39 protein-coding genes are annotated in these 57,671 nt (G+C 66.4%); 28 read left to right on the forward strand and 11 right to left on the reverse strand.

Going from position 1 to position 57,671, the window contains the following annotated elements; all coding sequences use genetic code 11:
- The 5 genes from AB0J74_RS20850 to AB0J74_RS20870 form a co-directional block, all read right to left on the reverse strand.
- Positions 1-412, reverse strand: a 412-nt coding sequence (locus AB0J74_RS20850) for an amidohydrolase family protein (protein ID WP_363450264.1), incomplete at its 3' end; no start/stop codon positions are given.
- A gap of 412 nt (positions 413-824) precedes the next feature.
- Positions 825-1,742, reverse strand: a complete 918-nt coding sequence (locus tag AB0J74_RS20855; RefSeq protein WP_363450266.1) for a hypothetical protein — start codon at positions 1,740-1,742, stop codon at positions 825-827.
- Positions 1,743-2,811: 1,069 nt separating this feature from the next.
- On the reverse strand, positions 2,812-3,525 hold the full coding sequence (locus AB0J74_RS20860) for a DUF4386 domain-containing protein (protein ID WP_363450268.1): 714 nt from the start codon (positions 3,523-3,525) through the stop codon (positions 2,812-2,814).
- Positions 3,522-4,244 carry a DUF4389 domain-containing protein gene (locus AB0J74_RS20865; RefSeq protein ID WP_363450270.1) on the reverse strand — a complete coding sequence of 241 codons (723 nt, stop codon included), beginning with the start codon at positions 4,242-4,244 and terminating at the stop codon, positions 3,522-3,524. The genes AB0J74_RS20860 and AB0J74_RS20865 overlap by 4 nt, the downstream gene beginning before the upstream one ends.
- Positions 4,245-4,610: 366 nt before the next feature.
- Entirely contained in the window at positions 4,611-4,916 is a 306-nt protein-coding gene (locus tag AB0J74_RS20870) for a hypothetical protein (RefSeq protein WP_363450272.1), read from the reverse strand.
- A 1,133-nt stretch (positions 4,917-6,049) separates the two neighbouring features.
- Between AB0J74_RS20870 and AB0J74_RS20875 the strand changes: the two genes are divergently transcribed.
- The 3 genes from AB0J74_RS20875 to AB0J74_RS20885 all read left to right on the forward strand — a co-directional run bounded on the left by AB0J74_RS20875 (position 6,050) and on the right by AB0J74_RS20885 (position 8,364).
- A complete protein-coding gene (locus AB0J74_RS20875; RefSeq protein ID WP_363450274.1) occupies positions 6,050-6,403 on the forward strand; it encodes a YciI family protein in 354 nt (117 codons plus the stop codon).
- Positions 6,404-6,408: 5 nt separating this feature from the next.
- Positions 6,409-7,602, forward strand: coding sequence for an RNA polymerase sigma factor (locus AB0J74_RS20880; RefSeq protein WP_363450678.1), 1,194 nt, complete (start codon positions 6,409-6,411; stop codon positions 7,600-7,602).
- Between the two features lie 93 nt (positions 7,603-7,695).
- Entirely contained in the window at positions 7,696-8,364 is a 669-nt protein-coding gene (locus tag AB0J74_RS20885; protein WP_363450275.1) for a GGDEF domain-containing protein, read from the forward strand.
- Positions 8,365-8,688: 324 nt separating this feature from the next.
- Here the strand turns inward: AB0J74_RS20885 and AB0J74_RS20890 are convergent, their stop codons facing one another.
- Positions 8,689-9,675, reverse strand: a complete 987-nt coding sequence (locus tag AB0J74_RS20890; RefSeq protein ID WP_363450276.1) for a helix-turn-helix domain-containing protein — start codon at positions 9,673-9,675, stop codon at positions 8,689-8,691.
- A 179-nt stretch (positions 9,676-9,854) separates the two neighbouring features.
- On the opposite strand from AB0J74_RS20890, the gene AB0J74_RS20895 reads away from it, so the two are divergent.
- Complete coding sequence (locus AB0J74_RS20895; protein ID WP_363450277.1) at positions 9,855-13,952, forward strand: S8 family serine peptidase; 4,098 nt, start codon at positions 9,855-9,857, stop codon at positions 13,950-13,952.
- 80 nt (positions 13,953-14,032) lie between these two features.
- Here the strand turns inward: AB0J74_RS20895 and AB0J74_RS20900 are convergent, their stop codons facing one another.
- Positions 14,033-15,448 carry a PLP-dependent aminotransferase family protein gene (locus AB0J74_RS20900; RefSeq protein WP_363450279.1) on the reverse strand — a complete coding sequence of 472 codons (1,416 nt, stop codon included), beginning with the start codon at positions 15,446-15,448 and terminating at the stop codon, positions 14,033-14,035.
- A gap of 61 nt (positions 15,449-15,509) precedes the next feature.
- Here AB0J74_RS20900 and AB0J74_RS20905 point away from each other — a divergent pair, with 61 nt between their 5' ends.
- Genes AB0J74_RS20905 through AB0J74_RS20915 form a run of 3 tightly spaced genes read left to right on the forward strand, consistent with a single transcriptional unit; the run spans position 15,510 to position 18,159 of the window.
- The gene (locus AB0J74_RS20905; RefSeq protein ID WP_363450281.1) at positions 15,510-16,667 is read left to right on the forward strand and encodes a pyridoxal phosphate-dependent aminotransferase family protein; all 1,158 of its coding nucleotides are present in this window, start codon (positions 15,510-15,512) and stop codon (positions 16,665-16,667) included.
- A complete protein-coding gene (locus tag AB0J74_RS20910; protein WP_363450283.1) occupies positions 16,664-17,887 on the forward strand; it encodes an ArgE/DapE family deacylase in 1,224 nt (407 codons plus the stop codon). Before AB0J74_RS20905 ends, AB0J74_RS20910 begins: the two co-directional genes overlap by 4 nt.
- Before the next feature lie 20 nt (positions 17,888-17,907).
- On the forward strand, positions 17,908-18,159 hold the full coding sequence (locus AB0J74_RS20915) for a hypothetical protein (RefSeq protein ID WP_363450285.1): 252 nt from the start codon (positions 17,908-17,910) through the stop codon (positions 18,157-18,159).
- Between the two features lie 431 nt (positions 18,160-18,590).
- On the opposite strand, the gene AB0J74_RS20920 is transcribed toward AB0J74_RS20915, so the two are convergent.
- Entirely contained in the window at positions 18,591-19,205 is a 615-nt protein-coding gene (locus AB0J74_RS20920) for a TetR/AcrR family transcriptional regulator (protein ID WP_363450287.1), read from the reverse strand.
- Positions 19,206-20,084: an SAM-dependent methyltransferase gene (locus tag AB0J74_RS20925; protein ID WP_363450288.1), complete on the reverse strand. Its 879-nt coding sequence runs from the start codon at positions 20,082-20,084 to the stop codon at positions 19,206-19,208.
- A gap of 113 nt (positions 20,085-20,197) precedes the next feature.
- On the opposite strand from AB0J74_RS20925, the gene AB0J74_RS20930 reads away from it, so the two are divergent.
- The gene (locus tag AB0J74_RS20930; RefSeq protein WP_363450681.1) at positions 20,198-20,440 is read left to right on the forward strand and encodes a helix-turn-helix domain-containing protein; all 243 of its coding nucleotides are present in this window, start codon (positions 20,198-20,200) and stop codon (positions 20,438-20,440) included.
- A gap of 37 nt (positions 20,441-20,477) precedes the next feature.
- Positions 20,478-20,705 carry a hypothetical protein gene (locus AB0J74_RS20935; RefSeq protein WP_363450290.1) on the forward strand — a complete coding sequence of 76 codons (228 nt, stop codon included), beginning with the start codon at positions 20,478-20,480 and terminating at the stop codon, positions 20,703-20,705.
- Positions 20,706-20,775: 70 nt separating this feature from the next.
- Here AB0J74_RS20935 and AB0J74_RS20940 read toward each other — a convergent pair whose 3' ends face one another.
- Positions 20,776-21,276 (reverse strand): MarR family transcriptional regulator, encoded by a 501-nt coding sequence (locus AB0J74_RS20940; RefSeq protein WP_363450292.1) that lies wholly within the window; start codon positions 21,274-21,276, stop codon positions 20,776-20,778.
- Between the two features lie 219 nt (positions 21,277-21,495).
- On the opposite strand from AB0J74_RS20940, the gene AB0J74_RS20945 reads away from it, so the two are divergent.
- The 7 genes from AB0J74_RS20945 to AB0J74_RS20975 all read left to right on the forward strand — a co-directional run bounded on the left by AB0J74_RS20945 (position 21,496) and on the right by AB0J74_RS20975 (position 31,012).
- Positions 21,496-22,599 carry an SGNH/GDSL hydrolase family protein gene (locus tag AB0J74_RS20945; protein ID WP_363450294.1) on the forward strand — a complete coding sequence of 368 codons (1,104 nt, stop codon included), beginning with the start codon at positions 21,496-21,498 and terminating at the stop codon, positions 22,597-22,599.
- Positions 22,600-22,958: 359 nt separating this feature from the next.
- Positions 22,959-23,525, forward strand: a complete 567-nt coding sequence (locus AB0J74_RS20950; protein ID WP_363450683.1) for a GGDEF domain-containing protein — start codon at positions 22,959-22,961, stop codon at positions 23,523-23,525.
- 17 nt (positions 23,526-23,542) lie between these two features.
- The gene (locus tag AB0J74_RS20955) at positions 23,543-24,304 is read left to right on the forward strand and encodes an SDR family oxidoreductase (protein ID WP_363450296.1); all 762 of its coding nucleotides are present in this window, start codon (positions 23,543-23,545) and stop codon (positions 24,302-24,304) included.
- A 150-nt stretch (positions 24,305-24,454) separates the two neighbouring features.
- Positions 24,455-26,008, forward strand: a complete 1,554-nt coding sequence (locus AB0J74_RS20960; protein ID WP_363450298.1) for an MFS transporter — start codon at positions 24,455-24,457, stop codon at positions 26,006-26,008.
- Between the two features lie 14 nt (positions 26,009-26,022).
- Positions 26,023-26,352 (forward strand): YciI family protein, encoded by a 330-nt coding sequence (locus tag AB0J74_RS20965; RefSeq protein WP_363450300.1) that lies wholly within the window; start codon positions 26,023-26,025, stop codon positions 26,350-26,352.
- Positions 26,353-26,417: 65 nt separating this feature from the next.
- Positions 26,418-27,626 (forward strand): DUF6596 domain-containing protein, encoded by a 1,209-nt coding sequence (locus AB0J74_RS20970; RefSeq protein WP_363450685.1) that lies wholly within the window; start codon positions 26,418-26,420, stop codon positions 27,624-27,626.
- Between the two features lie 83 nt (positions 27,627-27,709).
- Complete coding sequence (locus AB0J74_RS20975) at positions 27,710-31,012, forward strand: BTAD domain-containing putative transcriptional regulator (protein WP_363450302.1); 3,303 nt, start codon at positions 27,710-27,712, stop codon at positions 31,010-31,012.
- A 46-nt stretch (positions 31,013-31,058) separates the two neighbouring features.
- Here the strand turns inward: AB0J74_RS20975 and AB0J74_RS20980 are convergent, their stop codons facing one another.
- Complete coding sequence (locus AB0J74_RS20980) at positions 31,059-31,784, reverse strand: SDR family oxidoreductase (protein ID WP_363450304.1); 726 nt, start codon at positions 31,782-31,784, stop codon at positions 31,059-31,061.
- A 556-nt stretch (positions 31,785-32,340) separates the two neighbouring features.
- Here AB0J74_RS20980 and AB0J74_RS20985 point away from each other — a divergent pair.
- From AB0J74_RS20985 to AB0J74_RS21040, 12 genes are all read left to right on the forward strand, one after another.
- The gene (locus AB0J74_RS20985) at positions 32,341-32,991 is read left to right on the forward strand and encodes a dihydrofolate reductase family protein (protein WP_363450306.1); all 651 of its coding nucleotides are present in this window, start codon (positions 32,341-32,343) and stop codon (positions 32,989-32,991) included.
- A gap of 266 nt (positions 32,992-33,257) precedes the next feature.
- The gene (locus AB0J74_RS20990; RefSeq protein ID WP_363450308.1) at positions 33,258-34,526 is read left to right on the forward strand and encodes an NB-ARC domain-containing protein; all 1,269 of its coding nucleotides are present in this window, start codon (positions 33,258-33,260) and stop codon (positions 34,524-34,526) included.
- A gap of 364 nt (positions 34,527-34,890) precedes the next feature.
- Entirely contained in the window at positions 34,891-38,634 is a 3,744-nt protein-coding gene (locus AB0J74_RS20995; RefSeq protein WP_363450310.1) for a LamG domain-containing protein, read from the forward strand.
- A gap of 487 nt (positions 38,635-39,121) precedes the next feature.
- Positions 39,122-45,136, forward strand: a complete 6,015-nt coding sequence (locus AB0J74_RS21000) for an RHS repeat-associated core domain-containing protein (RefSeq protein ID WP_363450312.1) — start codon at positions 39,122-39,124, stop codon at positions 45,134-45,136.
- A gap of 294 nt (positions 45,137-45,430) precedes the next feature.
- A complete protein-coding gene (locus AB0J74_RS21005; RefSeq protein WP_363450314.1) occupies positions 45,431-49,237 on the forward strand; it encodes a polysaccharide lyase family 8 super-sandwich domain-containing protein in 3,807 nt (1,268 codons plus the stop codon).
- A 353-nt stretch (positions 49,238-49,590) separates the two neighbouring features.
- The gene (locus tag AB0J74_RS21010) at positions 49,591-50,070 is read left to right on the forward strand and encodes a hypothetical protein (RefSeq protein WP_363450316.1); all 480 of its coding nucleotides are present in this window, start codon (positions 49,591-49,593) and stop codon (positions 50,068-50,070) included.
- A gap of 250 nt (positions 50,071-50,320) precedes the next feature.
- Positions 50,321-51,754, forward strand: a complete 1,434-nt coding sequence (locus AB0J74_RS21015) for an MFS transporter (protein ID WP_363450318.1) — start codon at positions 50,321-50,323, stop codon at positions 51,752-51,754.
- Between the two features lie 78 nt (positions 51,755-51,832).
- The gene (locus AB0J74_RS21020; RefSeq protein WP_363450320.1) at positions 51,833-53,956 is read left to right on the forward strand and encodes a BTAD domain-containing putative transcriptional regulator; all 2,124 of its coding nucleotides are present in this window, start codon (positions 51,833-51,835) and stop codon (positions 53,954-53,956) included.
- Between the two features lie 171 nt (positions 53,957-54,127).
- Entirely contained in the window at positions 54,128-54,991 is an 864-nt protein-coding gene (locus AB0J74_RS21025) for an AAA family ATPase (RefSeq protein WP_363450322.1), read from the forward strand.
- A complete protein-coding gene (locus tag AB0J74_RS21030) occupies positions 54,988-55,350 on the forward strand; it encodes a hypothetical protein (RefSeq protein WP_363450324.1) in 363 nt (120 codons plus the stop codon). Before AB0J74_RS21025 ends, AB0J74_RS21030 begins: the two co-directional genes overlap by 4 nt.
- Before the next feature lie 26 nt (positions 55,351-55,376).
- The gene (locus AB0J74_RS21035; RefSeq protein ID WP_363450326.1) at positions 55,377-55,862 is read left to right on the forward strand and encodes a hypothetical protein; all 486 of its coding nucleotides are present in this window, start codon (positions 55,377-55,379) and stop codon (positions 55,860-55,862) included.
- A gap of 411 nt (positions 55,863-56,273) precedes the next feature.
- Entirely contained in the window at positions 56,274-57,551 is a 1,278-nt protein-coding gene (locus AB0J74_RS21040; RefSeq protein ID WP_363450328.1) for a hypothetical protein, read from the forward strand.
- Positions 57,552-57,671: the final 120 nt, after the last annotated feature.

The following is a 57,671-nucleotide window of genomic DNA, read 5'->3' on the forward strand; positions in this document are numbered from 1 at the left end:
CGTAACGTTCGACGTTCTCGGCCAGCTTCTTCAGCCCGTCCTCACCCTCGCGCGGATCCCACCGGGTGTTGGCGATGAACTTGCCCGGGTGCTTCTCGCCGAGAGCCGCGTTGCGCTCGGTGGTGTTGAAGCCCTCCTTGTACCACTCGGTCAGATACGTCGGCTGGAACACCGCGACGTCCACGTACCCGTCCTCGAAGACGTCCTTCATCAGGTCGTCCTCGGTGTAGGCCATGAACTTCTCGATCGGCCAGTGCGTCTCCGCGGGTGCCAACGAGTGATACGCATGGAAGCACTCGATCCAGCCCTTGGCGTACTGCTCAGCGCCCGGCACCCAGTTGTCCGGCGCCGCGTTCCAGTAGTGCATGTGGCTGTCGACGACGAAGTACTTCTCCCCGTCCTTCTCGTACACAGCGATTACCTCGATCCGGCGGTGAGGTCGAAGCCGATGTACTCGGCCGCGCCCTCCGGGTTGGCGACCATGATGGTCGGGCGCGTGCGTCCCCGAGCGCGGTGATGTCGAGGCCGGCCGTGGTCGTAGCGCGGGCGGCTGCTAGGAGCCCGGCAGGCGGCTGCGCTTGTCATCGTCCTCGTGTAGCACACACGTCACTCTAAGTAATCATACTCCTCTGCGCCGACGATCGGGCCCTCGCGGGAAACGACATTGATGCCGGGATCTCGGCCAGCGCGCACGTGTCCGGGAACCGGATCGAACTCCTCAGTCGGCCCTGCCGCGGGGTTTGGCCAACGTCTCCACGCAGGACGGCCGTGCCCGGGCGGCCGTCCTGTCTCTCGCGGGCGTCATTTTCATATCGGACCGCGGGTCAGCGGGCGACTGTGGCTCGATGTGAGCCACGTCGGCGTTTCGCGCCTGCTGCGGGTTGACGAGCGTCGGCCGGTGTGTCGCGCTTGCGACCGAACCATCGCGGGTGCCACCAGGCGTTCCTCCGCGGCTCGCCGTTCTGCGTTCGGCCGGCGACGGCGTCGGTGTTTCCATCGGGTGGTGAGTCACCCGTGCCGGCGGACGCCGTCGCTTCGGCCGCATCCTCGCCGCCGGTGACGCGTCGCCAGACCTGTTCCCAGCGTGCCAGGTCGACGGTGCCGCCTCCGGCTTGCGCGACGATCCCTCGCACGACGGCCCAGGTAGGCGGCCGCCGGCCGGTGAGCACCTCCCACTCGGGGCTACCGCTGCGCCCCGCCTCCTGCGAGTCGGCACCACGGGTCCGCCACGCGTCGAGGTCGAGGCGCTTCTCCATTGCCAGGTCCACGAGTGACGTGACAAGGTCCTGCATGCGTACGGCGTTCGCCAAGCTCGGCGGAACGGCCGTGGTGCGGAGCGGATACTCGACCGACACGATGGGCACATCGACCGGGCCCTCGCCCTCGCTCGTATCCGGAACAACGGTGGCGTCGGTCGGCGCCGGCGGCCTTGCCGTGTCCGCTGTGGACCGCGCGCGCTGTTGCTGGTTGCGGTGGGCGATTCGATGCAGTGCCCGGCACTCGCGCACGTCCTCCTCGGTCACCGCGCGGCCGACCTTCGCAAGCGCGTCGAGGAACTGCTCCACCGACGGCCAGCTCTGGTAGCTGCCGTTAGCCGCGTTCGACAAGGCGCGGTGGTCGGTCTGAGTAACTTTGCCCATGGCCCGGTACGAGATGTCGCGGCCCTTGAGCAGACGGAGCTTCTCAGCGAGGAGCTTCGCCGGCATGTGGTCGGGAATCGGCAACGGACGACGGCCGGCCATCAATCACATCACCCCTTCTCGAGCGTGGCGCCGTCTTGACGACGAAAAGCCACGCGAGACCCAATGGGTTAGGGCAGCCACTGTGGACACCTCCCTGGACGGGCTGCGCCGCCGCGTCGCCGCCAACGTTCGCGGCAGCGCCAGCCACCTATGAGGTTCAAGGCTCGCGTCCCACCGGCCGGGCAGTCGGCCAAGGTGACCAGCCGTCCGTCAACGGAGCGCTCAGAGCAGCCTATGCACCTCACCTGGCGCAATTCGTCGAATGTCCCGTTTAGGTGACATGATTTGGCGGCAGATGGTCTTGTCCGTACCTTTTATCAGCTGGTTTGCGCCCATTCACATTGGCCCACTGCGAATCGCGTGAGCGACTCGCGCCGGAGCGGCCGCGGGCGGCACCCGGCGCGGTATCGCCAGGCAGGTGCGACTTACTGCCTGGCCAAAGGTGCCGTCGACGTCATGGATGTTCGTTGGACGGGCTGTCGGCCAGGCCGGGCAGGACCCTTGGGTCGAGACTTCCTTTCGCATCGGGCGGCGCGGCGATCCGGATCGACGCGCCGCGAGCGTCGCCGTCATCCTCGACTACACCGTCTTCGATGTCCGCAACCGTCGGGCAGCAGCGGTCGCCTCGGCGGCGGCACCGAGCCGACCGCGGCATATGCACGCCAGGTGGTCCCCCCGTTGCGGAGACCTCGGCGGAGACGGCAGGTCTTGTCGACGCCTCCTCTTAACCTTGCGCGATCGCTGGCAACGCCGTGGCGCCCTACCGATCGAAATTTGCGCGCTGTCTTACTCCAGGCCGGCTCGATGCCCCGTGGTTCAGCCCCTACTTCTTAGCGGGAGTCGAAGTGGTCGGCGTGACCGTGCCTGGCAGACATGCGGTAACTGAGGTCGCGTCCTGCCCATCATCGGACCCAGATCAGATGGCGATTATTGTTTGAAGAGGGTCCAAGGAGCGTTCGAGCCGCGCTGGCGGCGACCAGATAGACATGCGCGCCGGTCCAAGCCTTGACCGTCCGCATCCACGCGGCCTGCGGCCGGGCCCTTCGTGGGCCCGGCCCTTGGTCGACGGTCAGCTGCTGAGGACGGGAACGCGGCTGGCTGGCGTGATGTCGCCGGTGTTCATGCCGGCCGTGAGCGTGGCGGGTTTGAAGCCCTTGACGATCAGGTAGACGCCGAGCGAGAACTCCCACACCCCGATCGGGATGGTGAGGAGGCCCGACGCCACGGAGACCTGTGTCCAGAACCCGAACATTGTGGCGAAGAACGAAATGGTGAGCAGGGTTGCTCCGATGAAGCCCAGCACAGGAAGGACCCTCGGCACGAGGCGGGACTGGTAGAGCAGCGATCCCAACAGCAGTCCGTTGACGGCCGGGATGAGGCCTTGCCCGGTGAGGAACGTCCAGTTGTGCAGGGCGACCAGTGCCTTGCCGGTGGTCAGCGCTTCCGGTCCGGCTCCGTCCTGTCGCAGGGTGACCATCGACATCACGATCACGATGCCGGCGAAGATGGTGGCCGCCTCGAGGACGCGGGTGCCGACGAATGCCAGCGCGCGGGCTTCGCTCTGCCGCTTGACCACCGGGTAGAGCACGACCGCGGTGCCGATCCCGGCGAGGGCCACGATCGTCTCCAGGACGGCGCCCCAGATCGCGCCGGTACCCGAGGCAGGGCCGAGAACGTAGTTCGGGTCCCGCAACCCGGCGTACAGGCCGAGGGTCGGGATCGACACGAAACTCAGCAGGTAACAGACACCCGCGACGAGCGCGGTCCTACGCAGAGGAGTCACTGCGGCTCCTTCAGGTCGTGTCGCGCCGCGCCCGAGGGTGCGATGACGGCGGTCGCGGGGTCCCTACCGCCAGTGTCCAATCGGAACGGCGGGTACGTGTCGGTCATCAGCGAGGTGTAGGCGGCGACCCTGAGCACCCACCGGTTCAGGCCGAGGATGAGGTCGTAGAGCCCAGTCGGGTACCGGCCGGTGACAGCCAGGATGACCGCTGCGATGAGCACCAGCAGCCCGATCAGTCCGCCGCCGGTCCAGCTGTAGTTCTGGGTATCGGAGTTCAAGGCGAGCCAGGTTCCGCCGCCGGCGAAGATGCCGACGAGCAGCAGATGCGGCAACGCCAGCAGCCACCATTTCACCAGGACCAGCCCACGAGACAGCTGCTCCGGGTACGGCACGTGCAGGTGTGCCGGATAGTCCGGGACCTCGGCCAGCGTGAACGGCGGGTATTGGTCCGTGCCGAGCGCGCTGTAGGCGTAGTAGTTGACTCGCCAGGTCCAGCGCATCACGCCGACGTTGAACTCGAAGAGCCGGCGCGGATATCGGCCGGTGAAAAGGATTGCGAAGAACGCGATCACCGACGTGACACAGAATGCGATCCACAGGGGAATCAGCACGACGAAGTGCGGGATGGCCAGAACCCATTTCACCAGCCAGAGCCAGCGTGACAGGTGCGGGTCCAGATGCGCGTCGACGCGCACCGGGTAGGCGGACGAAACACTCATGATCCACGTGCCTCCAACGGATCGGCTTTCCCAGCCGGTCCGCGGACGCGTTAAGGCGCCGACGGGACCAAGCGGTAGTTGCGCGGGTCCGTCCGGAGATCCGAGTGGCTGCAACGTCATCGCCGATGGCGACGTGCCGGTCGCCGTCCCCTGCATCGCTCGGTTCTAAAACGCGGCGATGCCGCGTTTTCGCTGCCGAGGTCTGAGGCAGCGCGCCCGGTGGGCGCCGGCAGTCAAAGGCGCTGACAAGCCGATCCGACGCTGACTGTACGCGCTATTCGCGGCTCCAAACCGCGACGGGCAACTTTATTTACAAGCCTCGACCTCCGGACTGACTGGGACCCTGGCACCTCCGGTGTGGACACGTCAGCTCAGCCCGGTGGTGAATCCGGCCCGCCAGCTCGGATACACGGGCGCCCAGGCCAGGTCGCGTTTGACCCGTTCGTTGGAGATGCCGGGCGCCCGGGTCATCATGTCCACCGCGAAGTCGCCAGCCAGCCTGCGGACCAGCCAGGCCGGGACTCGCCGCGGCGGCTTGGCGCCCAAGGCCTGGGCCAGGTACGGCAACCATTCCCGCACCGGCGCCGGCTCGTCATCGGCGACGTGGTAGATCCCGGGCCGGCCTCGCTCGATGGCCGCGGCATCGGGTACGGGCGATCGCCGAAACCACACCCCGTCACCACCGGTGGGGTTGGTCGATCAAGTGTCGCGATCGCGGCGTTGTTTGGATGCTCACCGCCATGTCTGATACTGCCGCACTTTCCATGACAGTTGAGATGCCCGGCATAGCGCACGGTGCTCAGCACACGGATGCCACCGCGGTTAGCGCGGCGACCATGGCCGCGTTCGCCGGCTACCTCGGTGTTGCGGCGGTTTGGTGGTGGTTAGTCGGCCGGCGCGGGAGCGATGCAGCGCCCGACCACCCCGTCGTTGCGGCCACGAGCGCGCGGTCGACGGCGACGCTGCATCCGCTCCTCGGCCGGGCCGGCGCGATGGCGTTTTAGGCTGCGATGGCTGCCGCTATGAGCGTGGCGCTGTTCGCCTCACGCTGATCGGCTCGGACCCGGGGCTGGGTGGAGTACACCGAGATCAGCGCTGCGCATATGTGGCCGAACTCGACGAGCCAATACAGCGGGTCGGAGACCGTCATGTTCGACTCCGCGAACGTGGGCACCGCGAGTCGCAAATGCGGTCGAATTCTTCTGATCTTTACCGCGGCAGTGTCGAGTGGCGTCGAGTTTGTTCGTAGCTGAGGTGAGGGCAGCGCGAAGCGCCAGGGGCACTATCGAAGGAGCAGGTTGTGACCGCTGCGAACACGAGAGCCTTAGCTGGGCGGCGGGGATGGGTGGGGTTGGCCTTGCTCGGCTTGCCCAGGTTTCTCGTGTCAATGGATTTCTGCGTGCTGTACCTCGCTGTTCCGCATCTGACCGCCGATCTCGCGCCGAGCGGCGTCCAGCAGCTGTGGATCGTCGACATCCGCTCAGCTGCGGGCAGAGCAGAGCGGAGTTGGCCGCGGCCCGCGACGCGTTCACCTCCGGCGTACACGTGGTTGGCATTGTCCTGCCGTCTTCTACGCCGGCCTCGCCCTACTCGCAATACGGGCGTTCCGGCACGCAACGCCCATGGCGGCGACAACCCAGCGAACAAAGACCAACAGGCAGGCCTGGTACGCGACGCCCCGCCAGCCACCAGTGCGTAGGCCCGCGCACACGATAGAGCCTGCGCCACGGGGAATATGGCCACTGAATAGGTCCTGGTCGTGCCGCCCTTTCGCCACCCAACACCGATCGCAAAGGAGTTCTGCTGTGAAGCACTACCTGCTCGCCGTCCAGGACGACGAGAGTGCAACGTGGCCCCCCGACGAGTACGCACGGCAGTGGGCCCGGACTAGCCAGGTGACCGCCGAGATGCGGGCTAAGGGTTGCTGGGTGTTCGTCGGCGGCCTGGCGGGCTCGCATGCCACGACGGTCGTGCGCCCCGGCAACGGCACGACCACGATGACCGACGGCCCGTTCGCCGAGACGAAGGAGCAGCTCGGCGGGTTCTGGGTGATCCAGTGCGACGACCTCGACCAGGCGCTGTCATGGGCCCAGAAGTGCGCGCTGGCCTGCGGGCGCCCGATCGAAGTGCGCCCGTTCGAAGACGTGCCGGGGGCTTGAGCACGGTGGATCTGGACAGCGTCTTCCGGGCGGAGTACGGCCGGTGCGTGGCGACGCTGACGCGGGTCCTCGGTGACATCGGGCTCGCCGAGGAGGCCGTGCAGGACGCCTTCGCGGTGGCCGTCGAGAAGTGGGACGAGGCCCTGCCGCCCAACCCGGGCGGGTGGATCGTCACCACCGCCCGCAACCGGGCTATTGACCGCTTGCGCCGGGAAACCACCCGTGAGGCCCGCCAAGCTCAGGCGCTGCTGCTGCACCAACCCGACGAGCCGAAGGAAGTGGGACCGGTGCGCGACGACGAGCTTCGCATGATCTTCACCTGCTGCCACCCGGCGCTGTCGCCGCTCGCGCAGACCGCGCTTACCCTGCGCCTGCTCGGCGGGTTGGAGGTGGGGGAGATCGCGCGGGCCTACCTGGTGCCGGAGGCCACCATTTTCCAGCGGATTGTCCGCGCGAAGAAGAAGATCCGCGACACCGGCATCCCCTATCGGGTGCCCGAGGCACCGGAGCTCCCAGATCGGCTGGCATCGGTACTCACCGTGATCTACCTGGTCTTCAACGAGGGATACACCTCCACGTCAGGCGAGCTACTGCGCACCGACCTATGCGTGGAAGCCGTCCGCTTGGCCAGGGCGCTCGCTGAGCTGATGCCCGACGAGCCGGAGGTGATCGGGCTGCTGGCACTCCTGCTACTCATCGAAGCCCGGCGCCCAGCACGGGTAGCGCCGTCGGGCGAACTGGTGTTGCTCGCCGAGCAAGACCGTTCACTGTGGAACCGCAAGTTGATCGCTGAAGGGCATGAGTTGGTACGGCGGTGTCTGCGCCGCGCCGAGCCGGGGCCGTACCAGTTGCAGGCCGCGATCAACGCTGTGCACACCGATGGGCCGGCGACCGACTGGGCGCAGGTGCTCGCGCTCTACGACCAGCTGCTGCAGCACACCCCGACCCCGATCGTGGCGCTCAACCGCGCAGTCGCCGTCGCCGAGGTGCACGGACCGGCGCTGGCGCTGGCGGCCATCGAAGGGCTCGACCTGCCGGGCTACCACCTGCTGCCGGCCACCCGCGCGGACCTGCTCGCCCGCCTCGGCCGGACCGCCGATGCCGTCGCCGCCTATGACGAGGCCATCACCCTGGCCACCAACGACACCGAACGAACCTTCCTGCAGACGCGACGGGCGCGCCTGACGCGGGAGACCTGAGATGACAAGGAAAGGAGAGTCACCATGACATTGACTGCCCTTCCGACGGAGTCCTTCCAGCGCTTGCTGTGCGTCGCCGCGCACCCTGACGACATGAAGTACCGCAGGTCGACGACGTTCAGGGGGACGTCAATGTCGCTGATCGCTCAGCTCGTCCTGACCGCCAGCGGTGGGTTGCTGGCTGGAATCGCGGCCGGCGCAGGTGTTCTGCGGCGGCAAGGCCGCCTGCTCGCCAGCGCCCGCTACGACGCCGAGCACGACGACATCACCGGCCTGCCCAACCGCCGTGCGTTCCTGACTGCGCTCGACGGACGACTGCGCTCCGGACAGCCGTGTGGGCTGGTCATGGCGGACCTCGACCGGTTCAAGGTCATCAACGACACGTTGGGACATGCGACTGGAAACCACGTGCTCGCCGAGGTCGGCCGGCGGCTGATCGGCCTGCCGAGCCCGGTCGCGGTCGCCGCCCGCCTCTCCGGCGACGAGTACGCGCTGCTCGTCGACGGCGACCTGGACGCCACCGCCGTCGTCGCGCAGGCCGCTCACCGGGCTCTGACCGCCACCCCGGTTCGCCTTCCCGACCGAAGCTGCGGCATCGACGCCAGCGTCGGCTACACCGCCTACCGGCTTGGCGTCACCGCCGCAGACCTGCTCACCGAGGCCGACGCCGCGATGTACCACGCCAAACGCACCGGGGCAGGCGTCACGCGATTCGGGCACGAGTGCGCGTTGCGACAACAGGACCGCCCTCTCCACCACTGATCAGGCCGCTCGTCCCACCGATAGCGCCGGGCATGGGCCGTGCTCTGCATGGATCAGCGATGTGTGGTGCACGCTCGGCGGGTGGCTGGAGGCCTGGCGCGCACCAGCCCCGGGCGCCCCAGTTCCGGCTGACGCTGCCGGTCCGGACGGTGACCGGCTCAGCGGATCGCCGCTACGGCTGGTGCCCGACGACATCGAGTTGGCCACGGTGACCCAGCCGATCCAGCCGCGCGACCGTTACGGCCACCTTTCAGCAGCCGGTGCGCGAACAGTAGCGTGGCGATGCGGACCGGGAACGTTGATGAGCATGGCCAGGACACCGTTTCAGATCCAGCCGCGATCGCGGGCCGCCATGCCGGCCTGGAACCGCGTGCCCGCGCCGAGCAGACTCATCAGGTCATGGATGCGCCTCTGGACGGTGCGCAGGCTCAGTCCGAGCGAACGTGCGATGGCTTCGTCAGTCAGGCCGGACGCAAGCAATGTCAACAGCGCGTTGGTGCCTTCGTGCGGTTCCGGTGGAGACGCACCGTGCGTCGAGGCGTGAGGCGCGGCGGCCGGACGCAGGGGCACCGCGCGCTGCCAGACGAGTTCGAAGAGAACGATCAGAGCATCCAGCAGGGCCGAGGGATGCACGACGAACGCCGCCGCGATCGAGTACGCCGAACTCCGGATCGGAATGATGGCCGCGCTGTCGTCGACCATCCACAGCTTCAGCGGAGCGTTCACCATCACTCGCGCCTTCTCGCCTCGCTCGATGGAGGTCCGGATGTCTTCGAGCTTGCCTGGAATGACGACGGCCTCCCGGTCGTAGATGACCCGGTACTCGATCCCCTGAGCGAGCCGGCGCAGTTCGCGCGCCGCGTTGACGTTGCCCGAACCCATGACGTACGGCGGCTTGTCGATCCCCCGCAACATGCTCTGCATCGTCTCCTGCAACGCGAACGCCCGGCTGGCGATGTTGTCCGCCCCGGTGATGACCTCGACCAGCTCGGCTGGGTGGGTGTGGCGGGAGGCGCGGTGGAACGCGGCAGTGAGGTCGTGCACGGCGGTCCGGACCTGATTCAGCTCGTCTTCGCGGCGGCTTAGGAGCGGTTGGATCGAGACGTCCGGCGCCACCGCGATAAAGGTGGGTTGCTTGCCCGGCAGGCGGCTAGCAAAGCCGCGCCGCACAAACTGCCCGAGGGCACGGGCGGCGGCACGCGTGGACAGCTCGCAATGCTTGGCCAACTCCGGGGCGGTCGATCTCGGGTTATCGACGAGCGCCATGTAGAGACGGCTTTCGACGGGTGTGAGTCCGATCGCCTCCAGCATCTGAAGCCCCTTGATCTTGGCGGTCCTCCGCCACCTGGCGGGTATTGGTCGGCTGACGCACTTGCGTCGATGCCCACGCAGCCTCAGGTTAGATCACCAGAGCCCGTGAGATCCACGACGTTCGCTGGCCTCCGACGCGACCCGCCGGACCGCCACCCCTCGTATGCATGGAGGATCCAATGCGGTTGACACCTTCGGCCCGCTGGCGCGGGCTCCGACTACCGTTGGCGGCGCTGAGCACAGCGGTCCTGGTGGCCGTTTTGGGGACGCCCGCCGGAGCCACGCCCGACCTCGCGACCGGCGCCACAATGCCGGCCGCTGTCCCGTTTGCCGACAGCGCCGGTCCCGGCCTCGCCGTCAACGGCCCGTTGCGCATCACGATGATTACCGGCGACACAGTCGCTTACCGGCGGGACAGCGCCGGGCGGGTCTCCACCACGGTGACGCCGGGATCCGGCCGCGGCGCCGTCGCGTTCCGGGCGACCCGTGACACCAATGGCTATTACCTCGTGCCCGGCGACGCCGAACGATACGTCCTGGCCGGTCTCGTGGATCGGCAACTATTCAACCTGGAATACCTGGCCGCCAACGGCTACGACGATGCCCGGTCAGCCCAGCTGCCTCTCATCGTCCAGTACCCGAGCGTCCCGGCGGCATCGCGAGCCGCGCTGCCGGCTCTGGCGGAGAGGGCCGCAGCGTTGCCCGCCACCACGGGACAGCGCAGCTTGCCGAGCATCAACGGCGTGGCCCTGCGGGTAGGCAAGAAAGGCGCGACGACGTTCTGGAACACCGCGCGCGGCGCTCCGCTGGCCAGTCGCCCGGCCGCCGGCGGACCAGCGGGTTTCGGCGCGGGCGGCGGACCGGCAACCGCTGCCCTCGGTGCCGGCCTCGGCCGGGTATGGCTCGACGCGAAGGTGAAAGTCGCCGACCAAGCCAGCAACGCCCAGATCGGCGCCTCTACCGCATGGGCCGCCGGCTACGACGGCACCGGCATCGCGGTCGGCATCATCGACACCGGCGTGGACGCCGGACATCCTGACCTGGCTGGCCGGATCACCGCGGCGCAGAACTTCGTGCCCGCCGGAGCCCCAGGCGGCGGCGACCCCGCCGATGTGACCGACCGGTTCGGGCACGGAACGCATGTCGCGTCCACGATCGCTGGCACCGGCGCCGCCTCGGACGGTCGGCACAAGGGCGTCGGCCCAGGCGCGAAACTCATCGTCGCTAAGGCGTTGGACGACGACGGCGCCGGCAGCAACTCCACCGTCATCGAGGCGATGCAGTGGCAGGCGGCTACAGAACACGCCCGGATTGTGAACATGAGCCTGGGCGGTGGCCCAACCGACGGTACTGATCCGATGAGCCAGGCGGTGAATGAGCTCAGCGCGCAGTACGGCACGCTCTTCGTGATCGCCGCTGGAAACGACGGACCCGACCGGGGCACCGTCGCAGCGCCTGGCGCGGCGGACGCCGCACTGACCGTTGGCGCCGTCGATCGCTCTGACCACATGGCCGACTTCTCTGCCCGCGGCCCCCGCCTCGGCGACGACATCGGTCTCAAGCCCGAGATCGTCGCCCCCGGTGTCGGGATCATCGGGGCACGCGCAGCCGGCACGACGCTGGGCGAACCGCTCGACGAGCGTTACAGCGTTGCCTCCGGCACGTCGATGGCGACGCCGCACGTTGCCGGCGCCGCCGCCATCCTTGCTCAACGCTTCCCGGACTGGGGCCCGGATCGGCTCAAAGCCGCCCTGGTCAGCACCGCCAAGGACATCGGGGAGACGGTGTACGCGCAAGGCGCCGGCCGTCTCGACATCGGGCGAGCAGCTACCCAGCACGTCTTCGCCAACACCGCGGCGGTGTCCACCGGATTCCCCTTCCCCCACACGGGTCAGGTCCTCAGCCGCCAGATCGCCTACACCAACACCGGCGCCGCCCCAGTCACTCTGGCGCTGTCGGTGTCACTGAGCCGGCGCGGCGAAACCCCGAGCGGACCCGGCCTTGGCACAGTCAGCCCCGCGTCGCTGACGATCCCCGCCGGCGGGACCGCCACCGCGAACCTGAGGATCGATCCGAATGCCGGTGCCAACGGCCTCTACTCCGGCCGTCTGCTGGCGACCGCAGGCCCGGGTGGCGCGCAAGTGAGCGTCCCGATCGGGTTCTACACCCAACCCCAACAGCACAACCTCACCGTGAGGATTGTCGGCGGATACCGCCAAGTGGTCATGCTCCAGTCAATGGTGGCGAACCGGCTCAACGACACCGACCCGGCGTTCGGCGGCGAGCCCAACGCCATCTGGTCTGGCGAGTTTCACGAAACCGACGTGCCGAACACACTTGAGGTCACGCTGAGGCTCGCCCACGGCGGGGTTTACGCCTTGGACACCCAACTACTCTGGGAAAACCAGTCCGACGGCGCGAAAAATTTCGCGATGTTCACCAAGCCGGAGCTAACGCTCGACCGGGATACCACGGTCACGTTCGACGCAAGCAGGCTTGTGCCAATCCAGGTCCAGACGCCGCGTCCGTCCGAGCAGGTCGGCATGAACTACCTCTTCTCGCGTACGTCCGCGGCTGGCACCGAGTACAGCGGGGGCATGATCTTCAGCTACCCGATCGTCGCGCCAAGCCGATTCTGGGTTTTGCCGACCGATCCCGCTCCGTTGCGGATCGGCAAGTTCGCCTTCGTGTTCGACCAACTGAACATCGAGCCGCAGGTGACGCTGGCATTGCGGGGCCGCGAACGGGTCGAGCTCCATCCGCGCTACGTGACCGAGGGCAACGACCTCCTCGCCAAGTTCCACTCTGACCTGCGGCTCGATCTCGCGGACGAAGCCGCCCTGCGGGCCGGCCGAAGCGTGCGGGGGAAACTAGTTTTCCTCCAATCGCGCACATTGGAGCCGTTCATAGAGGCGATCGACCTCGCGATCACAGCGGGCGCGGCCGGCGTCCTGACCGACACCCGCCTCTCCTGGGCGATGTACGACCCGGCCTACCAGGATCAGGCAACGATCCCGCTGCTGTGGGTGGACGAGGCCGAAGGCGCACGTGTACGGGCCGCGCTGAACGCCGGGCGACCGAGCGCGGATATCGGCGCACAGTTGGTGAGCCCGTTCGAGTACAAGTTGACCTACACCTTGCGCGGCCACGTACCGACGAACCTCACCTTCGCGCCACGCTCCAGCGAACTGCACGCCATCGACACCACCTACCACGCGCAATACGACGGCTTGGCCGGCCGCTACGGGTTCGGGCCGAACGCGGCGGAGGCGAGCCACACGTTCGTCGACGGGCAGCGGATCAGCATCAAGGCCGGCCACCTCTTCCGCATGCCTGCGCAGCGGGTGGAGTACTTCACCGTCGCTGGACCGGACGTCCTCTGGAGCCGCGAGTACTGGTTCATCCCGCCGGACGGTTCTCTGGCGCGCTCCGCCTCCGCCTACCGGGTCTACGATCACGGCGACGGCACCTCTGACGCCTCAGCACGCGAACGTGAGGCCTGGAACGAAAGCATCCTGCCGACGCAGTCGCTGGCAGGCGCGAACCTTGCCGCCCGGTACGGTGCAACCTTCCCGTGCGACGGCTGCCGACAGGGCGACCGGCTGCGAGTGCGGTCGTTGAGCGCGCTCATGCGAGGTGACTACGCCGATGCCGCCGACGCTTCCCACAGCTACCGCGGCGAGCCGGGCACCGAGGAGAACCGCCTATTCAGCGGCGGCAAGGAGGTGCGGCCGACCTACGACGAGTTTGGGCTGCCCTACTATCAGGTGCCGGCCGGATCCAGGACCTATCGGCTGAGCAACACGTTCCGCAGCGCATTTACTCCGAAGCACCCCGGCACCTCGGTCACCACCGACTGGATGTTCCGCACCAGCCGGCCCGCGACCGACACCGTCGGTGCGCCGTATGAGTGTCTCGACACGCTCAGCGTCGGCGACACCAAACCGTGCAGTTGGCTTCCCCTCATCTATCCGCACTACCAGTTCGGTCTCGCCCCCGATGACTCGGTTCCGGTGGGACGCCCGCACTACTTCACAATCACCGCACAGCAGGCGTCGAATCCGTCGGTCCGGCTGGCCGGGCTCCGGGTGTGGACGTCGACCGATTGCGGCAAGCAGTGGACCGAAGCCGCGGTACGGCTTGGGACGAGCAACAGCTATCGCGTACAGGCCGCCAGCCCCAAGCAGGCCGGCACCATCGCGGTCCGCATCGAGGCCCACGACGCAGCCGGCAACTCGGTGCGGCAAACCATCCTGGACGCGTACGTGGTGCGTTGACCAATCGGTGGATCGGGCGGCGGGTGCGCTCTTCAGGTGCTGAAGTAGTTCGCGCCGCCCGACTGCTGTGGCTCGGTGTCCTAAGGAGAGAACAAGCGACGTTGTTCAGGCTTTGCAGCCCGAAATCCGCAGAGTCCGCCAAGCTTGGCTGTGGCAGCAATGATCAACGCCTCTGGCCGGTCGTGGCAAATGCGAACATGGCTAGAGGTGGCGCGGCGGTGGTGGAAGGCGTCACCGGAGGTGATGAGCAGGCCTGCGCGGCGCGCGTTGTCGACGATCGTCGTCGCGTCCGCCGTCCCGGTGTCGATCCAATGTGTAAGCCCGCCGTGCGGCATGACGACGTTCCAGTACGGCACCTGTTCCGCGAGTTGTTCGCGCAGCAGGCGTGCCTTGCGAGCCAGGTCATTGCGGCGGGCGGGCAGCAACGTGGCGTAGGCGGCCAGCACACGAAGTGCCATGAGTTGGCTGGGAACGGGCAGGCCGAGGTCGCGGTCGAAGGCGCCGAGTAGGCGGGGGCGTAGTTCCTCAGAGAAACGGATCCAACCGGTGCGCAGTCCGGCCCATCCGGTCTTGGAGACAGACTCCACGGTGATGCTTGGCCCGTGCAGCATGCTCGCCAGCGGCGTCGGGCGGGTCTCATAGTGGAGCTCTGCATAGGTCTCATCAACGACAACAGGCACCAGGTGGGCGTTGAGGACGGCGGCGAGATCGCGAAGTCGGCCGGGGCTCGTGGTCTGGCCGCTCGGCGAATGGATTGACGTGGCGAGCAAGACGAACGCGGGTCGGGTGCGTCTCAGGGCGACGTCCAATCGCTGCGGATCAACACCGTCGGCATCGCGTTCGATCCCGATCAGGGCAGTTCCATTCCGGGCGGCGAGATCGAAAACCGCGCCATAGGTGTACTCCTCCACGAGCACCGGTGCAGTGGGTGCGGCGAGGGTCTCGAAGGCGACTCGCAGGGCGTGATGACCACCGGCTGTGACGATGATCTGATCCAGCCGGCTTCGCAGACCCACCTGGCTGAGTCGCACGGCGGCAGCCTCCCGGAAGGCATCAAGGCCGAACGGCACCACGCCGTGGTCGGGAACGGCGCTCAGCAGATCTGTTGGTGACAGTGATAGACCGGGCAGATGAGAGGCATCGAACGGTACGGCCGCAGCTAGGTTGACCACGTTGGCGCCGAGGACCGCGCTCGTGAAGGGAGCCGGCTGTGCCTCCGTCCGTGACCGTTCCGGATGCGTGGCGACTTTGGTCCCGCTTCCCTGCCGCGACACGACGACGCCCGCCTCGCGCAGCTGGTCGAGCGCTGCTGACACGGTGGGCCTGCTGACATGCAGGGCGTGAGCCAACAAGCGCTCCGAGGGCAGCTGCTCGCCTGGCGGGAGTAGCCCCGACTCGACGAGTTGCCGGAGGGCCAGAGCAAGGCGCGCGGCCAAGTTGGGCCCGTCCAGATGGACCCACCCCTCGAGCAGCTGCTCGATCGACGTGCCTGCCACCTGCAAGATCGTATTCCAATTGGCTAGTGCCGTTCCAGCCAATTCCGGAAACTCTGGTGGGGTGCTCGACAGATCACCGTCCGAAGAGCGGCTCCCGCCGTTCACCTCGATCCAGCTCACGGGTGCCAATAACCGCTGGCTGGTGACTACGGCAGGGACTTTGCTCAACTTCAGCGCGCCCAACTACCTCGGCCTCGCTGATCATCCAGCCGTGGTGTCGGCTGCCCACGAGGCACTGAACCGGTTTGGATCGGGGCCTGGGGCAGGTCCGACCGTGTCGGGTCGCTCGATCCTGCACGAGGAACTCGAACAGGCGTTGTCGAGCCATCTCGGCGTTGACTCGGCGGTCGTCATGCCCTCGGGTAGCGCCGCCAATCACGCGGTATTGGCGGGCTTAGTCCAGGCCGGCGACGTCATCATCAGCGACGCACTGAATCACGCCAGCATCGTCGATGGATGTCGGCTGAGCCCGGCCGACGTGCGTGTGGTGCCCCACCGTTCCGTGGCAGCGGTGCGTGACGCACTATCCTCCGCGCGGGCGGCCGGCGCTCGCCGCGTCCTGATCGTTACGGATGGTGTGTTCAGCGTCGACGGCGACATCGCCGACCTCGCATCCCTGGCATCGTTGCGCACCGACGAGGACATCCTGATCGTGGTTGACGACGCGCACGGCCTAGGAGTGCTCGGTCAAGGACGCGGCACTGCTGCGTACGCCGGCGTCGATCCCAACACGGTGATCACTACGAGTTCGTTCTCGAAGGCCCTCGGCGGGTTTGGCGGCGCTGTTACCGGGCCCGGATGGGCGATTGAACAGATCCGGGAAAGGGGACGCAGCTACATCTTCTCCGCCGCCCTGCCACCACCGCTTACCGCCGCTGCCTCGGCGGCACTTGAACTCGCCTTCACCACGCCGTTGATCGACAAGTTGTGGACGAATCAACGCCGTTTCGTTGCTCTCCTGGCGTCGTACGGGTTCGCCATACGATCGCCAACGCCGCTCCTACCACTCGTCCTGGGCGACCACGCCGTCACAATGCAGGCAGCTCGCGCCTTGCTGAGGGCTGGCGTCCTTGCCGTGCCGCTGGGCCCGCCCGTCACACCAGCGGATGCCGCCAGGATCCGCTTCGTCATCACGGCTGCCCATACCGACGACGACCTGGCGACCGCTGCGGACGCCCTCGATAACGCGATCACCAGACGAAACCGGATATTGCTATGACACTCGATGTCGCTCGTGCCGAGTCCATCCACCTTGCGGTCGCGGATCGACGGGCGGAGATGGTCCGCCTACTGACCGCCTTCTGCTCGCTGCCAGCGGAGAATCCGCCGGGCTCGTTCCTCGACCAGTCGCAGGACTGGATCGAATCAACCCTGACCGCGTACGGCGTCGCCTCCCAGCGCTACGACACATCACGGTCCGGCGGCGATCACCGGGTCATCGTCGGGTCGATCGGCGAAGCTGGACCCATCGTGTACCTGCACGGCCACTACGACGTTGTCCCCGCGTTCCGTCACGAGCAGTTCGCCCCCGAGGTTCGCGACGGCGCAGTGTTCGGCCGCGGCGCCTCAGACATGAAGGGCGGCTTGGTCGCCATGCTGACGGCGGCCCTGGTGCACCGTGACCTCGGCGGTACCGGCCAGGTGCGCCTCGTCTACGTCCCCGACGAGGAGACCGGCGGGGCCAACGGTTCAGAACGCATGCAGGAGCTGGGATTGATTGACGCCGAGAACTGCGTCGGTGCGATCGTTGGCGAACCCAGCTTTCCCGAGATGTGGTACGCCGCGCGGGGCGCCTTCACCATCAAGGTGACGGTCTATGGCCGTCCTGCGCACGTCGGCCTCCACTACACCGGCGACAACGCCGTCGAGCACGGCCACCGCCTGATCGGCGAGCTGCTGAGGTATCGCGACCGGATCACCCAGCACCGAACCCGCTTCGCCATCACGCCCGAGCCAGCTCGCAATTCGATCATGCTAATCGGCGGCGTGGTCAGCGGCGGAATCAACTTCAACATCGTGCCCGACAGCTTCAGTTTCACGATCGACCGCAGGCCCAATCCCGACGAGGACTATGCGAAGGCGAAGCAGGAACTGCTCGACCTGCTCCACACGTTCGGCAACGACCACGAGATGACGGTCGAAGTACTGCAGGACGTGCTTCCCGCCAGCACAGACGAAAACAGCGCACTTATCCGCACCTTGCGCGAGGCGGCCCGCACCGCTAGCGGTCGACAAGTGCCGGTGTCGATGTGCCCGGGCTGCCTGGAGACGCGCATCTACAGCCAGTTGGGTATTCCGACGGCCGCGTTCGGACCTGGTCCGTTCAGCGAGATGCACGGACCGGACGAGCACGTCCCGATTGACAACCTCGTGGAATCCGCGGCCACCTACGCCGTCACCCTCGCTGAGTTGCTGGGAACCCGCCAAGGTGACTCGTGATAGCGATCAGACGCGTCGCCGTGCCCACGCTGGGGGCCCCGGATCACCGCTACCTGCTCGACAACGCCCGGGTGGAGGCGGGTAAGCGGTTTGGCTGGCTGGCCGAGTTGTTCGATGGTGTCACGCGTGGGCTCTTCGACCGGCTCGGCGTGAGGGCGGGCTGGCGCTGCTGGGCAGTCGGCGCCGGAGACCCCAGCACTCCCGTGGCGCTCGCCACGGCCGTCGGACGAACCGGCTACGTGCTGGCCAGCGACATCAATCCGGCTGGTTGAACCCGCAGGGCGGGTACGACGTGCGCCGGCACGACATCGCGGCCGACCCGGGCACGTTCGACTTCGTACACGCGCGGTTGGGGCTCGTTCACCTACCCGACCTTGCCTGGGCGCCGGCGTCGATGGTGGCGGCGCTGCGGCCTGGCGGTTGGCCGTTGGTAGAGGATGCCGACCGAGTTGCAGCCGCTGGCCTGCCTCGACGAGTTCGGTGCGGCGCAGGGGCGGGCCGATCGGCTGCGGCGGGCCGTCGCTGCGGGCCTCGGCGATGTCATCCACGAACCTTCAACGAAGGCGCACAAGGCAACCCTGCCGCGCGGCACCCGAGGACCGACTTGCCCGCCGACGCCATTGCCGGCGACCGGTCCGCCGAGTTCGGCATGTGGCGCGTAGGCCGCTGATCGAGCACGGGCGACGGGCCGGTAGTCCACCAATCAGCTAGGTATGATCATATCGAGTATCGCCTCCAGCGTGGCCACCAAGGCGTCGTTATCGACCGATTCGTCCCAGACAGTTTGCAACACCAGGCCCTGGTAGATCGCGATGAGGATGCGCGCGAGAGCATCGGGATCGAGGTCCGCCGGAACCGCGCTGTTCCCTTGCGCCCTGCTGATCAGGTTGGCTGCGGTGGTGCGTGGCCCGTCCACGCCGCGACGGACCAGCTCGCGTATCGCCGGCGTACGAACAGCCTCAGCCCACACTTGTACGCCTAGTCGAAGATCTTCTAGCGCTTGAGGTTGGCCAATCGATCGCACAAGGTCCAGGTATGCCTCAGCCACAAGGTCACGGGACTCGTTCGCGTCTCCAGTCGCGTGCTGCCCGGCCTCGATGAGGGCCTGGCGTCGTTCGTGCCATTGATTGACGATCGCGATGATCATTTCGTCTTTGCCGGCGAAGTAGCGGTAGACCAGACCAGCGCTGATCCCGGACTCGTGGACGATGTCCTGCATGGATGTGCGGTGGAAGCCGTCACGAGCGAAGCATCGTCCGGCGGCGTCGAGGATCTGGCGGCGACGGGCCGTAAGGTGTGCGTCGCTGACCTTTGGCATCTAGAGCACCTGCGTCGCAGCAATGCGGTAGAACTCCGGCGCTGGCTCGTGTCGGTGGAGCGGCGTGAGGTACCGCTCAGCGACGTCCCGCGCGGATACGTCCTCGATAAGGCGCATCCGGCGCTCGGCCAAGTAGTTGGGTAGTTCTGCGGGGTGGAACCCAAACGTCCATCCCTCGCCGACGCCGCGGACCGAGGCGTGCCATCTCTCGTAACCCGCAAACCGTGAGTTGTCGTCCATGGCGGCTCGGTCGACATACGTGAAGATGATGCGGCTGCCGGCAGGCAGCTCGGTGGCAAGACACCTCATGGTGGTGTCCACCGCAGGAGCCGTCAGGTAATTCGTCACGCCCTCCCACACGACGACAGTGGCCCGGTCGCGGCGCATCCCACCGCGCCGCAATGCCTCCCCGAGGTCCTCAACCTCGAGGTCGACAGGTACGAAGTGCAGGTTCGCGCTGGTTGTCGGCAACGCGCGCCGCTTGGCCGCCTGGGTGGCAGGGTGGTCGACCTCGTAGACCGGCAGATCCGCCAGCTCCGGGAGACGTAGGGCACGGCTGTCATACCCCGCTCCGAGGAGGAGAACCTGTTGCGCGCCCGCGGCGACAGTCGCCGCTACGAGATCGTCGATCAGCTTGGTCCGGACCACGGCCGAGGCCCGCGGGCCTGCGCTCCACCTGCGGTCGATGTACCACTCCACGGATCTCGTCACGACGGGACCGATGGCCGGCAACCGGGACACGTGGATGATCGCCCGGTATCGGGCGGGCAGGAAGGCTTCCGCGTACGGGTCGACGAAGAGCTGGGGTCCGCTGCGCACGGACTCTAGGGCGCGGAACAGCGCGACGTGCTCGGCGGTACGGCTGGGTCGGTTGAGCATGCGCAGAACTTTAATGAATGAACGTCCACTTTCCTAGAGCGAAGATCAGCCGGCTTACGGCCCACCGCGGCGGCGTCATCTGTAAGTTCCGGCGGCTGATTACGGTGTCTGTCATGGCGATAGGTGGTCCATCGGAACGCGCGGATGCGGCGCGGAACCGTGAACGCGTCCTGGCCGCGGCGGCTGAGCTGTTCGCTAGCCGGGGACCCCAGAACGTCACGATGGATGACATCGCTAAGGCGGCAGGGGTGGGGCGCGCGACGCTGTATCGGCGTATCCAGATCGCGCGCCTCGATCGGGGTGGCGTTGCTCGACGACCACGAACGTGCTCTGCAGGAGGCGTTGCTCTGAGGTGAGCCGCCCCTTGGGCCCGGGGCGGATCCCGTGGCGCGAATGGTGGCTTTCTACGGGGCCATGGTCGGCTTGTTGGAGCGACACGCCCACCTGATGCTGGCAACTGAGATCGGCGCATCTTGTTTTGCGACCGGCGCCTACGGCTTTGGCGTCATGGCGCTACTGATCGCTGCCGAGCTTCCGGCCGCGGGAGCTTTGTCCGACATGGTTCTTGCTCCGCTGTCACCTGACCTGTATCGCCATCAACGCAGACCTTCCACGGAGTGAGCGATCAGCTCAGCCATCGGCACCGACATCAGTCGATCATATGTATGGCGGTGACTTCTCAAACATGCTCTTAGGGGGTGGCTCGGCGCTTGCGGGGGGCAGCGGAGCGGGGTGGCTGTGCGCGCATATGGTCGCGCACCATGGCCATGATGTCGCCGAGGCGGTGCAGGTCATCGTCGGACAGGGAGTCGAACAGCTGGCGGCGAAGGACCTCGACGTGCCCGGGCAGGACGCGGTTGACCAGCGCTCGCCCTTTATCGGTGATGGTTACCGTGATGGAACGCTCGTCGTCCGGGCTCGGGCTGCGTGTGATCAGGCCGGCGTCCTCGAGTAGGCCGGCTTGGTATGTCAGGCCGCTGCGGCTGTATACGACGCCGTCCGCCAGCTGTGTCATGGTCAGTTGGCCGTCGGCGGACGCGAGACGCGTGAGTACCTGGAACTGGACGTAGCTGATTTTGCCGTCGGTTCGTAGGTGTTGTTCCACGCGGTGCTGGAGCAAACTGACGGCTTCCATGAGCGCAAAGAAGGCCGCCAACTGCTGAGGGTCAGGCGCCTGAAAATCTTCGGACATCCTCGCCCCCAACGTCACGAACTAGTTCGATCATCCCCTTCATCTTACATGCTTCGAATTCGAATAATGTGGCGACCGTCACGCCGGATCGGTTGTGCTTCGAAGTCGAAGCAGGTTACGCTTCTACTACTTCGACTTCGAAGCAGCGGTTGAGTGGATCTTGAGGCCGACGGCCGGCCGCGTGCTGAACCTGCTTCGCCGGACCGAATGGAGCGAGCCATGAGGTGGACAGCCGGTTTCCGGACCGCAGTAATTAGTCCCTACGAGCAGATTCAACTCACTGAACCCCGCGGCTTCGCCGACCAAACGGTGCGTCAGGTGCTCCACATGGCGGGCGGCGGTGAGCGTCTCCGCGTGCGCCTGACGAACCGCTATGGTCGTACGCCCTTGACTATCGCGGCCGCCACCACCAGCACCGGGTCCGGGCAGGTCATCGTCACATTCGGCGGTGAGCAAAAGGTAACCATCCTGCCCGGAGAAGAGACCACCAGCGACCCCGTGGATCTGTCCGTCGCGCGCGGCGCCGACCTGTTCCTCAGCCTCTACCTGCCTGAGGAGACCGGCCTTGCCACCTATTCCCACAAGCCGATGGAAACCACCCAGGTCGTCCGCGGAGACCAGGCTGAGACCGCGGTTCTTTCCGACCCCGAACGGGTGGAAGCCAGGTTCTACGTCTCGGGCGTCGACGTGCTCACGCCCGACGACACGGCGATTGCCGTGGCGTTCGGCGACTCCTGGTTCGAAGGGGTGGGATCCACGGTCGGCGCGAACCACCGCTCCGTCGACTTCCTCAACCGGCGCCTCAGTCGCGGATGGATCGTCAATCAGGGCATCGCGGGAAATCGCCTACTGCGGGACGAGGTAGGGGAACACGCGCTGGCCCGTTTCGACCGCGACGTCCTCGCGACGCCCGGCGTGACCCACGTCTTGGTCAACTTCGGCATCAACGACCTCGGGCTGCCCGGCATGGTCGGCGAGCGCCCTGCCAAGACCGGAGACATCATCGAGGGCTTCCGGGCTCTGGCGGACCGAGCCCATGGGGCCGGCTTGAAGATACTGGTCGCGACCATCGGCCCATTCGGCGGCGCTGTCTACCCCGGGGTCAGTACCCCCGAAGGCCTCGCCGCGCGACGCGAGGTGAACGACTGGCTCCGTGTCACCGACACCTTCGACGCTGTCTTTGACGTGGCTCGAGCTGTCGAGAACCCCGAAGCGCCCGACTCGATCCACCCAGCGTTCGACAGTGGCGACGGTATGCACCTCAACGACAAAGGCGCCCAAGCGATGGCCAATGCCGTTGACCTGGAGACCCTCGCCCTCTAAAGACGTTCTCGAAGCGATCCGGCTAAGGCGATCCGTGCACGTGCCGCGCGGCCGACGCGGCACGACTTCGATACGGAAGCTCAGCTGGGGTCCACCGGCCACTCTGGAGGTGGTCCAACGTGTTCAGCCCGGTAGCGAACTTTGTCAGCGGACGATTGGGTCGCCTGGAATTGGACAGGCAACCCCAGTCGCACGCCGTCATTTTCGGCCCCCCGCGGTTCGGCTTATTGCCGCGCCTTCGGTCGCTGGTTGCGGCCGATTGGCGCGGCGAGGCGTTGCCTTCGACGCGGCTGGGGGGCGTAGCTCCACGAACCGCGTGGCGGATTGCCTTTCTCCCCAGGACCGTGGCGGTCCTGGCGGTGGCGTTCGGGGGAACCGGAGCAGCGGCCCTCGTCCACGCATTCAGGTGCCAGACCCTGCGGAGGGAGCTCCAACACGCGCGCTACCGGGCAACACATGACCCGCTCACTGGCGCACCCAACCGGGCTGCCGTCTATGACCACCTTCAGCGGTCGGTGGAAAGGGGTACGGCACTATGCGTCGCCATTGCCGACGTCAACGGCCTCAAGTGGATCAACGATTCCTTCGGGCATGCGGCTGGAGACCGTGTTCTACGGCACGTAGCAGCTCGGCTGGCTTCGGCCATTCCAGGGGGACTGGTGGCCAGGCTCGGTGGCGACGAGTTCGTAATCATCATGCCCGGGGATCCTTCGGCGGGATGGTCCGCGGCGTGTCGGGCAGAGCGCGCCATCGCCAGCCAGCCAGTTCCTTTGCAGGGCCAATGTTGCACGATCACGGCGAGCATCGGCGTTGCCGCGACTCTCGGAAAGGCGGAGTCCCCGAGTCGGCTGCTCCGTCGCGCCGACTCGGCGATGTACGTCGCCAAGCGCACAGGCGTCGGCGTCAGCGCGTGTGAGGCCTCGTAACGATTGCTCCGAGGAAGGTGTTTGAGTTGATTGGTAGGACGGTGATTGTGACCGGCGGCGGCTCCGGCATCGGCGCGGGTATCGCGGCAGAGCTGGCTTCCGCCGGCTACCAGGTGGCCGTCGTCGACCGTAACGCTGAGACCGCCGGGCGTGTCGCTGAACAAGTGGTGGCTGCCGGGGGTACCGCGATGCCGGTGGTCGCTGATGTCAGCGACGTGGCCGCTGTAGCGGACACTGTCGCCCAAGTGCGTGATCGTTTTCGCACCATTGACGTCCTAGTGAACAATGCTGGCTTTGCGCGGGACAACCACATCCTGGAAATGACGATCGAGGATTGGGACACGGTGCAGGCTACGCATCTGCGTGGGAGCTTCCTCATGCTCAAGGCCGTTGCTCCGCTGATGAGCGCGCAGCGCTGGGGTCGCATCGTCAACATCTCGAGCATCTCTGCATTAGGTGACAGTGAGCGCGTCAACTATGTCGCCGCCAAAGCCGGCGTGGAGGGATTCACCCGAGCGGCGGCGCTAGACCTCGCACATCACGGCATCACCGTCAATGCGGTGGGACCTGGTGTTATCCCGACCGCGATGACCGAGGTCAGCGCTGCCAGGGCAGGTCGCAGCCTGGAGGAGCATCTTGCCGCCCAGGCAGCACAGATCCCGTGCGGACGGGTTGGATCGCCACACGATGTGGCCCGTGCCGTCCAGTTCTTCATCGCCGAGGACGCGGACTTCATCACCGGCCAGGTTCTCTATGTCAGCGGAGGTCCCCACGGCTGACCGAAGGCCGATCTTCCCGGTGATGCAGTTCACACCAGCGCGGCCTGCGATGGCTGTCGAAATTCTGCCTACCTGCGCGACGACGTTATGAGGCCCCGTCTGGCGACGGACGGAAAGCGGCCCGTCCGAGCGCAGGAGAGGACACTAAGCATGACCGATGACGAGCATCGCAGAGAGCGGGCCGGTTCCCGGGAGTGGGTCGGCCTGGCCATTCTGGCCCTTCCCACGCTCCTCGTGTCGCTAGATCTGTTCGTGATGTTGCTGGCCCTGCCGAAACTCAGCGGTGCGCTGCACGCCAACGGCGTCCAGCAGCTATGGATCATGGACGTGTACGGGTTCATGGTGGCTGGATTCATGATCACCATGGGTAACCTCGGTGACCGTATCGGCCGGCGGCGACTCCTGCTCGCGGCGGCTCTCGTGTTCGGACTCGCCTCCGTTGCCGCCGCCTGGTCCGCCAGCCCGGTCATGCTGATCGCCTCGCGGGCCGTGTTGGGCATCGCGGGAGCCGCTCTCACACCGACGACGCTGGCATTGATCAGCCACCTGTTCCGGGATCCGCGCCAGAAGGCCACCGCTATCGGGATCTGGGCGGGGTGCTTCACGGTGGGCGCGATCATCGGACCGATCGTGGGCGGGGCGATGCTGGAGCGGTTTTGGTGGGGATCAGTGTTCTTGCTCGGTGTGCCGGCAATGGTGCTCCTGCTGGCCGTCGGGCCGGCACTGATCCCTGAGTACCGCAACGCGTCGGCCGGCAGGCTGGACCTGCCCAGCGTCGTCCTGTCACTGGCCGCTGTGCTCCCTGCCATCCAGGGCGTGAAGTCGCTCGCCCGAGACGGCTGGGCGGTGACGCCGGCCGTGCTGGTGGCCGTCGGGGTCGTGTTCGGGGGGCTGTTCCTGCGGCGTCAGCGACGTCTAACCAACCCACTAGTGGACCTGAAGTTGTTCGCGAACCGCACGTTCAGCGCCACGTTGGGGAGCATGCTCGCGTACTCGACGCTGTCCGGCGGCACGATGGTCTTGGTCGCGCAATACTTCCAGCTGGTGGATGGCCTGTCCCCGCTGCGGGCCGGCCTCGCGCTGGCGCCGGGCATGGCTGCCTCCGTGGCTGGGTTCCAAATCGCGCCGCTGCTGGCCCGTCGGGTCCGGCCTGCGTTCCTGATCGCCGGCGGAATCCTCATCACGGTCACCGGACTACTGGTGATGACCCGCTCCGGCACCTCCGGCGCCGGCGTGCTGATGGTCGGCTTCGTGTTGAGCTGCCTGGGCACCGGCCCGCTGGTCACGTTGGGTACCAACCTGATCGTGGGCGCCGCACCGCCCGAGCGAGCCGGCTCCGCAGCGGCCCTGGGCCAGACAAGCGGCGAGTTCGGGTATGCACTGGGCGTCGCGGTACTCGGCAGTATTCTGGGGCTGGTATACCGCTCCCGGATCCCGGCCGGCGCCCCGGACGCAGCCCGGGACAGCATCGCGGGTGCGATAGAGGCGGCGGGTCACTTGCCCGCGCCGGCTGGCCACGCTCTGCTTTCCGCGGCTGACGAGGCATTTGTCGCCGGATTGCATACCGCGGCCGGGGTCAGCGCCGTGATCCTCTTCGGGACGGCGATCCTGCTGGCCGTCGTCCTTCGGCACCTGCCGCCGCTCGGGCAGGCGCCATCCGATGCCGCACCGTCCGACGCGGCGCTTGCCGAATCTGTCCAATGAGAACGGGAACTGACATGACTCAGTACGCGATCCTGCTGTACACGCCGGCGCCGGCGGACTTCGCCGACCTACCGGTCGAGGAGCAGGAGGCCCACATGCGCCATGAGGCCGACGTTGAGGCTCTCGGTGGCCGCATCGTGAAGGGGTACGCACTTCACTCCAGCAGCACGGCCACTTCAGTACGCGGGGACACGGTCACGGATGGGCCGTTCATCGAAGCCAAGGAAGTCATCGCGGGCTTCTACATCCTCGAGGCAAGGGATCTCGACCACGCGTTGGAGATCAGCAAACTGAACCCGGCGACCTGGCGCGGCGGTGTGGAGATCCGCCCGCTGCTCGGATGAACGACGCCAATACCGCCGACGCACGCCGGGCCGTCGCGGACGCGCACCGAGACCAGTGGGCACTGGTGCTCGCCGCGACAGCGCGCGTCACGCGCGACCTCGACCTGGCGGAGGAGTGTGTCCAAGAGGCATACGCGCAGGCTCTGGTCGGTTGGGCCCGCGACGGTATACCGGACAACCCGGCCGCTTGGCTGGTCACGACTGCACGGCGCCGCGCGCTGGACGCTAACCGCCGGGAGCAGGCACTTCGGGCAAAGCTGCCGCTTCTCGCGATGCCGGATGAGGCCGGCGGGGCCTCCTTTGAACCCGGCGACGACATCCCGGACGACCGGCTGCGCCTCATGTTCACGTGCTGCCACCCGGCGTTGGCCCCGGACGCTCGGGTGGCGCTCACGCTCCGGCTAATTTGTGGGGTCGGCACCGGGGACATCGCTCGCGCATTCCTGGTCTCCGAGGCGACCATGGCGGCGCGGCTCACCCGCGCCAAGAAGAAGATCGCAACGGCGCGGATCCCGTTCCGAATTCCATCCCACAAGGAACTGCCCGAGCGGCTAGACACCGTCCTGTCGGCCATCCACCTGCTCTATACGACCGGGCACACGGCCCCGTCCGGTGACCGGTTGCTCCACGCCGAGCTGCTGGACCAGGCGGTGCACCTGTGCAGGACGCTGCACGTGCTGATGCCCGACGAGCCCGAGGTATCCGGCCTGCTCGCGCTATTGCTCCTTACCGACGCGCGGCGCGCTACCCGCGCCGACGCGCAGGGCAGGCTGCTGCGCCTGGCCGACCAGGACCGCACCCGCTGGGACCGCACCGCCATCGCGGAGGGGCGGGAACTGGTCCTGGGTGGCATGCGGTGGGGCCATCCCGGCCGCTACCTCTTGCAGGCCGCGATCGCCGCGCTGCACGCCGAGGCGGCGTCGTACGACGACGTTGACTGGCCGCAGATCGTCACTCTGTACGACGCCCTGCAGCAGGTGTGGCCATCGCCGGTCGTCGAACTGAACCGCGCGGTGGCGTTGGCTATGGCGACGGATGCAGATACCGGACTGCGGGAGGTCGCGGCACTGGAGCGCGACCCGCGGCTGGCCCGTTACCACTACCTTCCCGCGATCAAGGCGGACCTGCTACGCAGGCTCGGCCGCTACGACGAGGCAGCCACCGCGTGCCGGGCGGCCCTGGAGATGGCCGAGAACGTTGTCGAACGCGAGTATCTGGCCGCCCGGCTTGCCGAGTTGGCTGGTGCGGGGGAGCAGCGCGGGAACCCGCCGTAGGCCGGGTCCGCACCGCCAACTGTCGGATGCATCCAACGCTGGTGCTGGCCGGCCGTCGGCGACAGAATCAGACAGAGGTCGGAATGGTCCCAGAGGGCCGGGACGGGGTCTGTGTGGCAGAAAGCTTGGGATCGCGCCTTCGCGCGTGCCGGGTGCGGGCAGGGTTGACCCAGCAGCAGCTGGCAGCCCGATCGGGCGTGGGCGTGCGTACGCTACGCGACATTGAGCACGACCAGGTCCGACACCCGCAATCGCGGTCGCTGCGCCAAATCTCTGTTGCATTGGGCCTGGCCGATGAGAACGAACCGTTCGGACGCGTAGCTCCGCCGGATCAGGTGCGGGTGGCGATCCTCGGGCCGCTGCTGGTGTTTCGCGGCGAGACCGAGGTAGTCGTCGGCTCGCCGCTGCGGCGCCGGTTGTTGGGGCTGTTGGCGCTGCACGCCGGTCGGGCGGTGTCGATCACGGAAATCGTCGAGGTGCTGTGGGGCGATTTACCGCCGCCAAGCGGGGTAAGCCTGGTGCACAGCCACGTCGCGCGGTTGCGCCAGTTGCTGGAGGTGGGATCATCCGGGCAGCGGCACCCTCGGCTGATTGTTCGTCGCGGCGCCGGATACCTGCTCGAAGCCGCTGGCGAGCTGCTCGACCTCGCCCGGTTCGACAAGCTCGTGACACAGGCTGACTCTGCCCGGAAGGCCGGTCAACTGAGCGAAGCGGTGGACTTACTGGGCAGCGCGCTGGATTGTTGGCGGGGGCCGACATTGGTCGACCTCGACTCCCTGACCAACCATCCGGCCTCGGTGGCCGCTACGCACCGACGGGTTGAGGCCGCTCTCACATACGCAGACTTGTGTCTGGAGGCAAAGCATTACCAGCCAGCGGTTCGACGGCTCCGGGCGATCGCCCATGAGCAGCCGCTGCATGAAGGGCTCCATGCGCGGCTGATGCTGACTGTGGCGTTCGGTGGCGAGCAGGCCGCCGCGCTCGACGTGTTCTCGTCCATCCGCCACCGGCTCGACTCGGAGCTGGGTATGCAGCCCGGTGCCGAGCTGCAGGCTGCACACCTACGGGTGTTGCGCCATGATGTGACGCCTTCTTCGGATACGGCCGGTCAAGGTCGTCCCCCGGTCGAATCGATGCAGAACGAAGTGCCGAGTACGGCAGCGCCCTGGCACGGTCTCCCACGCGACACCGCGGACTTCTCCGGGCGGCGGTGGGCGGTTGCCGATCTGGTCCGGGCGACGGCGGAGAGCGTGGATACGACCGGGCCATTGATCGCCGCAGTGGACGGGATGGCGGGAGTGGGTAAAACCGCGCTAGTGGTGCACGTGGCGCACAAGGTCGCTAGCCGGTACCCCGATATTGCGGTGTTTCTCGACCTCCATGGCCACAGTCATGACACGCCGCCGATGGAGCCGGCGGCCGCGTTGGGGGCTCTGCTGCGCCAATGCGGTGTCGCGGCTGAGCGAATACCGCAACAGATGGAGGACCGTATAGCGCTCTGGCGCAGCGTTCTGAGTGGTCGCCGTGCGCTGGTGGTTTTGGACAACGCGGCGAGTAGCGCTCAGATCTCGCCCCTCCTGCCTGGCAGCAGCGGCTCACTGGTGCTGGTGACCAGTCGGCGTCGGCTTGCCGGCCTGGACGGGATCCACGCCTTGTCTCTGGACGTGTTCTCCCTTGACGAGGCCGTCGCTCTCCTCGGCCGCATCGTCGGACGCCGCATTGCCGACGAACGCGGTGCGGCCGAAGAGATTGCCGAACTCTGCGGATGTCTGCCGCTGGCGGTCCGGCTAGCCGGCGCGCGCTTACTACACCGTCCACGATGGAGCGCAACCGACCTCGTGGGCCGCCTACGCGGGGCCGCCCCGCTGGAACAACTTGCCGCCGAGGGCCGCACTGTCGCCGCCGCGTTCACAGTGTCTTACGAGCAGCTGAGCGAACCCGCCCGGCGGGTCTTCCGACTGCTGGGTCTACAGCCCGGTGCGGACATCGACGCGTACGCGACCGGGGCGCTGACGGGGTGCACGGTGGCCCAGGCCGAGGCCGTTCTGGAGGACCTGGTCGACGCGCATCTGATCGAGGCGACGAGCGCGCACCGATATCGGCTGCATGACCTGCTGCGCCAGTACGCCCGCCATCTTGCCGGCACCGATGAGTCAGAGGCGACGCGGCATTACGCAATCCGCGCGCTGCTGGAGTACTACCTGGGCGTGACCGCGCGTGCGACGGCGCATTTTGAGCTGGCCGATGCGCGCGTCGGCCTTGACCAGGTGCGCGGCCCCGTCGAGGCGCCCCGGCTAGACACCGCAACGGCGGCCGAGCAATGGCTGGACGCGGACTGGCAGAACGTCGTGGCTGCCATCCACCTCGCCGACGAACTCGGCTGGCACCGCTTCACGTGCCAGCTCACTCGCGCGGTCTGGAGCTACCTTTGGCGGCGAGGCCACAACGCCGAGTCCATCGATGTCCACGAGCGGGCTGTGGCCGCGGCGCACCACCTCGGCGACCTTGCACTGGAGGGGGCAGCGCGCAATTACCTCGCCTCGGCGTGCCTTCGGCTCAACCGAATTGACGACACCGTCCGACAGCTGCACCAATCCCTCGCCCTCATACGAGGCAGCGGAGACCCCACCGCCGAGGCGAACACGCTGGGCAATCTTGGCACCACGCTCTACCACACTGGCCGGTTCATCGAAGCGCTTGGGTTCGTGCAGGAAAGCATCTCCGTCTTCGCCCAAGGCAACCAGACGAGCAAGCTGTCAGCTACGCAGACCCAGGCGCTGATCCTGGTGCGGCTCGGCCGGCACACCGACGCCTTGCCTATCGCACGGCGCAGTCGCATCGATGCGCGCCGGCGCGGTCACCAGTACGCGGAAGCGTTGGCTCTGGCAATCCTTGGCACCGTACACCTGGACCTGGGCCGCCACCGCCTGGCGGCAACGCTGCTGACGCGCGCCGGGGAACTCAAGCACGAGTTGGGTCAACGTGCCGGTGAGGCCGAGGCGCTTAGCCTCGTCGGTTCTGCGTATCGACAGCTCGGCCACCTCGATCTCGCGTACGACTTGCAGGACCGAGCGCTGCAACTGGTCCGTGAGGTTGGCGAGAAGTTCACCGAAGTGACTATCCTCAACGACCTCGCGATCACCATGCGCCATACCGGCAATCTCGCCGGTGCTGTCGACCTGCACCACCACGCTCTCGGCGACGCCAGTCGCATCCAGGCTCGCTACCAGATAGCCAGAGCCCATGACGGGCTCGGCGCGACGCTGCGCGACCGCGATCCGGCGGCGGCACAGCAACATTGGCAACAGGCGCTGACGCTATACCGCGACATGCAAGTACCGGAGTGCTCCTCCGTTCGGCGCAGCCTTGCCGAACTGGCAGGGTAAGAAGATTCGGCGGCCGTGCTGGCGGCGTCCCGGGCAGAGCCCGCAGCTAGCGGCCCAGGACCGTGCCGCCGTTGACGTTGATGATCTGCCCGGTGACGAAGCCGCCGCCCGGACCGATCAGCCAACGAACGGCCTCTGCTATCTCACGGGACTCGCCGGGGCGCTTGACCAAAGTGGCGTCGACGCGTTTCTGATGGCCCTCGGGCGTGTTGCGACCGAGGAAGAACTCGCTATCGGCGACGTAGCCGGGCGAGATGACGTTGGCGGTGATACCTGCCTCACCGAGCTCGACGGCAAGGTCCATGGCGTAGCCATGTAGGGCGGACTTGGCTGCGGAGTAGGGGCCACCGCCGCCTCGCTGGGCCGCGATCGAGCTGGTCAGGATGATCCGGCCGCCGGGGCGGCGCATGAAAGGAATGAGCGCCGTCGTCGTCAGCACGGCGGTAAGCACGTTGGAGTCAAAGTTGGCCCGCCAGTGCTCGGCAACATTGTCGAGTGTTGAATCCGTGCCGGGGATAAAGGCACCGGCGTTGTTGACCAGCACGTCTAGTGGGCGATCGCCGATCGCCTCGAGCACCGTTGGGATCTGAGCCGGGTCGGACGCGTCGGCGGTCACCGCAGACGCCTGGGGGCCAATCCATTTCACGGCGTCAGCCAGCACGTCGGGACGGCGACCGACGATGACGACGTGGTAGCCCTCCTCCGCCAGCATGCCCGCCGTTGACCGGCCAATGCCGGTTCCACCACCGGTAACAAGCGCAAGCTTGGACATGGGCCAAGCCTAACGACGGTCGCGGAAGTATGCAGCGGGATTATGGCGGCCGGCTGGCCATGTCGCGTGTGGATAGTCGAATCTGCTGAGGGTGAAACTTCCGCCGCGAGGTCAAGGGCGACTTGTGGTGTTGTTCACCGCACGAAAGACGTTCGACTGGGCCCCATGCTCTTCGGCGGTATCTGGGCCGCATCTGGCGATCCGTCACCTTGCTTCAACCGTGAGAAGCCGACAGAGGGGCCCGGCACCGGCTGCCGATTCCTGCCGGTAACTCTGCCGGTTTCAGCTTCCGACCCGCCGGCCCCTGGTGGCTCAATAGGTCGGATCACCCTGCCGACGGCGGCTTGATGCCGACGCGGCGCAAGCGGACGCAGGCCGCCATCGCCATGCCGGACGAGCACCACAACGCCATACAGAAGTTCATCGTATGGTCCTCTGCGACAGGGACGGTGCTGCTGTGCGGTCGAGAAGTACCAAGCGATCGAGGGCGGCCAGCAGACTCTGAGCGGCCTGGCGGACTACGTCAACGAGATCATTTGGAAAGAGCGGAGGGCTGATGGCCGGGAAGGTGTTCTTCAGCGTTTCTATGTCGCTGGACGGTTTCGTCGCGCCCGAGTCCCTCGAGGAATTGATGGGGCCGCAGTGGATGGAACTGCATGCGTGGATGTTCCCGCTGCGGTTCTTCCGGGAGAACCTGAAGTTTGGTGAGAGCGGTGAGGAAGGGCCCGACAATGACATCGCCCGGGAGACGTTTGAGCGCACCGGCGTGAGTGTCATGGGCAAACGGATGTTTGACGCTGGCGAGCAGATGTGGCCCGAAGAGGCGCCGTTCCACACACCGGTCTTCGTCGTAACGCACGAGAAGCGTGACCCGTGGGAGCGGCCCGGCGGGACTACGTTCCACTTCGTCAACGACGGCATAGAGGCCGCCCTCGACCAGGCGCGGGCAACCGCCGGCGATCGCGACATCCGCATCGCCGGCGGCGGGGTGACGATCGTGCAGTACCTGAACGCCGGCCTGGTCGATGAGTTCTCGATCGCACTGTCGCCCCTGCTGTTCGGCGCCGGCGTCCGCCTGTTTGAAGGCGTGGACGCGTCCAGGGTCGCGCTGGAGTTGGTCCGTTCGGAGCAGTGGTCGCGGGTGACGCACCTGACGTACGCCGCGCACCGTAAAGCTAGGCGGAGAAGCACTCGTATATCCGTCTGAGCACTGACGGCGCACCCGCTGAAACGGCAGCCCAGCTACGGCTAACTGCGAACAGCCGGTGCACCGCACCGAAGCGGCTGGCCCGGCCGATTCCCTTTCGCCCCTCGGCCGGGCCAGACCATCCCCAAGTCTTCCTCCGCGCGAACGGCAACGATAGGAGCAGATGTGAGCCCTAACGATGTCGGGCGGCCTCTGTTCGCATCCGACTCGGCGAGCAGCGCGATCCTTCTGGTGAGCTGCGTACTGGCAAGGACGGGCGAAGGCTGATGGTCCAGGGAGGACCCGGCCATGGACCCGTCGACTTCGCCGCATGGGTGCGGTCCCGGCGGGTCGCTGCGATGCTGACTCAGGAGCAGCTCGCAGGACGTGCAGGTCTGAGCGTGCGTACGGTGCGCAGCGTGGAGGCTGGAAGCCAAAACGGGCTGCGGCTGGAGACTAGGCGGCTGCTGCTCGCTACGCTGGGAGCGCCGACGACGCAGACCGTGGAGGCCGACCCTTCGACGGCCGCCGCGGCGTCCGCGGTCACCGCGGTACCCGCTCAACTCCCGGCAGACATTGCTGGCTTCGCCGGCCGCACAGACTTGCTTTGCCAGCTTGATCAGCTTGTCACGGCCCGGCAAGCCGCCGCGTCTGGCCCCATGGTGATCAGCGCTCTCGCAGGTATGCCTGGAGTGGGGAAGAGCGCCCTCGCCGTGCACTGGGCCCACCAGGTCAGGGAGCTGTTCCCCGATGGGCAGCTTTACGTCGACCTACGAGGATTCACAGTGGGCGCCGCATCGCTGCGTCCCGTCGATGCGCTGGCCCAGTTCCTCCGTGCTCTCGGCGTGAGCGCCGAGCAGGTGCCTGCAGGACTCGATGCCTCTGTGGCCCTATATCGGAGTTTGCTGGCCGACCGCCGAATGCTGATCCTGCTTGACAATGCGCAGTCGGCAGAGCAAGTGCGCCCAATGCTGCCGGGTGGCGGAAAGAATCTTGTGCTGATCACTACCCGAGATCGCCTAAGCGCGCTCATCGCGCGGGACGGAGCGGTTCGTTTCACGACCGGCGTCCTGAGTTCCACCGAGGCGTTGGAACTGCTGGAGGGTGTGCTGGGGCCCGAACGCGTGGCGGCGGAGCTCGAGGCGGCGACAGAGCTGACTGAGCTGTGCGGCTACCTCCCGTTGGCCCTGCGGATCGTCGCGACCGCATTGCAGGACCAGCCGCTGATGTCCATCTCCGAGTACACCGAGCGGCTGCGCCCCAATGTGCTGGGCGGTCTGGTGATCCACGATGATCCGCATTTCGCGGTCCGGGCAGCGTTCGACCTCTCCTACACGGCCCTACCCGAGCGAGCTCGTTGGCTGTTTCGACGGCTGAGCCTGCTGCCGACGCACGGCTTCACGACAGAATCGGCCGCCGTCGCTGCGGACTTGGATCTCGTAGAGGCGGCTGAGGTCCTCGACCTGTTGGTGCGTGCTCACCTGATCGAGAAGCAAACACCCGGCCGGTTTACCTGCCATAGCCTGCTGCGCCTCTATGCGTCAGCCGGGAAATGAAGGAGAACGCCCGCCTGCACGGCGGGCGACGGGAGCGTCATTTACGGTCCGCACCGCCGGACCGTTACTACCCGAGCAGTGTTGGCAATCTCCGACGTGGCCGGATCGGCGCGTCGGCTTATCCGCCAATGCGCTGACGTTGGCGCGCTGCTTCACCCCTCCCCACGACCAAGCCGAAATGCCGATGTTCTGCATGTTCGTTGCCTGGCTGCGCGCGGTGATCCGCTCCTAGCGTGTCGCTGACACCTCTTGCAACACCGAGAGCATCACTGGCCCGCTGCCTTTCGCACCTGATAGCAGGGCCGCGGACGGCACGGGGCAGCGCAGGCGAGTCGGGAATCTACCTATCACTTCAGGGGACAGCGTGGACGCGTTCGCAGCAGTTCGTCGTACTACCTCCCACCGGAGCTTCCAAGTGCCCGGCGCGCCGGTGCGCGGTCGATTCCGCCCGGGCAACCGCGGCCGCGTCGCGAGTCTCTCGGCGCTCGCTTTGCTGGTCGTTGCGCTGCCGTTTGTCGGTGGGATGGGCAGGGCACCGGTGGTCGCGGCGTCATCGTGTGCGAGCGAGGCTCCAGACGCGGCTTCGGCAAGCGCACTGGCCAGCGCATGCAACATCCGGGTCGAAAACCTGGCTGGACGTAGTGAGCGTACACAAGCGTTCGTGAACCCGGACGGCACATCAACGTTCGTCAGCAGCGTGTTGCCGGCCCGAGTGCAGCGTTCGGACGGGTCGTGGGTGGGGATCGACACCCGACTGCTTTCCCGACCAGACGGGTCGTTCGCGCCCTTCGCAGCATCGGCGGACGTGACGTTCTCCGGCGGCGGCTCCGGCCCGTTTGTGACCTACCGACAGCGTGGTGAGGTGCTGACGCTGTCGTGGCCAACAGCCCTACCAAAGCCAAGCGTGTCGGGAGCGACGGCCACGTATGCGAATGTGATGAAGGGCGTCGACCTGCGGGTAACCGCGACGGCGACCGGGTTTCGACACGTCTTGGTGGTGAAGTCAGCAGGGGCCGCCGCGAACCCAGCCCTGGCTCGGATCCGGTACCAGATCGGTGGCGACGGAAAAGCGAAGTCGACGTCAGATGGCCACGTCAGCGTCATCGACCGCAGAGGCCGGACACTCGCGACTACATCTGACACGTCGATGTGGGACTCCTCGATCAGGCTCGGCGCCCCCGGTGGAGTGGTGCCGTTCCTGAACCCGCAACCTGCCGCGGATCCGCCAGCGGAACTGATGTCGACGGAGTACGGCCCAGGTGCTACGGCCGCGTCTGCCGAGTTGGGAGTTTCGGCGGACGGCGCCAACGCCCTGACGGTGGTGCCCGACGCGACGCTGCTGACGGGAAGCAACACCGTCTACCCGGTGTTCATCAGTCCCCAGATCAGCCCGCAGATTGGCCCGCAGCGATCCAAGTGGGCCTGGGCGAACAACGCTGATCATGACTATGAGGTCGGTGGACAGGCATGGGCGGGCCTGAACCCGCCGGCATACGGGGGAGATGGGCGCCTGTACCGGTCGTTCTTTGACTTTCCCACCACGTATGGCGGTCAGACGTACAAAGGCAAGCACGTCTTGGAGGCCAGCTTCTCCATCACATTGACCCACTCCTACTCTTGCGCCCCAACTCCGGCCAGCCTGTTCCGCGTCGGCGGAATCACCGTGAGCAACGGGGCCCGCATGCCGTGGTCGACGCGACCGCTCGGGTCGGGGGCGATGTTTCTTGCGTCAGCCTCGGGGAACGCCAACAAGACCGGTAACTGCAGCGGCGGCGCCCAGCCGAACACATTGATGACGTTCGGCAGAAACGAGACGATGCGCGCCGATGTGCAGCACGCGGCGGACTCGAACTGGAACGGCTACACCGTCGGGCTCTGCGCGTGCGACAACAGTGGCGGTAACGAGGACGAGTCGGTGCAGGACCGGTGGAAGCGGTTCCTGGTCGATAACCACACCACGATGAGCGTCACCTACAACACAGTTCCTGGCGCGCCGGCGAACCTGTCGCCGCACCAGGGGCAGGCGGCCTGTGGCGGAGTGGTGGGTACGTCCTCGCCGGTGTTGCAGGCGCGATATGTGGACGCCGACGGTGACGACACGTTGTCGGCCACCTTCAAATGGCAGGACCTGTCAAGCACCGCGACCACCAGCGTGGCCGGCACTACGGCCCCGGCCAACAACAACGGCACCGCCCCGCTCAACCTCGGCGCCGGTGCGGAAGGCAAGTCCTACCAGTTTCAGGTGCAGACCTTCGACGGTCACGACCGCTCACCGTGGTCGCCGTGGTGCAAGTTCACGGTGGACACCATCGCACCGCTCGCACCGGTGGTGACGGCCGTAACTTCGGGCGCTGCGCCCGTGTACACCCCGTGCGATCCGGGCAGCTTGTCGTCGTGTGTCGCCAACGGTGGTCCTGGCGTCGCGGGTGCGTTCAAAATCAGCGAACCAACGGGCCCAGCCGGGCAGGACGTTGTCAAGTACGTGTACGGCTGGGACTCGCCCAGCGTCCCTGTGACGGTTGCGGCTGGCGGGGCTGCTGGCCCTGTTCTGTTGACCCCGCCGCACTACGGCATCAACACCCTCGTCGTGTACGCCGTGGACGCTTCCAACAAGCAGAGCCCGAGCACGGTCTACAGGTTCCTCGTCCGCGGGCCGTCCTCGCCCCAGGCCTACTGGCCGCTGGACACCATCGACGGTCACAACTTCGTCGACCTGGTCAACCCGTCGCGGTCGTTGACTGCCGCGGGAGTGACGTGGACGCCGGACGCACGGTATGTAGGGAAGAGCGCTGCCACGTTCGACGCGAATGGAGCGGCCACCGAGGCCGTGAGCGCATTCGATACCTCGGGGTCGTTCAGCGTCGCGGCGTGGGCCAGGCTCTCCTCAACCGTCTGTAGCGGTAACCAAACCGTGGTCTCCGTCGACGGCGACGCCCAAGCCTCCGCCAACCACACCAGTGGCCTACTCCTCAGCTATGACTGCACCAGTAGGAAGTGGAAACTACGGGTGCCTGACCGCAACGCCCAGAATCCATCCACGACCGAGGCGGCCTCGTCTACCACGGCAGCAGCGGGGAAGTGGACCTTCCTGGTTGGCACATGGGACGAAGACGAGCACAAGATTCGCCTGTACGTCAACGGAACGTTGAACCAGGAACTCACCCCACCGGCCAGCTGGCTGGCCACACGCGGCAGTGGATGGAAAGCGACCGGCGCGGTAACGCTAGGACGAGACCGTTGGAACGACGCCAACGATGATCACTTCGTCGGTGAGATTGCCGATGTTCGCCTATGGAACCGCGTCGTCACCACTGACGACATCACCGGTACCGACGCCGACGCGGTCAACGGCATTCCCGCGCAGGTAGGACTCGCGTCCCCGCTACAGGTGGGCTGGTGGCCATTTGCCGACGGAGAGGCAGGCTGCTCGGACGCCGCGGACGCCTCGAAGTTCGCACGTCGCGCCTTCGTCTCGCCGAACTGCTTCCTGGACCCCAACTGGAACGGTGACCCTGCGACGGCACCGGCATGGCTGACCATGGACTCCCATGACGGGGACGGTGGCCTGCGGTTGGACGGTCTCACCGGCTACGCCTCGACCACCGACGACAGCGGAACCATCGACGGATCAGATGACGTCGTTCACTCAGTGCTGCGGACCGACCAGTCGTTCACGATGTCCGCGTGGGTGAAGCCGACCAGCGTCAACGGCACCGATCAGCTGGTCCTCAGGCAGGGCAACGGCCCGTCCGCGGTCAAGCTCGGCCTGCGCGGGTCTGACAACAGGTGGACGTTCGCGGTGTCAACCCCAGACGGGGCTGGCGGCTACACCTGGGTGACCGCCAAATCCGACGCCGCCGCCACCGCCGGGGTGTGGACACATCTCGTCGGCGAATTCGATGCGTCCGTCGGGCTAGTGCGGATCTATGTCGACGGCCAACTCCAGGTAGCCACGATGACGGGCGGCTTGGGCTGGAACTCCACGGGCAGCCTCCTGATCGGGACCGTGGGCTACGCCACCTTCTTCAGCGGCGTTGTCGACCAGGTCCAGACGTGGCAGGGACTGCTCAACGGCCGCGAAATCCGCGATGTGTACGACAACAGCTGACTCGAGGCGCGTCTTCGGCGTCCATCGTTCACTGATCCCACGAGGAGTGTTCATGTTTGGTTGGGCGGCTGCGGGCCACAACGCAGCCAAATCCCGCCGGCGAGCGGTCGTTCGTCGCACCGGTGGGCGGTTGTTGGCGGCGGCATTGGTGTCGGGATTGTTCGTAACCGCGCTCGGCCAGCAGCCGGTATGGGCGAAGCCGCCAAAACCCCGTACCTTGTCAGCGCAGCGGGTACCGGCGACGCACGGCACCCGGGTCGTCCCGAAGCCACGACCGACAGACCTGAGCCAGGGTGCGAGAGCGGCTCGGTCGAAGGCGGTGCGGTGGCCAGTGGGTGCCGGAGAAGCCCGGCTCACGCCGGCGGCGTCGAGTCTTAGCGCACCTGGCCGGGCGGCAGCCCGGCCAGCCGCGGTCCAGGCAGGAACCCTGCCGGTCTGGATCGCCCCAGCCGCCGGAGGCGAAACAGCCGCGCCGGCAGGGCTACACGTGAACGTGCGCGACCGTTCGGGCGTCCCCTCTGCGTGGCGCAACGGCGTCGTGTTGGAGCTGACCCGCGGCGACGAGGAGTCCAGTGCGGCGAAGGCGAACGTCGCGATTGACTACAGTGGATTTGCGACCGCCTTCGGCGGCGACTGGGCGGCGCGGTTACGACTGGTATCGCTCCCGGCGTGTGCGCTCACGACGCCGGAAGTTCCCGCGTGCGCACCGGCCCCGTTGGCCACCCGCAACGACGCCACCTCGCGACGGGTATCAGCCGATGTCGCCCTCGGCGCTACGGGCACGACGCTGGTCGCCCTGACGGCCGGCCCGACGGGACCCACGGGTGATTTCACCGCCACATCGCTGCAAGGGTCGTCGACGTGGTCGGCCGGGGGAAACTCGGGAACCTTCACGTGGAACTACCCGCTGCGCACTCCTCCATCACTGGGCGGCCCATCACCCGCAATCACCCTGGCGTACTCCTCAGCAGCAGTCGATGGACGCAGCGAGGCGACCAACAACCAGCCGTCCTGGGTAGGCGAGGGATTCGACTGGTGGCCCGGTTACATCGAGCGTCGGTACAAGCCTTGTGCCGACGACGGGGTCTCGACCGGGGACCAGTGCTGGGGCACCGACAACGCAACCCTGTCGATGAATGGGTCCGGTGGCGAGCTCGTCAAAGACGCTTCCGGGCTGTGGAGAGTGAAGGACGACGACGGGTCGAAGGTGGAGCACCTCACGCAGGGTGTCAACGGCGACGACGACGGCGAATACTGGAAGGTGACCACCGCCAACGGCACCCAGTACTTCTTCGGCCGCAACCGCCTACCCGGCTACACGGGCACCGCGCCGGCGAACAAGACCACCGGCTCAACCTGGACGGTGCCGGTGGCCGGCGACGATGATCACGAGCCCTGTCACGGTTCGTCGTTCGTGTCGTCGTTCTGCCAGCAGGCATGGCGCTGGAACCTGGACTACGTCGTGGACGTCCATGGCAACACGATGTCGCTGTTCTACGGCATGGAGACGAACAAGTACGCCCGCAACAACACCGCCAGCGATACGGTTTCGTACACCCGGGGCGGCTTCCTGGACCACATCGACTACGGCACCGACAACCGCTCCGGCACGGACACCGAGAACACCTCCACCGCGGCGCCGATGCGCGTGAGCTTTGCGACGGCCGACCGTTGCTTGTCATCGTGTAGCTCGCACGACTCTTGGAAAGACACGCCCTTGGACCAGGAGTGCACAGGGTCGACCTGCGTTGGGCAGTACGCGCCGACGTTCTGGACCACCAAGCGGCTGGCTGCCGTGACGACGCAGGTGTGGGACTCGGCAACCTCAAAGTACAAAGACGTCGACGCGTGGACCCTGACTCACAACTTCCCCGACCCTGGCGACGGCACCCGGGCGGGGATGTGGCTGGACTCGATCTCCCACAAAGGCAAGGCCGTCGGCCCGGCGGTGACCGGCGGGGACGTCACTTTGCCTGACGTGAACTTCGACTGGGCACAGCGCCCCAATCGGGTCGACTCAACCACCGACGGCAAGTTCCCGATGAACTGGATGCGCATGTCCACCATCTGGACCGATACAGGTGGCAAGATCTCCGTGCGCTACACCGACCCAGAATGCGTGCCCGGCTCGCGAATGCCCTCCAAGCCGGAGAACAACACCTTGCGCTGCTACCCGGTGCTGGAAAAACAGCCCGATGGATCACTCATCCCCGTGTATTTCCACAAGTACCTCGTCACGACGGTGACGCAGGAGGACCGCACTAACAGCAGCCCCGACGTCGTCACCTCGTATGAGTACGTGGGGACGCCGGCGTGGCGGCACACCGACGACGACGGCATCACCAAGGACAACCTGCGCACCTGGTCTGACTATCGGGGATACGCCCAGGTCAACACCCGTGTCGGCGACCCCGGGTCGGGCACTGAAACCCTCTCCACGACGTCCTACTTCCGCGGCATCCACGGCGACCTCAACGGTTCTGGTGGTACCCGCTCCGTCTCGCTGCCGGCGGTGGACGTCAACGGCGACGGTGACACCACCGATGCCGCGGACGCGCCCGCTGTCAAGGACGAGGATGCATACGCTGGCATGTCTCGCCAGACCACCGTCTTCAATGGAGTCGTCTCGGCACCCGTGTCCACGACGGTGTTCGAACCCTGGCAGTCCGCCCCGACTGCCTCGCGGAACATGGGTCAGACGACCTCCTATGCCCGCTTCACCGGGACCAAGACGACGTGGGCTGGCACAGCGCTGGCTGCGGGTGGCTGGCGCGTGTCTCGCGCCGACACCACCTTCGACTCGTACGGCATGACGTCACAGGTCGATGACCAGGGCGACCTGGCCGTCAGCGGCGATGAGCAGTGCACGAAGACGACCTACGGCCGCAACGCCGGCATCAACCTGCTCGACCCGACCAGCCGCGTAGAGAAGTACGCACTGCGGTGCGCGACCGCCCCGAGCAGCGATGCGGACGTCATCGCAGACGCCCGCACCAGCTTCGACGGCAAGGCGTACGGGACGCCACCCACCAAGGGCGACGCCACCCAGGCCGAGCGGGCCGCGAGCTGGACAGCCGCAAGCGGGCCGGCCTGGCAGACCATTTCGACTGCGGCGTTTGACCCATCGGGCAGGCAGACCGACCTCACCGACGTGCGTGGCAACAACACCCACACCGATTACAGCCCCGCGTCGGGCGGGCCGGTCACCTCACAGGCGACCACGACGCCGCTGGGCAAGACCACCACCACCCTCGAACCGGCCTGGGGCACACCCACCGCAGTGGTGGACAACAACGGGAAGCGCACCGAGGCAACCTTCGACGCGCTAGGACGCACTCTGCAGGTATGGCAGGCCAACCGGCCAAGGGCGCAGTTCCCCGCAGCTCCCTCCGTCTCGTACACCTATCAGGTTCTAAGCTCCGGCGGCTTCAACGCGGTGACCACGGCGACGTTGAACGCGGCCAGCAGCGGAACGGACGCCTACTACACCACGTCCTACGCGCTGTTCGACGGGCTCCTGCGGCCGCGGCAGACCCAGACCGCGTCGGTGGCGAACGACCACACCGGTACCGTCTTTTCCGAGACGAAGTACGACGCGCTGGGCCGGGCGATCAGCCAGTCGCAGCACTTCGACGAAACCGTGCAGCCCAGTACCACGTTGTTCACGATCGCCGACTGGCAACCGAAAACGCAGACGGTGTCCGTCTACGACCGCGCTGGTCGGACGGTCGCGTCGGTGTTCCGCTCCGCCGGAGACGAGAAATGGCGCACGACCACCACTTTCGGCGGGGACCGTGTGAGCGTTTTGCCACCCAATGGCGGCACCGCTACCACCACGATCAATGACGCCCAGGGCCGTACCGTCGAGCTGCGCCAGTACCACGACCGGGCCAGCCTTGGCTCCAACACCCGGAGTCTCTACGACGCGGTGACCTACCACTTCAACCGCAAGGGTCAGCAGGACTTGGTCACCGACAACGCCGGCAACAAGTCGACCTACACGTTCGACTTCCTTGGTCGGCAGACCGCGAGCCGCCAGCCGGACAAGGGTGATACCTCAACGAAGTACACGGCAGTCGGTGACGTCGACACAACCACGGACGCGCGAGGCACGCTCGCATACCAATATGACTCGCTCGGCCGCAGGACCGGCGAGTACGCCGGATCGGTGGCTACCGCGAACAAGCTCGCCACCTGGGCGTACGACCCGTTCGGGGCCAAAGGCCAACTGGCCTCCTCGAGCAGGTGGCTCAGCGGCGGCACGCAGGAATACAAGGTCAAGGTCCACGGCTACACCGACCTCTACCAACCCACCGGGGAGGACTACGTCATCCCGACCACTCTCACCGGCCTTTCCGGGACCTACGCCGTCGGCATGACGTACCGATTCAACGGATCGCCCGATTCCATCACGTACCCGGCCGGTGGTGGTCTCGACCAGGAGACGGTGACCTATACCTACGACAAGGTGACCGGATTGCCCGAGATGTTGAAGACCAACTCCGGACAAGCGCAGTACGTGTCCAACACCGACTACACCGCCTACGGCGAGCTGGCGTTCGTCCAGTACCAGCTGCAGGCCGGAGCATGGCTCCAACGGACATTCAAACACGACGACGCCACACACCGCCTCAAGCAAGCGACCACCCTCCGGGAAACCACCCCGCAGGCCGTCGACGACACGCAATACAAGCAAGACGAGGCTGGCAACTTCACGAAAATCACCTCAACGTCCTCAACCGGCGCGGTGGACACACAGTGTTTCGGATACGACTACGTTGGCCGCCTCACGGAAGGATGGACACCGGCTTCCAACGACTGTGACCAGCCGAAGGCCGCGTCGTCGTTGGGCGGGCCGGCACCGTACTGGCTGTCATGGACCTTCGACTCGGTCGGCAACAGAGCGAGCCAGACGAACCACGGCCTGGCTGGCGACACAAAGACGGACTATGCCTACCCTGCCGCGACGTCTGCGCAGCCGCACACATTGACCGCCACTACCACTGGGGCGACCACCCAGTCCTACGGCTACGACGCGACCGGCAACACGACCTGCCGCCCCGCCGGGACGACCGCCAACAGCTGCCCGAGCGGAACGGGCAGCCAGACGCTGACTTGGGACGCCGAGGACCACCTCGGGTCCGTGACGGACGCAACGGGCACCAACCGCTACACCTACACGGCCGACGGGACCCGGCTCACGGCTGACGGTCCATCGTCGACGACCCTGTACCTGCCGAACATGGAACTCAAGCGCACGAAGTCGACCGGTGTTGTCTCCGCTACCCGTTACTACACCTGGGCCGGTCAAACCTGCGCGATGATGACCACCGGCGGCCAGGTCACCTGGCTCGTCACCGACCAGCAGAATACACAGACCATCGCGGTCGCTGCCGGCAACCAGGCCATCACGACTCGCCGGCAGCTTCCCTTCGGTGAAACGCGTGGCAGCGCACCGTCCTGGCCGAACGCCAAGGGGTTTGTCGGAGGGGACAAGGACCCGTCCGGTCTGACCCACGTCGGCGCGCGGGAATATGATCCGAGCATTGGCCGATTCATTTCTGCTGATCCAGTCTTCGACGGCTTAGATCCGCAGTCGTTGACCGGATACGCCTACGCCGCCAACACGCCGGTCACCTCAACTGACCCGACCGGGAAAATGCGCGACTATGACGGCCGAAGCGACGGCGGAAGCGCATCGTCCACCACCGGCTCCTCCTCACACGGCGGCAACTGCAACTACTCGAATGCAAAAGCGGTCGACGAATGCCAGCACAGCCAACACGCCTCCGCGGACGCCGAAAGCGCGCGCCGCGCAGCGCAAACCACTAAGCAAAAGAACAGCAATCCGTGCTACGAGCTGGCGATGGAGCACGTGTCGTGCGATCCCACCAAAGATCCGGGAGCCCAGCTCGCTCAGTACAAGGCGAATGTCGATTCCGAGAACCGTACCCGTCAAGCCCAGATCAACGCTCAGCTAGCGGCTTTGGACGCGGCGCGAGAAAGACAGGCGCAGAAGAACAGCTGCAGCGGACTCTTTGGATGCGTCAATCAATGGATGAGCGACAACTCCCTGGTCGTCGGCATAGCGACGGGAGTACTAGTGGGCGGCTTTTGCCTGCTCGCCACCGCGGGCGCGGGCTCCCTGGGTTGTCTCGCGGTCGGCGGGCTCGCCGCGGGATGGACCGCGTCGATGCTCGAGGGTGATGATGCAGGTGAGGTAGCGACGTTCACGGTGCTAGGCGGGGCATTGGAGGCGGCCCTAGGACTTGCCGTCTCGACGGCAGCAGCCACAACCGGGGTTGAACTCGCGATTGAGGAGGAGTTCGTAGCCCACACGGCCCTCTCGACGGAGTTACACCTCTCGATACACGGACTAGCCGACGAACACTACGATGATCTCCCTGTCATGTATCAGAAGACCCAGACTCCCGTGACCTACGGACCGCGGAGCCCTTCGGCGCAAGGCACCCCGAGATGTCAGATCCCCGCCCTCTGCTGAACAGGTAGCAGACTCGCTGACCTCTCGCGGGCGTGCGACTAAAGCTTGGCGTCAGGCGGAACCCAGTGTGCGTCACCGACTGGGAAGCTGACGAGACCGATTGACTGGGCACCCGGCGCGGCCTCCCTCCCTGGGGGCCCGCGCCGGGCACCCCGCATGCACTGGGGAGTTCCTGTGTCGCTACGAGTCAGCATGTCGCGCGCGCCTCGCCTGACGGGAGGTCATCGCGTGGTTCTCCTCGTATGTTGCTTGCTAGTCGCGTCGTACCTGCCAACCTTGACATCTGCTTGGGCAATGGACGGTCTGGACGCTATGAGGTCGCGGTGGCTTCAGCTGCTGGCCGACGCGCCGGTAAATCACGGCGGCGACCCGCGCTACACCGCTCGCCTTGACACGATCGGTCGGGCGGAGAGGCATCGCGACACAATGTCGCTGGCCGCCGGGGATGGCCGGCTGTGGCCGGCCGACTTCGACTACCGCACGCCCGACGGCGTGTCCGGATCCTTTGCTCGGCTGGAGGACATGGCGAAGGCGTACGCGACTCCAGGCACCGCACTGGACGATCGGGCGTCGTTGCTGGAGGCCACGGTCGCGGGCCTTAACCAGATGACGGCCGCCTTCTACAACGTGCAAACGCCAACACCACATCCACTGACGACGTCCTCCAGCCAGTGGTACACATGGGAGATCACCATCCCCCAGTCCATCATGGACGTATCGATCCTGTTACGCGGTTCGCATCCGGACCTGCAGATACCCGAGTACGTCGCGGCGATCACGCACTTCAGTCCCACCTGTAGTCGGTACGGGCGTAGCGCGCGAAGCGATGGCGGTGACTTCATCGATCCAGCCACCTCCGCCAACCTGGTATGGAAATGCACCATCCAGGCGCTGTCCGGAGCCTTACTCGACGACTCGACCGTCGTCGCAGCCGCTCGCGGCCTAGTGCTGCAAGCCTTCGACACCGTAACCGTCGGGGACGGCTTCTACGCCGACGGTTCATTCATTCAGCACGGACGCAATCCGTACACGGCTAGTTATGGCAGTGCGCTGCTGAACACCCTCGCCCGGTTGACATTCGTGCTGGACGGCTCCGCGTGGGCGATTCCCGACGATGACCGTGATCGAGTCGTGGGTTGGCTGCGTGATGGCTTCAGGCCGCTGATCTACCGGGGAGCGACCAGCGACGGCGTCCGGGGTCGGACGATTTCAGATGCGGGCAACCGCGGTCGGCTGAGCAACGTTTACCTTGGCGACCACGAGGCAGGGCAAAGTCTGATCGGGACCGCTCTGCTGCTGGCCGAGGTGTCACCGGCATCAACCGCGGCCGAGTTGCGCGGTATGGCCAAGGGGCTCATGCGCGGCGACACGTTCGCCCCGTACCCAGACGAGTACTGGCCTACTCTCTTTACCGTCGCTCTCTCCTACCGGGCATTGGACGACACCACCATCCCAGCACTTACCGACCTGACCACGACGAAGATGTACGCGGGCATGGACCAAGTCGCGCATCAACGCCCTGGTTTCATGTTCGGGGTCAGCATGTTCTCGAACCGGACCTTCGACTACGAGGGAATCAACGGCGACAACCGCAAGGGCTGGTTCACGCGGTACGGCATGACCCAGCTCCTGACACCCGACGACCTCGGCCAATATGCGGACGCGTACTGGGCGACCGTAGACCCCACCCGACTGCCCGGCACCACGGTGTCGACTGCTGTTGCCCGCAGCACGTCCGAAGACGGCGGCACGGTCTCCACCGCGGCCTGGGCAGGTGGCGCCGTGCTCGACAACCGCTACGCGTCTGTCGGGATGGAGTTGCGCGATCCATACTCGACACTGGCCGCCAAGAAGTCGTGGTTTCTCTATGATGATGAGATCGTCGCCCTCGGAGCTGGGATCACGGGCACGGGTGGTGTGCTGACGACGGTCGACCAGCGTCGGGTGACTGACGCAGACACGCTGACCGTCAACGGATCGACCCACTGCGCCGCCATTGGATCGACGGAGTCGGTTACGGGTACTGTGTCGGCTCACATCAGCGGCCAGAACATCGGCTACTACTTTCCCGGCGGTGCGACCCTCTGGTGTAAACGCGAGCTGCGGTCTGGCAGTTGGAAGGATGTGGGATCCAACTCGGATACCACCGTCTATCAGCGGTCTTATGTGACGCTGTGGATCGATCACGGCACCAACCCGACCGCTGGCTCCTACGCCTACGTCGTGCTGCCCGGCGTCACCAACGCACAAGCCAGCGCCTACGCGGCCGCGCCGAAGGTGACGGTGGTGCGCAACGACGCCGACGTGCAGGCAGTACAACACTCCACGCTGGACATTGTGGGTGCGAACTTCTGGCGGAACGCCACTCAAACCCTCGCCGCACGCGGCGACACGTCATACCTCACAGTAGACGGCGCGGCATCGGTGGTGATACAGCACACCGCCGCAGCGGTACGCCTGGCGGTCGCTGACCCGACCCAGCAGCGGACCGGTGCGCTGCACCTACGCCTCGACGCGTTGACCAACGGGCTGACCTCCAGGACCGCAGGGGTCCGTCTGCTGCAGGCGGCCCCGGCGATCCTCAGCGTTCCCTGCCTTGGAATGGCGGGCGCCTCCGCGACCGCCGTCCTGGCCCTGGACACGCGGGTGCTGGAACCGACAGACGATGCCTCGACGTGGCCGGCCAACCCGACAACCAACTACGGCAGCTCCGGGCTGATCGTCAAGACGACGAACGACTCGTACACCCGCCGCACCTACCTGAAATTCGACGTCAAAAACATCCCGCCAGACCAGATCACGAGCGCCACGCTACGCCTGTACGGCAGCAACCGAACCGGATCGCTGCCGCAGGTCGACGTGGCTCTACAAGCGGCCGGCACCGACGCATGGAGCGACTCCGGCGTCACCTGGAACAACCAGCCGGCCATCACCGGCGGCCCGGTCGGCAACATCACCGTCGGCACCAACGTGCAGTACTACGACGGAGACATCACCTCCTACGTGCGTGCGCAGGCCACCGCTGACGGGCTCGTCTCCGTCGTACTGACTGATCCCGCGACAACGGGGGAGTACCTGTTCTTCAACAACCGCGAGGCATCCGAGAACCCACCACAGCTGGTGTTATCGATGGCTGCTCCGGAGACTGACCTCACGCAACAGCCCAGCTCCTCCATCGGCGCTGTCGCGGACGGCTACGTGGACTCGGGTGACATTGGCAAGGTCGGCGGCCAGGACCTGGCCAACGTCGTCAAGTACGACAGCGCACGTCAGCGCCTCACCTACCTTGCCTTCGATCTGAGCCAGTATTCGTACGTCAGCAGCGCAACCCTCCGTGTCTACGCAAAGATCGCCAGCGGGCCCACCACCGGCACCGTGAACGTTTCAGGGACTACGGACACATGGAATGAGTCTCTCATCAGCTGGGGCAACAGGCCTGCCGCGGGCACAGCGCTGGGCAGTATTCCGGTAACCAGCACCGGCGGCTATGTCACGCTCGACGCGACAAGCTACGTGCAAGCACAACTGGCCGACGGCCGAGCGTCCTTCGTCCTCAACAGCACCTCAGGCAGCGCCGGCCGCTACGTGACCGTGGACTCGAGGGAGACAGCCGCCCACCCGCCGCAACTGGTGCTCAAGACCGAGCGAGTCGCGTCGGTAGCGGCCGACACCTATGTCGACAGCGGCAACATCAACTCGCGCTTCGGGTCAGCAACCTCGCTCAAAGCCAACGCCGGCCAACAGGTTGTCGTGCTACAGGCCGGCATCGCCTCGGCCCTCCACGTCAACCGCGTCACACTTCGCATGTATGCACGGTGTACTACCCCCTACACGATCCGCGCGTACGGTAGCGCGGATGGCGGCTGGTCCGAGCCGAACACAAACTGGAGCACCCGGCCATCACCGACCTCGCTTCCACTCGGCGACATCGCGTGCACGAGCACGGGGTGGATCGAGCTGGACATCACCGGTTTCGCCGTGGCCCAGTGGCTCGAGGACAAGATGGTCAGCGTGCAGATCGTTACTACCAGCGCCACCGATCTGATAATCGACGCCAGGGAAACCGCGAACGTCCCCCAACTAAAGGTGTCTCAGAACTAGCTACCTCGACCCTGAGAAGCCCTCGTTTTTCAAGGTGATGCGGTGGTTGACCGCCCGTACCGACGGCATCCGTAGCGCGACGGCTGGAGCGATGCCAACGACCATCGGCAAATCGCAAAAACGCCCATGTTCTGCAGGTTCGTTGCCTGGCTGCTGGTGCCCGACTGCTCCTACCTTCTTCGGAATGAGGGGCGGCGCCGGCGCCCCCTTTCCCATAGGAGATCAACGCGATGAACAAGCGACGATGGGTCGCATTAGCCGTCGGCGTCGGGATCTTTGCCTCGCTAAGTGCGGCAGCGTCGGCTCCTGCCGGGGGCGCACCAATCCAGCGTGTGAGCACAACCGTGACGGTCGTGGACAACACCTACGACCAATCTGGTCACCTGCTCTCATCCGGCACGGACGAGCGGGCGGAACCGGCCAGGTCGCAGGGAGGATCGTATCTGGGGAAGTCCGCGAGCGGCTGCCGAGAGTTGACCGTCAAGTTCACCAGCACCACGGTGATCAACACGGGGACAATCACGTACGGCCAGACCAAGCGGTGGTGCTGGAGCGCCAACAAAGTAACCGGGCCTAACGGCAGCGGCGCACCGGTGTTCACCCGATACGTCTGCTGCAACGCAACCAACGTCAAGGAGGTGAGCTGGAGTCCGTACTCGTACTTCTTCCAGTACGACGGGCTGGGCCCCAACAGCGGCCACTTTTCTCAGGTCAACGGAAAGTTCACCATCTGCCTAGGCAGCCTGTGCGCCGACCAATACCCGTACATCAATATCGAGACGCATGGCAATGGCACGTACAGCTGGTACTGGTACGACGGCGACTACAACTGACCCGGGCCATCTACTTCGACGGGCACCCATCGGCTGGAAGGGTGGCCAACCAACGCCGTAGCCGATACCGGCGACTCACTGCACCGCTCGAGTGCTTGCTAAGCGGAGTCGTGTAACGCGCAGACCGTCGTGCGCCGGCCCCGCATACCCGTGACGCTGGGCCGGCGCACCGACCTCGCGAAGGTCACAACGAAAAACGACCGGAGGAATTTGCGCAATGGGCACAACGCCTGCGGGGCGGAAGGAATGGATGGGACTCGCTGTCCTCGCCCTTCCGTCATTGCTCGTCTCGATCGATCTGTTCGTGTTGCTCCTGGCCGTACTGCGGCTCAGCGGCGACCTCGCCGCCAGCGGCACCGAGCAGCTTTGGATCATCGACATTTACGGCTTCTTGCTGTCGGGCTTCCTGATCACTATGGGCGCGGTCGGTGACCGGCTCGGTCGGCGTCGACTGCTGTTCGCGGGCGCCGCGGTGTTCGGTGTGGCCTCGGTGGCCGCGGCCTACGCGACCGACCGCATCGCGCTGATCGTGGCCCGCGCGCTGCTCGGCGTCGCCGGCGCGGCCCTGGGGCCGACAACGCTCGGGTTGATCACGACCATGTTCCGCGACCCGAAGCAGCGGGGCACCGCGATCGGGATCTGGCTGATGTCGCTCATGGGCGGCGCCGCGATCGGCCCGGTCGTCGGCGGAGTGCTGCTCGCCCACTTCTGGTGGGGCTCGGTATTTCTGATCGCCGTACCCGCGATGATCCTGCTGCTGGCCCTCGGCCCGGTCCTGCTACCGAAAGACGAGCCCGCGGAGAACCACGCGAAGGCGCCGCTCGAACTAGTCAGCGTTGCTCTTTCAATGACCGCGATCCTGCTCAGCGTCTACGGCATCAAGGTACTCGCCCGGCACGGCGCCGAACCGGTGCCCCTGTTCGTCCTCGCCGGCGGCCTGCTGGTCGCGGTGGTCTTCGTACGTCGTCAGCGCACCCTCGAGGACCCGCTGGTCGACTTGCGGCTGTTCAGCAAGCCGACGTTCCGCACCGCGCTGGGCGGCATGTTCGTCAACACCATGCTGCCCGGGGCGACGATGGTGCTGATCACGCAGGACCTGCAGCTGGTCGTCGGCTACCCGCCGCTGCGCGCGGCGCTCGCGATGCTGCCGGCCGTCGCCGGCGGCATCGTCGCCACCCAGGTCGCGCCGCTGGCCGCTCGCCGGTTCCGGCCGGGCCCGCTGATCGCCGCCGGGCTGGCCGTTTCGGTCGCCGGGCTGCTGCTGCTGGCCACCGCCGGCGAACCGGCCACCGTGGTCACCGGCTTCGCGCTGTTCAACATCGGCGCCGGGCCGCTGCTGACCCAGGGCACCGGGATTGTGGTCGGCGCGGTGCCACCCGAGCGGGCCGGGTCGGCGGCGTCGAAGGCGCAGACCGCCAACGAGTTCGCCTTCGCCCTCGGTGTCGCCGTCCTCGGCAGTATCGCGGCGGCCGTCTACCGCGCCGCCGCGCCGGCCGGTGCCGGCGACTCGCTGGCCACGGCCCCGGCCGCGCTACTCGACGGGGCCCGCGCCGCGTACACCGACGGTCTGCACGTGGTCGCCGCCATCAGCGCCGTCGCCATGGCGATCGTCGCCCTGCTGTGCCTGCGGGTGTTCCGGCATCTCCCTTTGCGCGGCGTGACGCAGCCGCCATCTTCCTGTTGACCAGGGATTGGTCGACCACGTTGTGGTAAAGGCAATGACTGCGATCACGTCACGCGATGAGCGGGGGAGGATAAGACCATGAGGGTCGTTGCACCGGCGATCGCCGCCGCGGTGCCGCGCTCGCCTGTGATGCCGCGATTTCGACTGCTCGGTGCCTTCGAAGTATGGGTCGGTAGCGAGTCGATCGAGGTGCGTTCACCGAAACATCGTGCATTGCTCGCGATGCTGCTACTGAGGCCAGGCGAGCCCGTCCCACTCGAAGAGCTTCTCAACGCCGTCTGGGGCGGGGCGCAGCCCGATCATCCCCGGCGAGGAGTGCAGCTGTACGTGACGCGGTTGCGTCAGTTGCTCGCAACCCGCTGGGCGTCCGAACTGATCATTACCGTGCCCGGTGGCTATCGCATCGATGTCGGACCAGAGCAGGTGGACGTCGGGCGTTTTCAGCGATACGTACGCTTGGCGGCCAGTCGTGCCGAGGTGGGTGATCTCGACGGCGAGGCCGCGGCTTTGGCCACGGCGTTACGCCAGTGGGGTGGTGAACCGTTGCCTGGCCTGCAGTCGGACGTGCTCCAACGGGAAATCGCGCCACGCCTTCGCGAGCAGTGGCTGCAAGCAGTCGACCGGCGGTTCGACGTGGACCTCCAACTCGGACGCCACGAGCAGCGCATCGGCGAACTCTTCTCACTTACCGCGAAGAACCCGCTACGCGAATCGTTGTGGCTGCGGCTCATGACCGCATTGCACCAATCTGGCCGGCGCGCCGAAGCCTTGGGAGTATTTCACGACGCTCGACGGCAGTTGATTGACGAACTGGGCGTCGAACCTGGCCCTGAGTTGCAGGAGCTGTACGCCGCCGTGCTATTCGGGGGCACGCGAACCTCTTACGGACGCGCAGTAGCGGTTCCCGCCGCGCCACGGCAGCTACCTGCAGAGGTGTCGGCGTTCGTCGGCCGCGCCGTCGAACTCGCCCAGCTAGACGGTCTGCTCAAAGAACACAACCAGCCGGCGAGCCCGATGACTCTCGGAGTGATCACCGGAACGCCAGGTGTCGGCAAAACCGCGCTCGCCAATCATTGGTCACGTCGTGTCGTCGATGATTTTCCAGACGGCCAATTGTGGATCGACCTAATGGGGTTCAGCGCCGGACATGCGATCACGCCCAGCCAGGCGCTCACCCGGTTCCTGCGCGGGTTGGACGTCCAGGACGCCGAAATCCCACCCACACTCGACGAGAAGATCGATCTCTACCGGTCCGTCATCGACGGCCGTCGGGTCCTGATCGTCCTGGACAATGCCAACGATGTCGGGCAGGTACGTCCTCTACTGCCGGGCGCCCCCGGATGCTTTGTGCTGGTTACCAGCCGACGACAGTTATCCGGTCTGGTGGCAGCCGAAGGGGCTCATACGGTCGGACTGGAACTGCTGAGCCCGACCGAGGCACGTCAAATTCTCGTTCGACGGCTGGGCAAGGAGCGGGTCGAGGATCAATCCGGCGCGACCGAACAGATCATCAAGTCCTGCACGAGGTTGCCGCTGGCGCTGGGTATCGCCGCGGCCCGCGCGGCCGCTCGACCAGGTTTCGCGTTGGATAGCCTCGCCGCTGAACTGAGCAACGCCCGCAGCAGTCTAGACGGCTTCCGGGCGGGGAACTATTCCGTAGAAGTCCGCGCTGTCTTCTCCTGGTCCTACAGGGGACTCACTGCCCCCGCCGCGCGGTTGTTTCGGCTCCTAGGCCTGCACCCTGGTCCCGACATCGGCACGTCCGCCGCTGCCAGTCTCGCCGGAGTACCGCTGTCGGCGGCACGGTCGCTGCTGACCGAACTGACTGACGCGAACTTGGTGACCGAGCACAGGCCCGACCGATACGCCTTCCACGACCTTCTCCGTGCTTACGCCACCGAGCTTGTCCAGCGGCTCGACACGCCAGCAGAGCAGCGCGACGCCGAGTTACGCATGATCGACCACTATCTACAGATGGCGTACGCCGGGACCCAGTTGGTGCCGGCATGGGAGTCGCTGCATCCGCCGGCGCACCGACCAGGAGTTGCGCTCGACCGGATCAATGATCACCGTGAGGCCTTCGAGTGGTTCGCGCGAGAGCACCACGTTTTGCTTGCACTGGTCCAGCAGTCAGCCGCCGACGACTTGGCGAAATACGGGCAACAACTGGCGTCCATGCTCGTCGAGCACCTGTACCGCTAGGAGCATCGGCACGACCGAGCTCACACGCCGCGCGTCTTCATCGCAGCTTGGTGTGGGCGTACCTCAGACTCGAGCGGATCAGCGCCGCAGCCGGGCACACCTGTCACACGGTCGGCGAAGCCAGCTGCAGCGAGGGCTGCTGCAGCTGGCTTCGCCCTTCCCGGCGACCGGATGCGGGCCGACCGGTTCCAGGCGGCGGCCGGGCATTCACAGCACATCTGGGAGCTGCTGCGGCAGGAGAGCAACGTCGCGATCGGGGAGATCAAACTCGGCGGCACCAACAACCGGCGGCGCGTGGACATCTCGGTGGCTGTCGACGGGACGGACACCCCGGCGCTGGCGGTGATGAGTCAGGGCGAGCTGCACGCGTTCGGGTTGGCGTTGTTCCTGCCCCGCGCCTGTGCCGATGCGAGCCCGTACCGGTTCGTGGTGATCGACGACCCGGTGCAGAGCATGGACCCGGCCAAGGTGGACGGGCTCGCCGAACTGCTGCGGGAGGTGTCACGTACCCGGCAGGTCGTGGTGTTCACCCACGACGACCGGCTGCCCGAGGCGATCCGCCGGCTCGGTGTAGAGGCCGACGTCCGCGAGGTGACCCGGCGTGAGGGATCGGTCGTCGAGGTGCGCAAGAACCTGTGGCCGGCCAAGCGCTACCTGGATGACGCCCGGGCGGTGGCCCTTACGGAGGACATCCCGGAAGACGCCAGGCGGTTGATGGTGGCCGGTTTCTGCCGGTCCGCGCTCGAAGCGGCGGCGATGGACCGGTACCGCATGGCGCGGTACGCCGCCGGCGCCTCGCAGCGCGAGATCGACGCCGTGCTCAACGCGGCGCACACCGTCCACGACAAGCTGGCCCTGGGAGTGTTCCGCGCCCCTGGCCGCCGTCGTGCGCTGAATACCCACTTGGACCGCTGCGGCGTGCCGAGAGCAGTCGACACGGTGAAGGCCGTGGCGAAGGCGATGCACGAGCCCTGTGACATGGCGAGCCTCGAGATGGTCGAGACTTCCGAGGCACTGGTGGAGATGCTGCGATGAGCGTGTTCCTGGAGACCGCGGACCGGCTTCTGACCACCGTCGTGCGAGGCGCCCGCGGATGCTGGCCGCGGGCCTGCGCCTGGCTGCTGCGATACGAGCTCGAAGCCGCGATCGACCGTTACTGGCAGCGGGTGTGCCCGGAGATCGGGCAAGCCCGCGCCCAGCGGCCGAAGCTCGTGCTCCTCAACCACTACGCCGGCTCGGAGATCGGGCAGCGGACCAGCTACCTATGGTGGGTCCTGTCCCGGGCCGGTCACCACCACACCTACGAGCTCGGCATCACCGCCGCCGAACTGGTCCGGCTCCGAGCCGAATTGACCGACGTCATCACTCTCCTCGGCTCCCGGGAGGCTCCGTAATGGTTAGACGCGACCACGCCCTCCTAATGCTCGCCATCGAGGCACTGGCGGTGGTGGGTGTCATCTACTACCTGGTGAAGTTCGACTTCATGAGCCTGGCCTGGTCCGCGTCGGTCGCGGTCGCCCTCCCGGCTTGGTTGCTCGCCGTCAAAGCGCCGACCAAGTGCGGGGTGACCACCCAGACCGGCGGTCGGTGCAGTCGTCCAGTCAACGGTGTGATCTTCGGCTGCGGGCGGTCCAACCACACATGGGCGAAGTTCTTCTCCCGCTTCGGCTGGCGCCGCCAGTCGGACCCGAACGCGTCCGGCGCTCGGCCGGGCAGGTTGACGAACGGGGCCGACGACGTCGACATCGTCACGGTGAAGATCGCAGAGGATTGGAAGTGCACGGCGGCGTTCTGGCTCGCCCTCACCGCCACCCTATGCGCCATCACCAGCGCCACGATTGACGCCACCAACTTCGTCCACGACCGGCAGCACCCGACACCGACGGCCGCTACGCCCTCTCGATGACCATGGAGAGCCGCTGTTGGATGGACCATGGTGGCAACGGCTGGATCCCTCCCGTGCGTGTGATCGTGGAGGCTGCGGAGGGCCGTCGCAAGGCCGGGCGGCCGCCCGTATCACAGGTACTTAGCGTTACTCCGAAACGCATCCGAGGATCGGCTCATGGCGACATCCGAGGAAAACCCGCCGCAGTCGGGATGCCAGACGTGAATTTGATTAAGCCAGGTCTACTGATCTGGCCGATTTCCGGCAATGTCCACAATGCAGGACGGGTCGGCATCACCCGGTCCTCCCGGGTCTACCCCGCTTCACGACATCCTCCGATCTCGAAATCATCGAGACGAGCAGACCATGGCGAGGCCGAAGACGTCGACATAGCGTGAGGCCGATCCGTGCCCCGACATCGAGGAGCAAACGTTGGAGAACGAGATTCAGCTGATCAGTGACGGCGATGGCCTGGCGGTCATCGGGCATCCCGCGGCTGTCGACCGTTTCCTCACCGCAGAGCGACTGCCGTCGTCGAAAGACCTCGGACTAAAACGGCTCAGCTCCGCTCTCCGTACCGGATCCACGATGGCCAAAGCCGGTTCCGAGATCGCCGAACACTCCGGTCGCTGGGTCCAGTTGACCGCGAAGTCCGCCGAGGCGATGAAAAAGTACAACCTGATGAAAGGCTCCAGCAGCGATGTCAGCCGTGCCGTACTGACCGACCACGGCAAGATCACCGGCCTGCTCGAAGTGGTGAAGCGTTCCCCCGGCGGGCTGCTGACCAACCCGGCGATCCTCACCGGCGCCGCCGGACTCATGGCGCAACTCGCGATGCAACAGACCATGGACGAGATCACCGACTATCTCGCCGTGATCGACGCGAAAGTCGACGCCGTGCTCCGCGCCCAGACCGACGCCGTGGTGGCGGACATGCTCGGGGTGGAGCTCGTCATCAACGAGGCCCTGACGATCCGGGATCGGGTGGGCCGGGTCTCCGAGGTCACCTGGTCGAAGGTGCAGGCCACGCCGGTGCCGCTGTCACGGACTCAGATGTACGCGTTGCGGCAGCTCGACGCCATCGCGGAGAAACTGGAGACCCAGACCAAGGTCGCTGACCTGGCCAAGACGTCCAAGGAAGCCGAGATCAAGGTTCAGGAGTGGCTCGCCGTTCTGGCCCGCTGCTTCCAGCTCCAGGACGCGGTCGCCGTGCTCGAACTCGACCGGGTACTGGACGCGTCTCCGGAAGAGCTGGAAGAGCATCGCGTCGCCATCCGGATCGCCCGACGCAACCGCCTCGAACTCATCGCCCACAGCACGCAGCGCCTCATGGCCCGGATGGACGCGGCCGCCGGCACGGCCAACGCGAAGGTCTTGCTGAACCCAACTACATCCCGCGCCGTGGTGCACTCGACCAACCACGTCGCGACCACTGTCGTCGATTTCAACGCACGGCTCGGCATCGAACGCGATAGTCAGTCATGGAATGCCAGGCGATGGCTGGACGCAGCCGTGGAAGTGCGGGACAAGGTCCTCGACACCGGGACCGAGGTGAAGGACAAGGTCCTAGAAACCGGGGTTGAGGGGGCAGGTGCTGCCAGTCGTTTCGGTGTGCAGGCCTTCGGCCGGGCCAGATCGATCATGGGCAAGGTTTCCGGCGAGGTCACCGAGCGGGCGCAGCGCCAACTCGGGAGTAAAGAGGAATCTTGATCGAACGTGGCGCCCGCGTAGCGGGAGAACGGGCGGAGAACGATCGATGAGCTCGGTTCGAACCGTCTCCGGGGGCCTACCCACCCTGGGCAAGCGGAGATAGGACGGATAGACACAGCC

Origin of the sequence: Asanoa sp. NPDC049573 (genome assembly GCF_040676615.1) — a bacterium.
Classification (GTDB): domain Bacteria; phylum Actinomycetota; class Actinomycetes; order Mycobacteriales; family Micromonosporaceae; genus Asanoa.

Excerpts from the sequence above, each read along its gene's own strand:
- AB0J74_RS20855 (WP_363450266.1), bottom strand. The coding sequence starts at position 1,742 with ATGGCCGGCCGTCGTCCGTTGCCGATTCCCGACCACATGCCGGCGAAG.
- AB0J74_RS20865 (WP_363450270.1), bottom strand. The coding sequence starts at position 4,244 with ATGAGTGTTTCGTCCGCCTACCCGGTGCGCGTCGACGCGCATCTGGAC.
- AB0J74_RS20885 (WP_363450275.1), top strand. The coding sequence starts at position 7,696 with ATGAAGTACCGCAGGTCGACGACGTTCAGGGGGACGTCAATGTCGCTG.
- AB0J74_RS20890 (WP_363450276.1), bottom strand. The coding sequence starts at position 9,675 with ATGCTGGAGGCGATCGGACTCACACCCGTCGAAAGCCGTCTCTACATG.
- AB0J74_RS20895 (WP_363450277.1), top strand. The coding sequence starts at position 9,855 with ATGCGGTTGACACCTTCGGCCCGCTGGCGCGGGCTCCGACTACCGTTG.
- AB0J74_RS20910 (WP_363450283.1), top strand. The coding sequence starts at position 16,664 with ATGACACTCGATGTCGCTCGTGCCGAGTCCATCCACCTTGCGGTCGCG.
- AB0J74_RS20920 (WP_363450287.1), bottom strand. The coding sequence starts at position 19,205 with ATGCCAAAGGTCAGCGACGCACACCTTACGGCCCGTCGCCGCCAGATC.
- AB0J74_RS20925 (WP_363450288.1), bottom strand. The coding sequence starts at position 20,084 with ATGCTCAACCGACCCAGCCGTACCGCCGAGCACGTCGCGCTGTTCCGC.
- AB0J74_RS20930 (WP_363450681.1), top strand. The coding sequence starts at position 20,198 with ATGGCGATAGGTGGTCCATCGGAACGCGCGGATGCGGCGCGGAACCGT.
- AB0J74_RS20935 (WP_363450290.1), top strand. The coding sequence starts at position 20,478 with ATGGTGGCTTTCTACGGGGCCATGGTCGGCTTGTTGGAGCGACACGCC.
- AB0J74_RS20940 (WP_363450292.1), bottom strand. The coding sequence starts at position 21,276 with ATGTCCGAAGATTTTCAGGCGCCTGACCCTCAGCAGTTGGCGGCCTTC.
- AB0J74_RS20945 (WP_363450294.1), top strand. The coding sequence starts at position 21,496 with ATGAGGTGGACAGCCGGTTTCCGGACCGCAGTAATTAGTCCCTACGAG.
- AB0J74_RS20960 (WP_363450298.1), top strand. The coding sequence starts at position 24,455 with ATGACCGATGACGAGCATCGCAGAGAGCGGGCCGGTTCCCGGGAGTGG.
- AB0J74_RS20965 (WP_363450300.1), top strand. The coding sequence starts at position 26,023 with ATGACTCAGTACGCGATCCTGCTGTACACGCCGGCGCCGGCGGACTTC.
- AB0J74_RS20975 (WP_363450302.1), top strand. The coding sequence starts at position 27,710 with ATGGTCCCAGAGGGCCGGGACGGGGTCTGTGTGGCAGAAAGCTTGGGA.
- AB0J74_RS20980 (WP_363450304.1), bottom strand. The coding sequence starts at position 31,784 with ATGTCCAAGCTTGCGCTTGTTACCGGTGGTGGAACCGGCATTGGCCGG.
- AB0J74_RS20985 (WP_363450306.1), top strand. The coding sequence starts at position 32,341 with ATGGCCGGGAAGGTGTTCTTCAGCGTTTCTATGTCGCTGGACGGTTTC.
- AB0J74_RS20990 (WP_363450308.1), top strand. The coding sequence starts at position 33,258 with ATGGTCCAGGGAGGACCCGGCCATGGACCCGTCGACTTCGCCGCATGG.
- AB0J74_RS21005 (WP_363450314.1), top strand. The coding sequence starts at position 45,431 with ATGGACGGTCTGGACGCTATGAGGTCGCGGTGGCTTCAGCTGCTGGCC.
- AB0J74_RS21015 (WP_363450318.1), top strand. The coding sequence starts at position 50,321 with ATGGGACTCGCTGTCCTCGCCCTTCCGTCATTGCTCGTCTCGATCGAT.
- AB0J74_RS21020 (WP_363450320.1), top strand. The coding sequence starts at position 51,833 with ATGAGGGTCGTTGCACCGGCGATCGCCGCCGCGGTGCCGCGCTCGCCT.
- AB0J74_RS21025 (WP_363450322.1), top strand. The coding sequence starts at position 54,128 with ATGCGGGCCGACCGGTTCCAGGCGGCGGCCGGGCATTCACAGCACATC.
- AB0J74_RS21030 (WP_363450324.1), top strand. The coding sequence starts at position 54,988 with ATGAGCGTGTTCCTGGAGACCGCGGACCGGCTTCTGACCACCGTCGTG.
- AB0J74_RS21035 (WP_363450326.1), top strand. The coding sequence starts at position 55,377 with ATGCTCGCCATCGAGGCACTGGCGGTGGTGGGTGTCATCTACTACCTG.